This window comes from Stenotrophomonas sp. YJH_SMC_53, from assembly GCF_059369995.1.
The window spans coordinates 55,151-111,773 of the sequence record NZ_JCAFTF010000011.1; the positions used below are offsets into that span (position 1 = coordinate 55,151).

General features: G+C 67.7%; 49 protein-coding genes and 1 riboswitch (2 of these 50 cut by a window edge). Of the genes, 25 read left to right on the forward strand and 24 right to left on the reverse strand.

The annotated features are described in order from the left end of the window. Window positions 1-95 carry the 3' portion of a hypothetical protein gene (locus tag AC5P7X_RS16580; RefSeq protein ID WP_495215172.1) on the forward strand. It extends 322 nt beyond the left edge of the window, so the window shows 95 of its 417 coding nt (coding positions 323-417); its start codon lies beyond the left edge, outside the window; the stop codon is at window positions 93-95. Between the two features lie 96 nt (window positions 96-191). On the opposite strand, the gene pnuC is transcribed toward AC5P7X_RS16580, so the two are convergent. From pnuC to AC5P7X_RS16605, 5 genes are all read right to left on the reverse strand, one after another. After that, complete coding sequence (gene pnuC, locus AC5P7X_RS16585; RefSeq protein ID WP_346607766.1) at window positions 192-764, reverse strand: nicotinamide riboside transporter PnuC; 573 nt, start codon at window positions 762-764, stop codon at window positions 192-194. An 8-nt stretch (window positions 765-772) separates the two neighbouring features. Beyond that, window positions 773-2,962, reverse strand: a complete 2,190-nt coding sequence (locus AC5P7X_RS16590) for a TonB-dependent receptor (protein WP_495215174.1) — start codon at window positions 2,960-2,962, stop codon at window positions 773-775. Window positions 2,963-3,031: 69 nt separating this feature from the next. Further along, a riboswitch (TPP riboswitch) is annotated at window positions 3,032-3,127 on the reverse strand. Between the two features lie 98 nt (window positions 3,128-3,225). Next, on the reverse strand, window positions 3,226-4,350 hold the full coding sequence (locus AC5P7X_RS16595) for a phosphotransferase enzyme family protein (protein ID WP_495215175.1): 1,125 nt from the start codon (window positions 4,348-4,350) through the stop codon (window positions 3,226-3,228). Between the two features lie 128 nt (window positions 4,351-4,478). Beyond that, window positions 4,479-4,871: a glycine zipper 2TM domain-containing protein gene (locus tag AC5P7X_RS16600; protein ID WP_053497758.1), complete on the reverse strand. Its 393-nt coding sequence runs from the start codon at window positions 4,869-4,871 to the stop codon at window positions 4,479-4,481. A 449-nt stretch (window positions 4,872-5,320) separates the two neighbouring features. Further along, window positions 5,321-5,959: a response regulator gene (locus AC5P7X_RS16605; protein WP_005420808.1), complete on the reverse strand. Its 639-nt coding sequence runs from the start codon at window positions 5,957-5,959 to the stop codon at window positions 5,321-5,323. A 75-nt stretch (window positions 5,960-6,034) separates the two neighbouring features. Here AC5P7X_RS16605 and AC5P7X_RS16610 point away from each other — a divergent pair, with 75 nt between their 5' ends. Further along, window positions 6,035-9,634 carry an ATP-binding protein gene (locus AC5P7X_RS16610; protein WP_111127160.1) on the forward strand — a complete coding sequence of 1,200 codons (3,600 nt, stop codon included), beginning with the start codon at window positions 6,035-6,037 and terminating at the stop codon, window positions 9,632-9,634. On the opposite strand, the gene AC5P7X_RS16615 is transcribed toward AC5P7X_RS16610, so the two are convergent. Further along, complete coding sequence (locus AC5P7X_RS16615; protein WP_053497753.1) at window positions 9,628-10,029, reverse strand: c-type cytochrome; 402 nt, start codon at window positions 10,027-10,029, stop codon at window positions 9,628-9,630. The genes AC5P7X_RS16610 and AC5P7X_RS16615 overlap by 7 nt on opposite strands. 65 nt (window positions 10,030-10,094) lie before the next feature. Beyond that, window positions 10,095-11,771 carry an electron transfer flavoprotein-ubiquinone oxidoreductase gene (locus tag AC5P7X_RS16620; protein ID WP_065185567.1) on the reverse strand — a complete coding sequence of 559 codons (1,677 nt, stop codon included), beginning with the start codon at window positions 11,769-11,771 and terminating at the stop codon, window positions 10,095-10,097. Window positions 11,772-12,073: 302 nt separating this feature from the next. On the opposite strand from AC5P7X_RS16620, the gene AC5P7X_RS16625 reads away from it, so the two are divergent. After that, window positions 12,074-13,237 carry an acyl-CoA dehydrogenase family protein gene (locus AC5P7X_RS16625; protein ID WP_005420799.1) on the forward strand — a complete coding sequence of 388 codons (1,164 nt, stop codon included), beginning with the start codon at window positions 12,074-12,076 and terminating at the stop codon, window positions 13,235-13,237. A gap of 385 nt (window positions 13,238-13,622) precedes the next feature. On the opposite strand, the gene AC5P7X_RS16630 is transcribed toward AC5P7X_RS16625, so the two are convergent. Further along, the gene (locus AC5P7X_RS16630; protein ID WP_049400563.1) at window positions 13,623-14,102 is read right to left on the reverse strand and encodes a tRNA (cytidine(34)-2'-O)-methyltransferase; all 480 of its coding nucleotides are present in this window, start codon (window positions 14,100-14,102) and stop codon (window positions 13,623-13,625) included. 69 nt (window positions 14,103-14,171) lie between these two features. Further along, a complete protein-coding gene (locus AC5P7X_RS16635; protein ID WP_053497746.1) occupies window positions 14,172-14,648 on the reverse strand; it encodes an XAC0231 family protein in 477 nt (158 codons plus the stop codon). A gap of 416 nt (window positions 14,649-15,064) precedes the next feature. On the opposite strand from AC5P7X_RS16635, the gene AC5P7X_RS16640 reads away from it, so the two are divergent. From AC5P7X_RS16640 to AC5P7X_RS16655, 4 genes are all read left to right on the forward strand, one after another. Continuing rightward, window positions 15,065-17,914, forward strand: coding sequence for a M16 family metallopeptidase (locus AC5P7X_RS16640; protein ID WP_495215177.1), 2,850 nt, complete (start codon window positions 15,065-15,067; stop codon window positions 17,912-17,914). A 196-nt stretch (window positions 17,915-18,110) separates the two neighbouring features. Continuing rightward, window positions 18,111-18,428 (forward strand): DUF4156 domain-containing protein, encoded by a 318-nt coding sequence (locus AC5P7X_RS16645; protein WP_005407628.1) that lies wholly within the window; start codon window positions 18,111-18,113, stop codon window positions 18,426-18,428. Window positions 18,429-18,530: 102 nt separating this feature from the next. Continuing rightward, entirely contained in the window at window positions 18,531-19,547 is a 1,017-nt protein-coding gene (locus AC5P7X_RS16650) for a 3-oxoacyl-ACP synthase III (RefSeq protein ID WP_005420782.1), read from the forward strand. A 140-nt stretch (window positions 19,548-19,687) separates the two neighbouring features. After that, a complete protein-coding gene (locus tag AC5P7X_RS16655; protein ID WP_069138108.1) occupies window positions 19,688-20,578 on the forward strand; it encodes an alpha/beta fold hydrolase in 891 nt (296 codons plus the stop codon). A gap of 76 nt (window positions 20,579-20,654) precedes the next feature. On the opposite strand, the gene AC5P7X_RS16660 is transcribed toward AC5P7X_RS16655, so the two are convergent. After that, window positions 20,655-21,086, reverse strand: coding sequence for a YkgJ family cysteine cluster protein (locus AC5P7X_RS16660; protein ID WP_005407630.1), 432 nt, complete (start codon window positions 21,084-21,086; stop codon window positions 20,655-20,657). A 104-nt stretch (window positions 21,087-21,190) separates the two neighbouring features. Here AC5P7X_RS16660 and oleC point away from each other — a divergent pair, with 104 nt between their 5' ends. The 3 genes from oleC (at window position 21,191) to AC5P7X_RS16675 (ending at window position 24,075) form a co-directional block, all read left to right on the forward strand. Further along, window positions 21,191-22,849: an olefin beta-lactone synthetase gene (oleC, locus tag AC5P7X_RS16665; protein ID WP_329843668.1), complete on the forward strand. Its 1,659-nt coding sequence runs from the start codon at window positions 21,191-21,193 to the stop codon at window positions 22,847-22,849. Next, entirely contained in the window at window positions 22,846-23,838 is a 993-nt protein-coding gene (gene oleD, locus AC5P7X_RS16670) for a 2-alkyl-3-oxoalkanoate reductase (protein WP_372485054.1), read from the forward strand. The genes oleC and oleD overlap by 4 nt, the downstream gene beginning before the upstream one ends. 81 nt (window positions 23,839-23,919) lie before the next feature. Then, a complete protein-coding gene (locus AC5P7X_RS16675; protein WP_005407633.1) occupies window positions 23,920-24,075 on the forward strand; it encodes a DUF1328 domain-containing protein in 156 nt (51 codons plus the stop codon). Window positions 24,076-24,208: 133 nt separating this feature from the next. Here the strand turns inward: AC5P7X_RS16675 and ddlA are convergent, their stop codons facing one another. After that, a complete protein-coding gene (gene ddlA, locus AC5P7X_RS16680) occupies window positions 24,209-25,294 on the reverse strand; it encodes a D-alanine--D-alanine ligase (protein ID WP_329843666.1) in 1,086 nt (361 codons plus the stop codon). 466 nt (window positions 25,295-25,760) lie between these two features. On the opposite strand from ddlA, the gene AC5P7X_RS16685 reads away from it, so the two are divergent. Next, window positions 25,761-26,396, forward strand: a complete 636-nt coding sequence (locus tag AC5P7X_RS16685; protein WP_005420772.1) for a ubiquinone biosynthesis accessory factor UbiJ — start codon at window positions 25,761-25,763, stop codon at window positions 26,394-26,396. Further along, window positions 26,393-28,048 carry a ubiquinone biosynthesis regulatory protein kinase UbiB gene (ubiB, locus tag AC5P7X_RS16690; RefSeq protein WP_495215178.1) on the forward strand — a complete coding sequence of 552 codons (1,656 nt, stop codon included), beginning with the start codon at window positions 26,393-26,395 and terminating at the stop codon, window positions 28,046-28,048. The genes AC5P7X_RS16685 and ubiB overlap by 4 nt, the downstream gene beginning before the upstream one ends. Window positions 28,049-28,100: 52 nt before the next feature. Here the strand turns inward: ubiB and AC5P7X_RS16695 are convergent, their stop codons facing one another. From AC5P7X_RS16695 to AC5P7X_RS16710, 4 genes are read right to left on the reverse strand one after another with little or no spacing between them, the layout of a single operon-like run. Next, window positions 28,101-28,886, reverse strand: a complete 786-nt coding sequence (locus tag AC5P7X_RS16695) for a YaiO family outer membrane beta-barrel protein (protein ID WP_005420769.1) — start codon at window positions 28,884-28,886, stop codon at window positions 28,101-28,103. Between the two features lie 4 nt (window positions 28,887-28,890). After that, window positions 28,891-29,496 carry an LbetaH domain-containing protein gene (locus tag AC5P7X_RS16700; RefSeq protein WP_171958042.1) on the reverse strand — a complete coding sequence of 202 codons (606 nt, stop codon included), beginning with the start codon at window positions 29,494-29,496 and terminating at the stop codon, window positions 28,891-28,893. Continuing rightward, window positions 29,483-30,622 (reverse strand): glycosyltransferase family 2 protein, encoded by a 1,140-nt coding sequence (locus AC5P7X_RS16705; protein ID WP_069138104.1) that lies wholly within the window; start codon window positions 30,620-30,622, stop codon window positions 29,483-29,485. Before AC5P7X_RS16705 ends, AC5P7X_RS16700 begins: the two co-directional genes overlap by 14 nt. Continuing rightward, a complete protein-coding gene (locus AC5P7X_RS16710) occupies window positions 30,622-31,233 on the reverse strand; it encodes a PIG-L deacetylase family protein (protein WP_206619865.1) in 612 nt (203 codons plus the stop codon). The genes AC5P7X_RS16705 and AC5P7X_RS16710 overlap by 1 nt, the downstream gene beginning before the upstream one ends. A 165-nt stretch (window positions 31,234-31,398) precedes the next feature. Between AC5P7X_RS16710 and AC5P7X_RS16715 the strand changes: the two genes are divergently transcribed. Together AC5P7X_RS16715 and AC5P7X_RS16720 are read left to right on the forward strand one after the other, a co-directional pair. Then, window positions 31,399-31,986 (forward strand): O-methyltransferase, encoded by a 588-nt coding sequence (locus tag AC5P7X_RS16715; RefSeq protein WP_053500819.1) that lies wholly within the window; start codon window positions 31,399-31,401, stop codon window positions 31,984-31,986. 80 nt (window positions 31,987-32,066) lie between these two features. Further along, window positions 32,067-32,810, forward strand: coding sequence for a pseudouridine synthase (locus AC5P7X_RS16720; RefSeq protein ID WP_053500817.1), 744 nt, complete (start codon window positions 32,067-32,069; stop codon window positions 32,808-32,810). A gap of 75 nt (window positions 32,811-32,885) precedes the next feature. Here the strand turns inward: AC5P7X_RS16720 and AC5P7X_RS16725 are convergent, their stop codons facing one another. Then, window positions 32,886-33,419, reverse strand: a complete 534-nt coding sequence (locus tag AC5P7X_RS16725; protein ID WP_005420757.1) for a DUF2059 domain-containing protein — start codon at window positions 33,417-33,419, stop codon at window positions 32,886-32,888. 133 nt (window positions 33,420-33,552) lie between these two features. On the opposite strand from AC5P7X_RS16725, the gene arfB reads away from it, so the two are divergent. The 3 genes from arfB (at window position 33,553) to dcp (ending at window position 36,858) form a co-directional block, all read left to right on the forward strand. Continuing rightward, complete coding sequence (arfB, locus tag AC5P7X_RS16730) at window positions 33,553-33,984, forward strand: alternative ribosome rescue aminoacyl-tRNA hydrolase ArfB (RefSeq protein WP_005420755.1); 432 nt, start codon at window positions 33,553-33,555, stop codon at window positions 33,982-33,984. Between the two features lie 4 nt (window positions 33,985-33,988). Next, window positions 33,989-34,591, forward strand: a complete 603-nt coding sequence (locus tag AC5P7X_RS16735) for a lysophospholipid acyltransferase family protein (protein ID WP_005420754.1) — start codon at window positions 33,989-33,991, stop codon at window positions 34,589-34,591. Window positions 34,592-34,701: 110 nt separating this feature from the next. After that, window positions 34,702-36,858 (forward strand): peptidyl-dipeptidase Dcp, encoded by a 2,157-nt coding sequence (dcp, locus tag AC5P7X_RS16740; protein ID WP_053500815.1) that lies wholly within the window; start codon window positions 34,702-34,704, stop codon window positions 36,856-36,858. Between the two features lie 116 nt (window positions 36,859-36,974). Here dcp and AC5P7X_RS16745 read toward each other — a convergent pair whose 3' ends face one another. Next, entirely contained in the window at window positions 36,975-37,421 is a 447-nt protein-coding gene (locus AC5P7X_RS16745; protein ID WP_004153636.1) for a 3-dehydroquinate dehydratase, read from the reverse strand. A 3-nt stretch (window positions 37,422-37,424) separates the two neighbouring features. Next, window positions 37,425-37,826 carry a hypothetical protein gene (locus AC5P7X_RS16750; protein ID WP_019661885.1) on the reverse strand — a complete coding sequence of 134 codons (402 nt, stop codon included), beginning with the start codon at window positions 37,824-37,826 and terminating at the stop codon, window positions 37,425-37,427. 275 nt (window positions 37,827-38,101) lie between these two features. Here AC5P7X_RS16750 and lepB point away from each other — a divergent pair, with 275 nt between their 5' ends. Then, window positions 38,102-38,728: a signal peptidase I gene (gene lepB / locus AC5P7X_RS16755; RefSeq protein ID WP_053501214.1), complete on the forward strand. Its 627-nt coding sequence runs from the start codon at window positions 38,102-38,104 to the stop codon at window positions 38,726-38,728. A 124-nt stretch (window positions 38,729-38,852) separates the two neighbouring features. Beyond that, window positions 38,853-40,109: an MFS transporter gene (locus AC5P7X_RS16760; protein WP_372485066.1), complete on the forward strand. Its 1,257-nt coding sequence runs from the start codon at window positions 38,853-38,855 to the stop codon at window positions 40,107-40,109. A gap of 93 nt (window positions 40,110-40,202) precedes the next feature. Here AC5P7X_RS16760 and AC5P7X_RS16765 read toward each other — a convergent pair whose 3' ends face one another. Then, window positions 40,203-41,111 (reverse strand): LysR family transcriptional regulator, encoded by a 909-nt coding sequence (locus AC5P7X_RS16765; RefSeq protein WP_005420736.1) that lies wholly within the window; start codon window positions 41,109-41,111, stop codon window positions 40,203-40,205. Window positions 41,112-41,423: 312 nt separating this feature from the next. Continuing rightward, on the reverse strand, window positions 41,424-42,392 hold the full coding sequence (locus AC5P7X_RS16770) for a LysR family transcriptional regulator (RefSeq protein WP_053499296.1): 969 nt from the start codon (window positions 42,390-42,392) through the stop codon (window positions 41,424-41,426). Between the two features lie 109 nt (window positions 42,393-42,501). Between AC5P7X_RS16770 and aceB the strand changes: the two genes are divergently transcribed. The 4 genes from aceB to AC5P7X_RS16790 all read left to right on the forward strand — a co-directional run bounded on the left by aceB (window position 42,502) and on the right by AC5P7X_RS16790 (window position 49,474). Further along, window positions 42,502-44,124 carry a malate synthase A gene (gene aceB / locus AC5P7X_RS16775; RefSeq protein WP_053499294.1) on the forward strand — a complete coding sequence of 541 codons (1,623 nt, stop codon included), beginning with the start codon at window positions 42,502-42,504 and terminating at the stop codon, window positions 44,122-44,124. Between the two features lie 64 nt (window positions 44,125-44,188). Beyond that, window positions 44,189-45,490: an isocitrate lyase gene (gene aceA / locus AC5P7X_RS16780; RefSeq protein WP_171958046.1), complete on the forward strand. Its 1,302-nt coding sequence runs from the start codon at window positions 44,189-44,191 to the stop codon at window positions 45,488-45,490. Between the two features lie 437 nt (window positions 45,491-45,927). Next, window positions 45,928-46,968, forward strand: a complete 1,041-nt coding sequence (locus tag AC5P7X_RS16785; protein ID WP_032954692.1) for a GGDEF domain-containing protein — start codon at window positions 45,928-45,930, stop codon at window positions 46,966-46,968. Window positions 46,969-46,981: 13 nt separating this feature from the next. Then, window positions 46,982-49,474, forward strand: coding sequence for a putative peptide modification system cyclase (locus AC5P7X_RS16790; RefSeq protein WP_495215180.1), 2,493 nt, complete (start codon window positions 46,982-46,984; stop codon window positions 49,472-49,474). A gap of 7 nt (window positions 49,475-49,481) precedes the next feature. On the opposite strand, the gene AC5P7X_RS16795 is transcribed toward AC5P7X_RS16790, so the two are convergent. Further along, entirely contained in the window at window positions 49,482-49,778 is a 297-nt protein-coding gene (locus AC5P7X_RS16795; protein ID WP_065178400.1) for an NHLP-related RiPP peptide, read from the reverse strand. A 138-nt stretch (window positions 49,779-49,916) separates the two neighbouring features. On the opposite strand from AC5P7X_RS16795, the gene AC5P7X_RS16800 reads away from it, so the two are divergent. Continuing rightward, a complete protein-coding gene (locus AC5P7X_RS16800; RefSeq protein WP_329843486.1) occupies window positions 49,917-51,083 on the forward strand; it encodes a putative peptide maturation dehydrogenase in 1,167 nt (388 codons plus the stop codon). A gap of 19 nt (window positions 51,084-51,102) precedes the next feature. On the opposite strand, the gene AC5P7X_RS16805 is transcribed toward AC5P7X_RS16800, so the two are convergent. From AC5P7X_RS16805 to AC5P7X_RS16815, 3 genes are read right to left on the reverse strand one after another with little or no spacing between them, the layout of a single operon-like run. Beyond that, the gene (locus AC5P7X_RS16805) at window positions 51,103-53,085 is read right to left on the reverse strand and encodes an acetyl/propionyl/methylcrotonyl-CoA carboxylase subunit alpha (RefSeq protein ID WP_171958048.1); all 1,983 of its coding nucleotides are present in this window, start codon (window positions 53,083-53,085) and stop codon (window positions 51,103-51,105) included. A 26-nt stretch (window positions 53,086-53,111) separates the two neighbouring features. After that, window positions 53,112-54,722 (reverse strand): carboxyl transferase domain-containing protein, encoded by a 1,611-nt coding sequence (locus tag AC5P7X_RS16810; protein ID WP_253135162.1) that lies wholly within the window; start codon window positions 54,720-54,722, stop codon window positions 53,112-53,114. Window positions 54,723-54,732: 10 nt separating this feature from the next. After that, window positions 54,733-55,896, reverse strand: coding sequence for an isovaleryl-CoA dehydrogenase (locus AC5P7X_RS16815; protein WP_014035590.1), 1,164 nt, complete (start codon window positions 55,894-55,896; stop codon window positions 54,733-54,735). A gap of 161 nt (window positions 55,897-56,057) precedes the next feature. On the opposite strand from AC5P7X_RS16815, the gene AC5P7X_RS16820 reads away from it, so the two are divergent. Beyond that, window positions 56,058-56,623 carry the 5' portion of a TetR/AcrR family transcriptional regulator gene (locus tag AC5P7X_RS16820; RefSeq protein ID WP_495215181.1) on the forward strand. 52 nt of this gene lie beyond the right edge of the window, so the window shows 566 of its 618 coding nt (coding positions 1-566); its start codon is at window positions 56,058-56,060; its stop codon lies beyond the right edge, outside the window.

Genomic DNA, 56,623 nt, shown 5'->3' on the forward strand with positions numbered 1-56,623 from the left:
ACCTGCGCGCGACGCTGCAGGCCGCGCCGTTGCAGGCGGCTCCGCCGGCCGACATGCGCCAACCGCTGCGACTAGGCCTGGTGCTTGACCGGTAGATCCACGCCATGCGTGGATGGGCCTACCGGTGACCCTTCAGCCACGCATGGCGTGGCTCTACTGTGGATGGCCAGCGCACAGCCCGGCCATCCGCATCAACGATCCGGCGCCACCTGCGGTTCGCGTGCGGCCGCGCTCCATGCGCGCAGGCCGAACACGGCCAGGCCGAGGAAGAACACGTACAGCGCGGCGGTCACATGCAGCGACTTGAACAGGTACGCACCCACATAGACCACGTCCACGGCGATCCATACCCACCAGCAGGCGACGTGGCGGCGTGCCTGCCACCACTGGCCGACCAGGCTCAGTGCGGTCAGCATCGCGTCCAGCCACGGCAGCGCGGCATCGGTGAAGGTGTGCATCCCGGCGCCCAGCATCACGCCGCCGCACAGGCCGATGGCCAGGTCACGCAAGAGCTTGCCGCGCGCCAGCGGCACGATGCGGATGCTGCCCTCATCGGCGGCGTGCTGGCGCCAGTTGAGCCAGCCATATACCAGGAAGCCACCGAAGGCGACCTGCAGCAGCGTATCCGAGTACAGCTTGGCCTCGGCGAACACCAGGCCATACAGCGTGACCGACAGCAGGCCCACCGGCCAAGCCGCCAGCCGGCGCCGGGCCATCAGCCAGACGCCGAGCACACTGAACAGTGCGGCGGTCCACTCCAGCATCACGCCGCTCACAGCGCGAACGTCACCGACAGGCGGGCCTGTCGCGGTGCGCCGGGGAACAGGTAGTAGTCACCGCCGCTGCTGCCGGTATCGCGCCAGTAGAAGCGGTTGAACACGTTGTCCACCGACAGGTTCCAGGTCACCGCACGCTCGTGCAGGCGATGCTGGAAGCGCAGGCCAGCATCGAACACCGAGTAGTCCGGTGCGCGCACGCCGCCGTCGGCACGTGCCACGTTGGAACCGGCATAGCGCCAGCCGCCGGTCACGTCCAGGCCCTGCACGAACGGCAGCGCGTAGGCCACGTGCACGCTGGCCCGTACCTTCGGCACGTTCACCAGCTGATGGCCTTCATAGGCCGGCGTGCCGGTGTCGCGCGCGCGCGCCTGCAGCACGCTGGCACTGGCCACGATCTGCAATGCATCCGTCAGCTGGCCGTTGGCGGTCAGCTCCAGGCCGGTGTGGGTCTGCGTGCCTTCCTCGACGAAGGTGTAGCCGACGTCGCTGCTGTCGGGCTTGGCGTACTGGTACGGCTGCGAGATGCGGAACACGGCTGCGCCCAGCGTCAGCGCCTCGACCGGCACGTACTTCACGCCCACTTCCAGCTGCCGCGACTGCACCGACGGCAGGAAGGTATCGGCATTGCTGGTCCAGAACGGCGCTTCCTGGCCCAGCGAAATGCCGCGCACATAGCTGGCATAGGCGTTGAGCTGGTCGGTAGCCCTCCACACCAGCGCGGTCTGCGGCAGGAACCGGGACAGGCGGCTGTGCCGCTGCGGGGTGCCACGCTTGTCGTAGGCACGCTCGTCCAGGCGCACGAAGCGGCCACCGGCCAGCCACTGCCAGTCATCACCGAAGCTCATCCGGTCCAGCGCGAAGAACGCGGTCTGGCGGCTGTCCAGGCGTCGTGCGGATGGGCCCGGCATCTTCGGCGATGGCGCGAACACCGGCACCGGTGCCTCGTGGATGTTGCTGGTACCGACGTACTCGTTGACGCTCGGGCGCTTGTCCACGGTGCGGCGGAAGTAGTCGGCGCCGACGGTCAGCTGGTGGCCGACGCTGCCGGTCTCGAAGCGGCCACGCAGCTCGGCACGGGCCTGCTGGTTGCGGCGGGTATCGTCCGGGCTGCGGTAGTCGTAGACGTCGTAGTCGCCGTTGGGTGCGAAGTAGTTGCCCGGCACGCTGCCATTGGCACATTGCGCGGCGTAGTAGCAACCGTAGGCGAAGGCGACGTTGTCATCGATCACCGAACGGCTATGGCCCACCGATACACGTGATTGCCAGGCGTCGTTGAAGTCGTAGGTATGCAGCGCGGTGATGTTGGTGCTGGCGATATCCACCGGGCGCTGCCACGGCTGGTAGCCGAGCAGATGCTCGCGGTCGACACCGCGCGGCAGGTCACGCGCGCCCAGCAGCTGGTAGCCGGACACCGAGCGCTGCGAGCTGGTCTGGTAGTTGGCATCCACTTCCAGCTTGCCGCGCTCGCCGATCAGCCAGTCGGCGGCCAGCGAGTAGAAGTTGCGGCGGCCATCGGCGTGCTCGACGTAGGAATGGCTGGAATCCCATGCGGCATTCAGGCGCACGCCGAAGCGCGGGGTGATCCAGTGGCCGACATCGACGGCAACGTAGCGCGAGCCTTCCGAATCGGTGCCGAGCGTGGCGGTGCGCACTTCCGCCGGGCGCTTGCCGATGTAATTGATGATCCCGCCCGGCGCCATGACGCCTGCCGCCAGGCCGGCTTCACCCTTGAGGATCTCCACCGACTGCACGTTCTCCAGCGCCAGGCGTTGTTCGCCGGCGATGGACAGCCCGTTGAAGCGGTAGCCGGTGGCCGCGTCCAGTGCGAAGCCGCGGATGGCGATGTTCTGGTAGTAGCCCACCGGCGCGTAGGCATCACCCAGCGAGGCATCGTTGCTGGCCAGCTCGGACAGCGAACGTACCTGGCGGCGGTCGAGGTAATCGCGCTCGAGCACGTTCATCGACGCGGGCGTGTCCTTCCAGCTGCCGCCTCCGAAGGCATTCACGCGCGAGGTATCGTCCTTCGGTTTGCCGGCCTGCACGCGCACCGCCGCCAGTTCGGTCGGCGAGCGCTCGGCGCCGGTGGCAGCCGCATCGGGGGACGCTTCGGCCTCGCTGGCGTGCAGCGGCAGCGCGGCGCAGAGTGCGAGGGAGAGCAGGGTGGGGCGCAGGCAGCGGTTCATTCGGTTCGTCTTCGGACAACAAGGGAGACGAAGCGACGGCGCGCAGGTGCACCGGCCCATGACGGGGGGGGGCTGCGGCTCAAAGCTCCCTACGCCGGTGCAAACCGGATCAGGTTCCAAGGGACTCTCTCAGCCTGGCAGATCCAGGCACCCCCGCTTCAGGTGACCATTTCACTACAAATGGTACGGATTTGCGAGCGCCACCCAGGGTCAGATCCCTTTCCTGCGGAAAGGGATCTGACCCCAACGCTGCGTCAACCGGATCACGCGGCGGCGTGCAGGGCCTGCAGCAGTGCCTGCCCCGGGGCGGTATGGAACCACGCCGGATGGCCGAGCATGAAGGGCTGCCACGCCACATCGGCATTGGCGGTCGAGCCGGTGACGCCCTCGAAATACTCCACTTCGGACAGCGCGAAGTCGAAATGCACCATCGGCAGCAGGTCGGCCAGCAGGTGCACGCGTGCCGCCGACAGCGGCAGCACCTGGCGGTAGCCATCGAGCAACGCCAGCGCGATATCGATGCGCACCGCCTCCATGCCGCGCTCCAGCTCCAGCCATGCCACGGCGTTGCGCTCGATTGCGGTAGCCAGGTCGAACAGTGCACTGGTGGGCGAGGCCAGGCCGAAATCCAGCACGGTGCTGACCTGCCCGTCGCGCCACAGCAGGTTGGAGACATGCCAGTCGTTGTGCGCCCACAGCCGTGGTTCGTCGCGCAGGCGCTCGGCCAGTCCCGTGTGCCACGGCAGCACGTCACGCCGCAGCTGTGCTTCCCACGGAATGCGCGCGAGATAGCGGGCCAGGCCGGGGCGCGCGTGCAGACCTGCCTTGATTGCGGCGATCGGATCGTCGGCGCGGATCAGGTCGTCGCGCGCCACCAGCAGATGGGTGCTGCGCTGGGGCGCGTGGTAGCTGGCGGCGGCGCGGTGCAGCTGCGCGAGTGCGCGTCCGGCTTCGTGGGCCTGCGCGACATCGGTCAGCAGCGACCACGACACCGCGTCGCGGTACAGGTCATCGCCTGCGCCGACGTCGTGCAGTTCAAACGTCCAGTCACCGTGTTCGACCGCGGTGTGACCATCGGTCGCTGCCAGCACCTGCGTCACCGGCACGCCAGCAGCGTCGAGATGGGCGATGAAGCGGTGTTCTTCTTCCAGGCAGGCCGCGTTGCGCACGCTGTGGTGATGGCGCTTGATGAACACCGCGCCGCGCGTGCCATCGACGATGGCGGCAGCCGACAGCGGTCGCGGGCTGTGCCAGCGCGGTTGGCTGCCGCTGTCCAGCTGCGGATAGCACCGCCGCAACCACGCGATGTCCGCCGCGCTGATCGGTGGCCAGTCGGCAGCGACCTCGTCGTTGTTGAGGCCCTGCACGCGGTGGGAGGTAGACGTCATGCCGCAGCCCGAGAGGGGAAAGTCACATCCAAGGCTGCGCATTCAACGCCATGCGCGCGGCCAACGCAAACGGGCGGGTCATCGACCCGCCCGTTTCTGCCATCGGCAGGGTAACGCCGCCGTGCCGCTTACCAGCCGCGATGGCGACCGCGGTCGTGGTAGTAGCGGTTGTCGTAGTAACGCTCGCGCTGCCAGCGGCGGTCGTCGCCACGATTGTAGTAGCCGCTGCGGTAGTAGCCACGATCGTAACGGCGGTCGTAGCGATTGTCGTAATAGCGACGGTCGCGGCGGTCGGAGGTGGTCAGATTGCCGATTGCGCCACCAGCCACGGCACCGCCCACGGTGGCCGCAGGGTCGCCGTTGGAGAGCAGGTTGCCGGCCACGCCACCGACCACGGCGCCGACCAGGGTGCGCTTGTCCTTCCTCGACATCGCGCTGGCATCGCTGACCACGGCGACACCGGCAACCAGCGCCAGAGCCATCGCCAGACCACGGAAGCTGAGTGTGGAAGTACTGAGCATGTTCGTTCTCCTGTGAGGTGCATGCCACGCTGGGCAGGGAGGGCGCGGGGCGCCCCGGCTGCCGTGATGTCCACGCTGGCGTTCCAACATTGCCGGAACATTGCCTGGTGCACCGAGCGGCTTGCGCATTCATCTAGCGGCAGGCGGCATGAAGCAAGGCTGAAAGCGGCTGCGGCCGCTCAGCTGGCGGAAAGGGAAAGGGCAGCGGAGGTGGCCCCTCCCTTCTCTGCCAAGGCGTTGGCATGTCCGACGCCCATCGCTTTCTGGGCCTGCCGCGCCTGCTCCTGCGGGGTCACCTGCTGCGGCCGCAGCACGTCAGGCGCGCTCTGCACCGCACCGCGGCGAACTGGCGGCCCGCGTCTCCACGGTGACGCGGCTGGCGGCTGGACATGCGCCGGTCGACTCCTTCGACCTCGCATTATTGCCGGGGCTATTATGTGAATCGCGTCTCAGATTTTCCCGTCACGCAGATAGTCGAACAATTCGGCATCGCCCTTCAGCCCCAGCTTGAGCATCGCATCGCCCTTCTGCCGGCTGATGGTGCTGACGCTCTTGTGCAGCAGCAGCGAAATCTCCTTTACCGTCATGCCGGTGCCGAGCAAGCGCAGCACCTCCACCTCGCGCGGGGACAGCGGCTTGCCGTCGCCCTCGCGCATGCGCCAGCTGCCGGCCGCTTCCACCCGCTCGCGCAGGCTGCGGCTGATGTAGGGCTGGCCGCGATAGACCGACTGGATGGCCTGTGGCAGTTCGTCCATCGACGAACTCTTGTCGACCAGGCCGAGCACGCCGCTGTCGAGCACCATGCGCAGGATCGCCAGGTTGCTGGAGACGCTGAGCATCAGCACCGGCAGGTCGGGATGGCGGCGGCGGATCATGCCGATCATGGCGAAGCCGTCGGCCTGCGGGCTGCCCGGCATGGAGTAGTCGGTGACCAGCAGGTCACAGGGCTGGCTGGCGAGCAGGGTCATCAGCGCCTGCGCGCTGTCGGCCTCGCCGACCACGCGGCCGACGCCGCTCGACTCGATGACGGCGCGGGTACCGATACGGACCACGGGGTGATCGTCTGCGATGATGATGCGCAAGCTCATGCTCTAGTATGGCCATCGGGCACGCCGGACCGCGACCATCGCGGTCCCTGGCAGGATTCTAGGAGATCGACGCAGATGCGTAGGTGGGCTGTTCGCGGGCTGCTCCTGCTGCTGGCGGTGCTGGCGCTGCCCGTGGCCCAGGCACAGCCGGCCCCTGGCCTGCTGCCGCTCAGCCCATTGCAGCGCGAATACCTGGTGGCGCATCCGACCATCGTTGTCGGGCAGTATGACAGCGGCTGGCCGCCCTTCGAGTCCCTCCGTGATGGCGAGCAGGTCGGGCTGGGACCGGACTACCTGTCGCATCTTGCTCGCCAGCTCGGTGTGAAGGTCGAGGCGCGCCGCTATCCGGACTGGACATCCGTGCTGGATGCGGCATGTCGTGGCGAGATCGACGTGGTGATGAATGTCGGCCTCAGCGCCGACCGCACCCGCTGCATGGTCTATACCGCGGCCTACAGTGAGGCGCCGCTCGCTCTGGTGGGCCGGCCCGATGACCTGCGTGCCTCCGACATGCCGGACCTGGATGGGCTGAGGGTGGTGATCGAACAGGACTTCCTGACCGGTCCGCAGGTGCGCGCCCGATTCCCGCGTGCCCGCCAGCTTGTCGCAAACGACACGTTGAGCGCATTGCAGATGGTCATAGACGACAAAGCGGACGTCTACATCGGCAATGCCTTCGTCGCCACCGAGCTGATTGCCAGCCGGCGCCTGCAGGGCGTGGCGCTGTTGCGGCCGAGCGACCTGCCCCCCGAACGGTTGCACTTCGGCATTCCCAACAGCAAGCAACCCCTGGCCGAAGCTCTGGACCTGGCGCTGGCCGCGACCAGCCAGGCCCAGCGCGATGCCCTCGCACAACGCTGGTTGTCACCGCCGCACTGGTCGGCATCGGCGCAGCTGGCGCTGAGCCAGGCCGAGAAGCGTGTGCTGGAGCAGCCGCTGATGATCGGTTTCGCGCCGAATGCCGCGCCCCTGTCGTTCACCGGCGAGGATGGCCGGCCCAGTGGCCTGGCCAGCGAGTACCTGCAGCGCCTGATGCAGGCCGGCGCCAACCTGAAGGTCGAGAACAGCCACGACTGGTACGAGGTGCGTGAGAAGGCCCGCCGCGGTGAACTGCAGGCGGTGATGGGCATACCCGTTGATTCGCGCTACCTGGGCCCGGACTGGGTGTTCAGCCAGCCCTTCATCAGCGTGCCGAACGTGATTGTGGTCAGGAGCGATGGCGAATCGCTGCTGGGCCTGGCCGACCTGCAGGGCAAGCGCGTGCTGCTGTCCGACCCGGAGCGCGTGCGTGGCTATGTGCAGCAACAGGCGCCGCAGGCCCGGATCATTGCTGCGCGGAGTGCCGAGCAGGCGCTGCAGCGCCTGCTTGAGGGTGAAGCCGATGCCTATGTGGGCAACCTTGCCGTGGTCGATCACCTGCTGCGCAGCCGTTTCCCGGGGCGGATGCAGGTCGCGGCTCCGGCCGGTTTCAACGACCAGCTGGCGCTGGCAGTGGATCGCCGCCATGCGGCCCTGGCCACGACCTTCGATCGCCTGCTGCTGCAGATGACCCCACGCAAGCGCGAGGCGTTGCGCAGCGCCTGGCTGGCGGTGGAGTACCGCAATGGGGTCGACTGGAGCAATCTGCTGCGGTGGGGCGTGCCCGTGCTGATGGTGCTGCTGACCGCACTGCTGGTGCATGGCGTGGGCCATTGGCGGCTGCGCCGTGAGGTGGCAGGACGCCGCCAGCTGGAGCAGCGCCTGGCCGAGGTGACCGACAACCTGCCGGCGGTGGTCTACCAGGCCCGTCGCGATGCCGATGGCACGCTGAGCTTCCCGTTCATCGCCGGCGACCTGCCTGCGTTGTTCGGTATCACCCGTCAGCAGGCCGAACAGGATGCGAGGGTGTTGCTGGAACGCGTCGAGCAGGAGGACCGCGCGCGCATCCTGCATTCCATCGAGCAGGCCGCGCACCAGTTCGCGCCGTTGATCCTGGAGTTCCGCCTGCGCAGCGACGGCGAAGGCGTGCGCTGGGTGCGCAGCCAGGCCCATCCCTACGCCGCCGAAGAAGGCGCGGTGATCTGGAGCGGGTACTGGGTGGATGTAAGCGAGGCGCGGATGCAGGCCGATGCACTGGCGGCGGCGAAGGCGGACGCCGAGCAGGCCGCTGAGGCCAAATCGCGTTTCCTGGCCACGATGAGCCACGAGATCCGTACGCCGATGAGCGGCGTGCTGGGCATGCTGGAGGTGCTGGCACACTCACCGCTGGACAGCGAGCAGCAGCGCATCCTCGGCGTGATCGAGGATTCGGCGCAGATGCTGCGGCAGATCCTCGATGACATCCTCGATTACTCGCGGCTGGAAGCGGGTGCACTGCGCCTGGAGCCGGTACCGCAACCGCTGCGGCCGCTGCTGGAAAGCGTGTGCCGGTTGATGTCGGCGCAGGCCAGTGCACGCGGGCTGGAGCTGCATGTGCAGATCGACCCTCAGCTGGCGGCAGCGCACGAAGTGGATGGCGTGCGCCTGCGCCAGATCGTGTTCAACCTGCTCAGCAATGCCATCAAGTTCACTGCGCGCGGCGAAGTGCGGCTGCAGCTGGAGGTACTGGGCCCGACCGCCGACGACGGCAGCCAGCCGCTGTGCCTGAGCGTCACCGACACCGGCATCGGAATCGCACCGGAACAGCTGCAGCACCTGTTTGCGCCGTTCACCCAGGCCGGTGCCTACATCCAGCGCGACCATGGTGGTACCGGCCTCGGCCTGAGCATCTGCCAGCGCCTGGTGCAGATGATGGGCGGCGAGCTGGAGCTGCACAGCACGCTGGGCGAGGGCACCCGCGCCGAGGTGCGGCTGGCGCTGGTGGAGGCAGGCAGGGGTGACGTTGAAGCGCTGGTTGCGGAGCAGGAGCAGGCGGCGCTGCTGCCGCCGGCGCTGCGCGAGGCACGCGTGCTGGTGATCGAGGACCACCCGACCAACCAGGCGATGATGGCGTGGCGGCTGCAGCAGCTGGGCGTACCCCATGTGCTGCTGGGCGATGGCCAGCAGGCACTGGACCGCTTGTCATCGGAGGCCTTCGATCTGGTCATTACCGACTGCCGCATGCCGGTACTCGACGGCTTCGGTTTCACCCGCCTGTTGCGCGAGCGCGAGGGCCGTACCGGCCAGCCGCGGCTGACGGTGCTGGCGCTGACCGCCAGCGTGCTGGACGACGATGCACGCCGCTGCCGCGAAGCCGGCATGGACGAGGTGCTGGCCAAGCCGCTGTCACTGGCCACGCTGCGCACCGCGCTGCTGCGCTGGCTGCCGCAGGCACAGGGCCAGTCATTTGATGCGCCGGTGCAGGAGACTGTCGCCGACGACGCTGAAGTGCTGCCTGATCTGGCCACCCTGCAGCAGCGCTATGGCTCGCGCGCCGTGGCCGAGCAGCTGCGCGACAGCCTGTTGCAGGCCAGTGAAAGTGATCTGGCTGCGGTGCAGCGCGCCGTGCGGGCCGGTGACCGCGAGACTGCGGCGCTCCACCTGCATCGCCAGGCGGGCGGTCTGGGGGCGATCGGGGCAAGCGCACTGGCCGGGCAGGCCAACGCGCTGGTCGAGCGCCTGCAGGATGCGACCGAGGCCGATCCGGCACCGGTGTTCGCCGCTGTAACGGCGTTCGTGGCACGGCTGCAGCATCAGCTGCAGCGACTGGCTCACTGAGCCGACTGCTGTTGCAGGTAGGCGATCACCAGCGCGCGGCGTTCGGCGCTGGGAAAGGCGTTGTACATGCGCGTGCCGGGCACCACGTGGGTGGGCGACTGCAGGAACGCGTCCAGGGTCTGCGCGCTCCAGGTGATGTCGGCGCGGCGCATGCCGTCGGAATAGCCGTAATCGGGCAGGCTGCCGGCGCGACGGCCGATCACGCCGTGCAGGTTGGGGCCGAAGCGGTGGATGCCGCCAGGCTGCACGGTGTGGCAGCCGGCGCACAGTTCGAACGCGCGCTGCATGGCCTGCTGGCGGGCCTGTTCGGGCGTCGCCGGCGCCGCAGGCGGGCGCTGGCAGGCCGTGGCAAGCAGGGCCACGGCAACGGTGGTGAGCAGGCGGGAGGCACGCATGGGCGGGCAGGATAGCGGTGCGGTGGAGCGGCCGGGCTGCGACACGCGGTCGCAGCCCGGGGCGATCACATGCCCGAGTAGTTCGGGCCGCCGCCGCCCTGCGGGGTCACCCAGACGATGTTCTGGGTCGGATCCTTGATGTCGCAGGTCTTGCAGTGCACGCAGTTCTGCGCGTTGATCTGCAGGCGCGCGTTGTCGGCGTCGCCGACGAACTCGTACACGCCGGCCGGGCAGTAACGGGCTTCGGGGCCGGCGTACTCGGCCAGGTTCACCTTCACCGGAATGCTCGGATCCTTCAGCGTCAGGTGGCTGGGCTGGTTCTCGTCGTGGTTGGTGCTGCTCAGGAACACCGAGCTGAGACGATCGAAGGTCAGCACGCCATCGGGCTTGGGGTAGGCGATGCGGGTGTGCTGCGACGCCGGCTCCAGGCAGGCGTGGTCCGGCTGGGTGCGGTGCAGGGTCCACGGCGGGTTGCGCACGCCCAGCTTCGGCAGCAGCCACTGCTCCACGCCGGTCATCAGCGTGGCAACGGTCTGGCCCTTCTTGAACCACTGCTTGAAGTTCTTGGCCTGCTGCAGTTCGGTGAACAGCCAGCTGGCTTCAAACGCCTTCGGGTAGGCGCTCAGTTCATCGTGCTGGCGATCGGCGGCCAGCGCGTCGAACGCGGCGTCGGCGCACAGCATGCCGGTCTTGATCGCGGCATGGCTGCCCTTGATGCGGCTGGCGTTGAGGTAGCCGGCCTCGCAGCCGACCAGCGCGCCCCCGGGGAACACCGTCTTCGGCAGCGACAGCAGGCCGCCGGCGGTGATCGCACGGGCGCCGTAACCGATGCGGGTGCCGCCCTCCAGGTGCTTGCGGATGGAGGGATGGGTCTTGAAACGCTGGAACTCCTCGAACGGGCTCAGCCACGGGTTCTTGTAGTCCAGGCCGACCACGTAACCAATGGCGACCTTGCCGCCGTCGGCGTGGTACAGGAACGCGCCGCCGTAGGTGTCGCTGTCCAGCGGCCAGCCAGCCGCATGCACCACCAGGCCCGGCTCATGCCTGGCCGGGTCGATCTGCCACAGCTCCTTGATGCCGATGCCGTAGGCCTGCGGGTCCTTGCCTTCGTCCAGTTTGTAGCGGGCGATCAGCTGGCGACCGAGGTGGCCGCGCGCACCTTCGGCGAAGATCGTGTACTTGGCGTGCAGCGCCATCCCACGCTCGAAGGCCGGACCGATGCTGCCGTCCTTCTCGATGCCCATGTCGCCGGTGGCCACGCCGATCACCTCGCCGTTGTCGCCGTACAGCACTTCTGCAGCGGCGAAGCCCGGGAAGATCGCAACCTCCAGCGCCTCGGCCTGCTGCGCCAGCCAGCGGGTCACTTCGCCCAGGCTGATGATGTAGTTGCCTTCGTTGTGGAAGCACTCCGGCAGCAGCGCATTGGGGGTGCTGCGCGCGCCGGTCTCGCTGAGGAACAGGAATTCGTCGCGGGTGACCTTCTGCTTCAGCGGTGCGCCGCGCTCGGCCCAGTCCGGGAACAGCTCGGTCAGCGCGCGCGGATCCATCACCGCGCCGGACAGTACGTGCGCGCCCGGTTCGGAGCCCTTCTCCAGCACGCACACCGACAGCTCGCGGCCGGCTTCGAGCGCGCGCTGGCGCAGGCGGATCGCGGTGGCCAGGCCGGCGGGGCCGGCGCCGACGATCACCACGTCGAACTCCATTACTTCACGCGGGGGCAGGGCGTTGGCTTCAGCGCTCATCGATTGCATGACTCGTGGGTAGGGCCGGCATCGGGGCCACCGGCGGTGCCTGGGAATCGCGCGTGCGGCCACGGGCGAAACGGTTGTTTGAATGTGTCAGGGTACCGGGCCGCGCGTGATCGAGCTAGATCGACGATGTTCACGTCATGATTGCTGCATTGCAGCGAACGCGGCTTCGGTAGTCGCCAACCTTGGTTGGCGCCGGCAGAAAATACCAGCGCCGACCAAGGTCGGCCTCTACCCGTGCACCAACGCTGCGCGGATGACCGACAATGGCCGGGTCCTGACTGCGTGTGAGTGCCATGGCTTTGCATCCGTACGATCTGTTCGATGTCCGTTCCCTGCTCAACGAGGAAGAGCGCGCAGTGCAGGAGAGCGTCGCCCGCTTCACCAACGAGCGCGTGCTGCCGATCATCGGCGATGCCTTCGACCAGGCCCGCTTCCCCGATGAACTGGTGCCTGAGATCGCCTCGTTGGGCCTGCTGGGCGCGACGCTGCCGGCCGAGTACGGCGGCGGTGGCCTCGGCGCGGTCAGCTATGGCCTGATCTGCCAGGAGCTGGAGCGCGGCGATTCGGGCCTGCGCAGCTTCGTGTCGGTGCAGAGCTCGCTGTGCATGTACCCGATCTACGCCTATGGCAGCGAGGAACAGCGCCAGCAGTGGCTGCCGGCGATGGCGCGCGGCGAACTGATCGGCTGCTTCGGCCTGACCGAGGCGCACGGCGGTTCCGATCCGGCCAGCATGAAGACCCGCGCGGTGCGCGACGGCAGTGACTGGCGCATCAGCGGCAGCAAGATGTGGATCACCAGTGGCCCGGTGGCCGATCTGGCCATCGTCTGGGCGCAGACCGAGGACGGCATCCAGGGCTTCGTGCTGGAAAAGGGCATGGCCGGCTTCACGACGCAGGAGATCAAGCACAAGATGAGCCTGCGCGCGTCGCTGACCGGCGCGCTGTTCTTCGATGACGTGCGCGTGCCCGACAGCCATCGCCTGCCGAACGTGAAGGGCCTGAAGGGGCCGCTGGGCTGCCTGACCCAGGCCCGTTACGGCATCAGCTGGGGGCCGATCGGTGCGGCGATTGCCTGCCTGGATGAAGCACTTGGCTATGCCAAGGAGCGCGTGCTGTTCGGTCGCCCGCTGGCCGCCACGCAGAGCGCGCAGATCAAGCTGGCCGAGATGGCCCGCCGGATCACCACCGCGCAGTTGCTGGCGCTGCAGCTGGGCCGGCTGAAGGAAGCCGGCCAGCTGCAACCGCAGCAGGTCAGCCTGGCCAAATGGAACAACTGCCGCATGGCGATCGACATCGCCCGCGAGTGTCGCGATCTGCTCGGTGGGGCTGGCATCACCACCGAACACGTGGCGATCCGGCATGCGCTGAACCTCGAATCGGTGATCACCTATGAAGGCACCGAGACCGTGCACCAGCTGGTGATCGGCCGCGAACTGACCGGCATCAACGCGTTCTGAGTGCACCGGTAGTGCCGGCCGCTGGTCGGCATTGCCAGGTAGGGTGCACGCGCCCCGGGCAACGCAAGGGCGCCCACTCCTGATTGATCCAGGCGGAAGGCATCCACGCATGGCGTGGATCTACCGCGCGGCTGTTGGGTCCGCCTTGAAGCGAGCCGAGCACCACAGGACCGACGGGGGCGAAGAGGCGCGGGTGTCTGAGCGCAGCGAGTTCCGCGCCGTTCCCCGGCGGGCCGAGGAGCGCAGGGTACCGGTGCGCAGCACCGGCTCGCAGACGGCGGCGCGTTTCTTTTGGTTACTTTTCTTTCCGCGTGGAAAGAAAAGTAACGCCATGAACGCATGCGCCCGCCACAGCACCAATCAGGCAGAAGAGAGACGCGTGGAGCTACGCCCCACCGGCAAACCCATGCTGCCGCCACGCCTCGTACATCACCACCGCAACGGTGTTGGAAAGATTGAGGCTGCGGTTGTCCGGCCGCATCGGCAGGCGCAGGCGGCGGCCATCGGGCAGGGCATCGAGCACCTCCTGCGGCAGGCCACGGCTTTCCGGGCCGAACAGGAACGCATCACCGTCTTCGAAGGCCACGCTGTCATAGCGGACGCTGGCACGCGTACTCAGGGCGAACAACCGCTTTGGTGCGATCCGCGCCAGCGCGGTGTCCAGGTCGGGGTGGACCTGCAGGCGCGAGTACTCGTGGTAGTCCAGGCCGGCGCGCTTGAGCTGCTTGTCTTCCAGTGCGAAGCCGAGTGGCTCGACCAGGTGCAGCTGCGCGCCGGTGTTGGCGCAGAGCCGGATCACATTGCCCGTGTTGGGCGGGATTTCCGGTTGGAACAGGATCACGTGGAACTGGGGCGCGGCATTCATCGGCGCAGTGTACCTGCGACGACCGCCGCCTTTACGGCGCACGCCCTGCACGGGGCAGGGCGGCACCGGTTACGGGCGCAGCAGGACCTGGGCGGTTTCGGTGGCCAGGGCCTGCAGGTCGGCGGCGCTCGGGCGCACCTGCAGGGCCGGCAGGTTGACGATGACCGAGTTGGCGACGTTGGTGGCAGCGGCAGCCAGGGTGGCGGCGTAGCGCTGGGCTTCCAGTTCGGCGGCCAGGGCGACGCGCTGTTCCAGGCTCGGGCGCACTTCCACCGAGGCCAGGGTGGTGATCGGCATCGCGGCGGCGACCGGGGCGGCGCCGTAGCCGTTGCGCTCAGCCAGCTGGTCGGCGCTGGGGCGCACTTCCACGGTGGCCAGGGTCGGGATGCCGCTGGCCTGTTCCCAGGCCTGCTGGGCCAGCTGGTCGGCGGCCGGGCGAACCTGCACGGTGGCCAGGGTCTTGATGGATTCGGAGGCCTGCACCGACGAAACAACCGCGGTGCCGGCGATCAGGGCGATGGCGATGGCAATGGTCTTGGCGTTCATGACGGGGCCTGTTTAGTGTTGGTGATCAGTGGTGTGGTAGTAAGGTAGTACACCAATTCTGGGCATGCAAGAGAAATTTTCTGTTTCCTGCATCTGTTCAGTCTTCAGTCAGCTTTTGTCTGAAGCCCTTCCTGGCGCAGGAAGTACCAAGCAATCCGCGTGCCAACTTTTAGTTATTGATTTGCAAGGCTTTTATGTGGTCCCGAAAGTGTCCGGTGGGCGGACACCTGTCCATTCGATAAGCCGCGGACACTGTCCGGACGCCTTCAGCCGGCGTCTGTGACGTTTCAAGAGCGCCCGTGGGCATCGGACTCGATGGCCATCTGGGCAAACACCCCCAGTGACTGGCGACCGATTCCGGCCGCCGCGTGTGCAGGCTAGGATCGGGGTTCACCTTCGTGACCAAGGATCCGGATATGTCTCTCGCCCTTCGCCCGCGCGCTGCACTGCTGGCCGTCGCCCTCAGCACCGCCCTGGGCACGCTCGTGCCCACCCATGCGCTCGCCGCCAAGCCGGCGGCACCGGCCAAGGTCGATATCCCGTACGAGCAGTTCACCCTGCCCAACGGCCTGCGCGTGATCGTGCATACCGATCGCAAGGCGCCGATCGTTGCGGTCAACGTCTGGTACCACGTGGGCAGCAAGGACGAGCCGGCTGGCCGTACCGGCTTCGCGCACCTGTTCGAACACCTGATGTTCCAGGGCAGCGAAAACCACGATGGCGAGTTCTTCGAGCCGTTCAAGCAGGTGGGTGCCACCAACCAGAACGGCACCACCAACACCGACCGCACCAATTACTTCGAGAACGTGCCGACCACCGCGCTGGACATGGCACTGTGGATGGAATCGGACCGCATGGGCCATCTGGTCGGTGCGATCGACCAGGCCGCGCTGGACGAGCAGCGTGGCGTGGTGCAGAACGAGAAGCGCCAGGGCGAGAACCAGCCCTACGGCCAGGCCTGGGACCAGCTCAACAAGGCGCTGTACCCGGTGGGCCACCCGTACCACCACGGCGTGATCGGGTCGATGAACGATCTGAACGCGGCGTCGCTGGATGACGTGAAGACCTGGTTCCGCACCTGGTACGGCCCGAACAATGCGGTGCTGGTGCTGGCCGGCGACATCGACCTGGCCACCGCCAAGGAAAAGGTCGCCAAGTACTTCGGCAGCATCCCGGCCGGCCCGACCATGGCGCAGCCGGCGGTGAACGTGGCCAAGCGCAGTGCCGACACGCGCGAGACGATGACCGACAAGGTGCCGCAGGCGCGCATCTACCGTGCCTGGAACGTACCGCAGGTCGGCACCACCGAGGTCGATCAGCTGCAGTTGTTCGCGCAGGTGCTCGGCGGTGCGAAGTCTTCGCGCCTGAGCCAGCGCCTGCAGCACCAGGACAAGCTGGTGGACAGCATCGCGTCGGGCCTGTCGACCTCGCAGTTGGGCTCGAACTTCGTGATCATGGCGACGGTCAAGCAGGGCCAGGACCCGGCCAGGGTCGAGAAGATCATCGACGAAGAACTGGACCGGCTGATCAAGCAGGGCCCGACCGCGGCCGAACTGGAGCGCGCCAAGACCGGTGCACGCGCCGGTTTCATCCGCGGCATCGAGCGCATCGGTGGCTTCGGCGGCAAGGCCGACGCACTGGCCGAGTGCGCGGTGTTCACCGGCGACCCGGGTTGCTTCCGCACCTCGCTGGCCAACATCGAGAAGGCCAGTGCTGCTGATCTGAGCCGGCTGGGCGCGCAGTGGCTGGACAAGGGCAGTCACACCCTGGTGATCGCACCGGGTGAGCGCGTGGCGCTGAAGGAAGACCCGAGCCAGGCGCCGAAGCCCTTCACCGTGCCGGCAGTGGACCCCAAGTACAGCACCCTGCCGGAGCAGGTCGACCGCAAGGCGGGCGTGCCGCAGACCCGCGAGTTCCCGCAGCTGAAGTTCCCGACGTTGCAGCGCGCCACGCTGAAGAACGGCACCCAGGTGATCCTGGCCGAACGCCATGAAATTCCGGTGGTGCAGTTCAGCTACCAGTTCCCGGGCGGCTTCAGCGCCGACCAGGGCCGCAAGCCGGGCACCGCCAACTTCACCATGAGCCTGATGACCGAAGGCGCCGGCAAACTGGGCTCGCTGGCCTTCGCCGATGCCGCCGACGCACTGGGCGCCAGCCTGGATGCCTCGGCCGGCCTGGACTCGATGAGCGTGGACCTGTCGGCGCTGAAGGAAAACCTGGCACCGTCGCTGGCGCTGTACCGCGACCTGTTGCGCGAGCCGCGCTTCGAGCAGGGCGAGATCGACCGGGTCAAGGCGAGCTGGATCGCTGGCATCCAGCAGGAGAAGGTCAACCCGGGTGCGGTGGCGATGCGCGTGCTGCCCCCGCTGCTGTACGGCAAGGGCCACCCGTATGCCATTCCGTTTACCGGTAGCGGTGACGAGGCGGCGATCAACGGCCTGACCCGCGAGGACCTGGTCGACTTCCACCACGACTGGCTGCGCCCGCAGAACGGCACCCTGATCGTGGTCGGCGACACCACCCTGGCCGAGATCGTGCCGCTGCTGGACAAGCAGCTGGGCGACTGGAAGGCCAGTGGCGAGGCCCCGCAGGTGAAGGCGGCCACCGACGTTGCGCTGCCGAAGGGCCCGCGCGTGTTCCTGATCGACCAACCGGGCGCGGTACAGGCCAACCTGTTCGCCGGCCAGGTGGTGGCACCTTCCAGCGCCACCAGTTCGACCCGCTTCGACATCGCCAACGGCGTGATCGGCGGCGACTTCACCTCGCGCCTGAACATGAACCTGCGCGAGGACAAGCACTGGTCGTACGGTGCGCGCAGCAGCGCGGTCAATTCGGTGGGCCAGCGCCCGTGGATGGCCAGCGCGCCGGTGCAGATCGACAAGACCGGCCCGGCACTGGCGGAAATGCGCAAGGAAATCGCCGCGTTCGCCGATGGCAGCAAGCCGGCCACCGCTGCCGAGGTCAACCGCATCCGCAACATCCAGACCCTGAGCCTGCCCGGTGCCTACGAGACCGCCAGTGCGGTGGCGTCGACCATCGGTTCGATCGTGCAGTTCAAGCGCCCGGACGACTACGTGCTGCGGCGCAAGGCCGAGATCGAAGCGATGACCCCGGCGCAGGTGCAGCAGGCCGCCGCAGAGATCAAGCCGCAGGCCCTGACCTGGGTGGTGGTGGGTGACCTCAAGCAGACCGAAGCGGCCGTGCGTGCGCTGAACCTGGGCGAGGTGACGGTGATCGACGCCGAAGGCAACCCGGTCAAGAAATAAGGGATGTGCCTGCCCGCCCCCGGCGGGCAGGTCTCCCGTGGTAGCGCCGGGCCATGCCCGGCGCGTTTCCGGCGGCCAGCCATGCCGCGCTGTGCGCTCGCCGGGCATGCCCCGGCGCTACCTGGGCTCCGGCCCGGCTACCCCCGATTCAGGCTGTTCAGGCAGAATCCCCCCCATACCCTTCCAGGATCTGCCCATGCGCGTTCTGCTGCTTTCCTCCCTGCTGCTCACCGTCACCGCCTGTACCTGGGTGCCGATCGAACCGGCCGGCAAGGCAACCCGCGTGCTGCCGGCAGGGCCGGTTCCGGCCGGCTGCATCGCCAAGGGCGAGGTGGTGGTCACCGTGAAGAGCAAGGTCGGCTTCTACAACCGCAACCCGCTGCGGGTGCAGGAAGAGCTGGAAACCCTGGCCCGCAACGAGGCCCCGAGCGCCGGCGCCAATGCCGTCCAGGCCGCTGCGGCCCCCGCCGATGGCAGCCAGCGCTTCGCCGCGTTCCAGTGCCCGCCGCGCTGAACGCTTCACCATACGGCCGAGGCTGAATTCGTAAAGATGCGGTGAAAGCGCGGGGGTTATAGAATAGCGCCCCCTTTTGCCTGAGCCTTGGCGCTAACCTCGATGCTCTTCAAGAATGTCTCGATCGCCGGCCTGGCACACGTCGACGCACCGCATACGCTGACGACCAAGGAAATCAACGAACGCCTGCAGCCGACGTTGGATCGCCTGGGTATCCGCACCGATGTGCTCGGCGACATCGCCGGCATCCACGCCCGCCGCCTGTGGGACAACGGCGTGCTGGCGTCGGACGCCGCCACCATGGCCGGCCGCAAGGCACTGGAAGACGCGGGCATCACCGCGACCCAGGTCGGCCTGCTGGTCAACACCTCGGTCAGCCGCGACTACCTGGAGCCGTCCACGGCCTCGATCGTGTCGGGCAACCTCGGTGTCAGCGACGAATGCATGACCTTCGACGTCGCCAACGCCTGCCTGGCCTTCATCAACGGCATGGACATCGCGGCGCGCATGATCGAGCGCGGTGATATCGACTACGCGCTGGTGGTGGACGGCGAGACCGCCAACCTGGTGTACGAGAAGACCCTGGAGCGCATGACCGCCCCGGACGTCACCGCCGATGACTTCCGCAACGAGCTGGCCGCGCTGACCACCGGGTCGGGCGCCGCCGCGATGGTGATGGCGCGCGCGGAGCTGGTGCCGGACGCGCCGCGCTACAAGGGCGGCGTGACCCGCTCGGCCACCGAGTGGAACCAGCTGTGCCTGGGCAATCTGGACCGCATGGTCACCGACACCCGCCTGTTGCTGATCGAAGGCATCAAGCTGGCGCAGAAGACCTTCAGCGCCGCCAAGATCGCACTCGGCTGGGCCGTGGAAGAGCTCGACCAGTTCGTGATCCACCAGGTCAGCCAGCCGCACACCGCCGCGTTCATCAAGAACTTCGGCATCGACCCGAAGAAGGTCATGACCATCTTCGGCGAGCACGGCAACATCGGCCCGGCCTCGGTGCCGATCGTGCTGAGCAAGCTCAAGCAGCTGGGCAAGCTGAAGAAGGGCGATCGCATCGCGCTTCTGGGTATTGGCTCGGGCCTGAACTGCTCGATGGCTGAAGTGGTCTGGTAAGCAGCCCGCTGCCCGACCTCCTGTAGAGCCGAGCCATGCTCGGCTCACGCGCGCAGCGCGGCTCTTCCGCAGCGGACCGGAGAGCAGCCGAGCAACGGCTCGGCTCTACATTGCGCCGCGACTCTCCTTAGGTGCTCCGCATGCGCGATCTTCCCGGTTACCCCGCCCACCCGCAGCGCTTCGAGGTCCGCCCCGGCCTGTCGATGAACTATCTCGACGAGGGCCCGCGCGATGGCGAGGTGGTGGTGATGGTGCACGGCAACCCGTCGTGGAGCTACTACTGGCGCACGCTGGTGGCCGGCCTGTCGGACACCTACCGCTGCATCGTGCCGGACCACATCGGCATGGGCCTGTCGGACAAGCCGGACGACAGCCGCTATGAGTACACGCTGCAGTCGCGCGTGGACGATCTTGATGCGCTGCTGAAGCACCTGGGCATCACCGGCCCGGTGACCCTGGCCGTGCACGACTGGGGCGGCATGATCGGGTTCGGCTGGGCGCTGTCGCACCACGAGCAGGTGAAGCGCCTGGTGGTGCTCAACACCGCTGCCTTCCCGATGCCGGCGGCAAAGAAGATGCCGTGGCAGATCGCACTGGGTCGCCACTGGAAGATCGGCGAGTGGATCATCCGCACCTTCAACGCGTTCTCGTCCGGTGCCTCGTGGCTGGGCGTGGAGCGGAAGATGCCGGCCGATGTGCGCCGCGCCTACGTGTCGCCGTACAACAGCTGGGCCAACCGCATCAGCACCATCCGCTTCATGCAGGACATCCCGCTGTCGCCGGCCGACAAGGCCTGGTCGCTGCTGGAACGCGCCGGCAAGGCGCTGCCGTCGTTCGCCGACCGTCCCGCCTTCCTCGGCTGGGGCCTGCGCGACTTCGTGTTCGACCATCATTTCCTGAAGGGCTTCCAGGCCGCGCTGCCGCAGGCCCAGGTGCATGCCTTCGAGGATGCCGGGCATTACGTGCTGGAAGACAAGCAGGACGTGCTGGTGCCGGAGATCCGCGCGTTCCTGGACAAGAACCCGATCTGAGCGGTGTGCCGACCAACGGTCGGCACCCACAAGTGGAAGGTATGGGTGGGTGCCGACCGTTGGTCGGCACACCGGATTATGCGGCGACCGGCGCCTGTGGTGGCGAGGACGGGCTGTTGCCGTTGTCGTCCGGATGATCGTCGTCATTGTCGGCGTCATCGCGCCAACGCCAGTCGGCCGGCGTCAGCGGATCCAGGCCATAGGCAATGCGCGCCTTGTCGCACTGCGGGCTGGCCTTGCCGTATTCCCACGATGCATCCACCTCACGGCACACGCTGGGCCGGTTGGGGTGGATCGTGCAGCGTGAATACACGCCGATCTGCGCATCCAGCGCGACGCAGCGCACCGGCTTGGAATGGGTGCCGCGCATGCACAGGCGATGCGGGTCCAGCACCTCGGTAAGCTGGTGCGGCACGCCGCCGGGGGTGACCTCGTCCGATTCCATCCAGTGGAAGGCCACGCGGTACTGGGTGCAGCAGGCGCCGCAGGTCATGCAGGGATGTTGCATGGGCAAGCCGCCTCGGGCGGCAGTCGGAATCGGGAACGAGGGTGCGGATTTTCCACGAAGTGGGCCGCCGCGCAAGAAATTCCGTAAGCGGCGACAATGAACGGATGAACCGACCCTGCAACATTGCGGCCCGTTTGCCTGAACTGGCGCGTGAACGCCCCGACCAGATCGCCATCCGCTGCCCGGGCCGCCGCGGCGCCGGCAACGGCATGGCCGCCTACGATGTCACCCTCGATTACCGTCAGCTGGACGCCCGCAGTGATGCCATGGCCGCCGGCCTGGCCGGCTACGGGATCGGCCGTGGCGTGCGCACGGTGGTGATGGTGCGGCCTTCTCCGGAGTTCTTCCTGCTGATGTTCGCGCTGTTCAAGCTGGGCGCAGTGCCGGTGCTGGTCGATCCGGGCATCGACCGGCGCGCGCTGAAGCAGTGCCTGGACGAGGCGCAGCCGCAGGCCTTCATCGGCATTCCGCTGGCGCATGTGGCGCGGCTGGTGCTGCGCTGGGCGCCGTCGGCCACCCGGCTGGTGACGGTCGGCCGTCGCCTCGGCTGGGGCGGTACCAGCCTGGCCGCGCTGGAACGTGCCGGTGCCAAGGGGGGGGCCATGCTGGCCGATACCGATGGCGAGGACATGGCGGCGATCCTGTTCACCAGCGGCTCCACCGGCGTGCCCAAGGGCGTGGTCTACCGCCACCGCCACTTCGTCGGCCAGATCCAGTTGCTGGGCAGTGCCTTCGGCATGGAAGCGGGTGGGGTGGACCTGCCGACCTTCCCACCGTTCGCGCTGTTCGACCCGGCGTTGGGCCTGACTTCGGTGATCCCGGACATGGACCCGACGCGGCCGGCGCAGGCCGACCCGGGACGCCTGCACGATGCCATCCAGCGCTTCGGCGTAACCCAGCTGTTCGGCTCGCCAGCGCTGATGCGGGTGCTGGCCCGGCACGGGCGGCCACTGCCGACGGTGACCCGGGTGACCTCGGCCGGGGCACCGGTGCCGCCGGACGTGGTCGCCACCATCCGCAGCCTGCTGCCGGCCGATGCGCAGTTCTGGACTCCCTATGGCGCCACCGAGTGCCTGCCGGTGGCGGTGGTCGAAGGCCGCGAACTGGAGCGCACCCGCGCGGCGACCGAGGCCGGTGCCGGCACCTGCGTGGGCAACGTGGTGGCCCCCAACGAGGTGCGCATCATCGCCATCGACGACGCACCGTTGGCCGACTGGTCGCAGGCACGTGTGCTGGCCACCGGCGAGGTGGGCGAGATCACCGTGGCCGGACCGACCGCCACCGACAGTTACTTCAACCGCCCGCAGGCCACTGCGGCGGCGAAGATCCGCGAGACGCTGGCCGATGGCAGCACCCGCGTGGTGCATCGCATGGGCGACGTTGGTTATTTCGATGTGCAGGGCCGCCTGTGGTTCTGCGGGCGCAAGACGCAGCGCGTGGAAACCGCGCGCGGGCCGCTGTACACCGAGCAGGTCGAGCCGATGTTCAACACCGTGGCCGGCGTGGCGCGCACTGCGCTGGTTGGCGTGGGGGCCGCCGGTGCGCAGGTGCCGGTGCTGTGCGTGGAGCTGCAGCGTGGCCGGTCCGCCAGCCCGGCACTGCAGGAAGCGCTGCGTGCCAAGGCCGCCGCATGCCTGGCCGGAGCCGGGCTGGAGCACTTCCTGGTACACCCTTCGTTCCCCGTCGATATCCGTCATAACGCCAAGATCGGCCGCGAGAAGCTCGCCGTCTGGGCCAGCGCCGAACTGGAGAAGCGCGCATGAAGATCCTGGTCACCGGTGGCGGTGGTTTCCTTGGGCAGGCGCTGTGCCGCGGGCTGGTCGAGCGTGGCCACCAGGTGCTGGCGTTCAACCGCAGTCATTACCCGGAACTGCAGGCGATGGGCGTGGGCCAGATCCGCGGTGATCTGGCCGATGCGCAGGCGGTGCTGCATGCGGTGGCCGGCGTCGATGCGGTGTTCCACAACGGCGCCAAGGCCGGCGCATGGGGCAGCTATGACAGCTACCACCAGGCCAACGTGGTCGGCACCGACAACGTCCTCGCGGCCTGCCGCGCGCATGGCATCAACCGGCTGGTCTACACCTCCACGCCCAGCGTGACCCATCGTGCCACGCACCCGGTGGAAGGCCTCGGGGCTGACGAGGTGCCGTACGGCGAAGATTTCCAGGCGCCGTATGCGGCTACCAAGGCAATCGCCGAACAGCGCGTGCTGGCCGCCAACGATGCGTCGCTGGCGACGGTGGCACTGCGCCCGCGCCTGATCTGGGGCCCGGGCGACCAGCAGCTGGTGCCGAGGCTGGCCGAGCGTGCGCGGCAGGGCCGCCTGCGCCTGGTGGGGGATGGCAACAACAGGGTGGACACCACCTACATCGACAACGCCGCACTCGCGCACTTCCTCGCCTTCGAGGCACTGGCGCCGGGCGCTGCGTGTGCGGGCAAGGCCTACTTCATTTCCAACGGCGAACCGCTGCCGATGCGCGAGCTGGTCAACAAGCTGCTGGCCGCTGTTGGCGCACCAACCGTGGACAAGGCGATCAGCTTCAAGACCGCCTACCGCATCGGCGCTGTCTGCGAGCGGTTGTGGCCGCTGCTGCGCCTGCGTGGCGAGCCGCCGCTGACCCGCTTCCTGGCCGAGCAGTTGTGCACGCCGCACTGGTACAGCATGGAACCGGCGCGCCGTGACTTCGGCTACGTGCCGCAGGTCAGCATCGAAGAGGGGCTGCGCAGGCTGAAGGCTTCATCTGCTGCATAGATCGCCGTCACTGGTTGCACACCGCAGGATCGGGAGGATGGACCCACGCCATCCAAGGCTCGACCACCCGCGAGGAGCGCCATGCTGCACTACGCCATCATCTTCTTTGTCATCGCCATCATCGCCGCTGTTCTGGGTTTCTCCGGAATCGCCGGCGCCGCAACCAACATCGCCTGGATCCTGTTCGTGGTGTTCCTGATCCTTGCGGTGATCTCGATGTTCCGCAAGCGCGGATAGAAACTGCAGGGCGTGCCGGTCATCGACCGGCACGCCGCTTCCAGGTGGGTGCCGACCTTGATCAGCACACCATCGCCTGGTAGGTGCCGACCTTGATCGGCGCACCTTCTGTAGAGTCGAGCATGGCTGGACTCTACAGAAGCGCTCGGTCCGCCGCATGGCGCTCCAGCGCCAGCTCGATCAGGCGGGTGATCAGCGTGGTGTAGTCCACGCCGCTGGCACCCCACAGCTTCGGGTACATGCTGATGCGGGTGAAGCCCGGCAGCGTGTTGACCTCGTTGATGATGATGTCGCCGCCCGCAGTGAGGAACACATCCACGCGCGCCATGCCGGCACACTCCAGCGCCTGATAGGCCCGCAGCGCGATCTGCTGGATGCGTGCCTGGGTTGCAGCATCGATATCCGCGGGTACCACCACTTCGGCACCATCGGCGTTGATGTACTTGGTGTCGTAGGCGTAGAACTCGTCGTGCACCACCACCTCGCCGCACAGGCTGGCCTGCGGATGTTCGTTGCCCAGCACCGCGCACTCGATCTCGCGGCCGATCACCGCCGATTCCACCAGTACCTTGTGGTCGTAGCGCAGCGCCAATGCCAGCGCTTCGGCAAAGCCCGCCGCATCCTTGACCTTGCTCACGCCTACCGACGAGCCTTGGTTGGCCGGCTTCAAGAACAGCGGCAGGCCAAGCTGGGCAATCACCGCATCGACATCCACTTCCGCCACCTGGTGGCGGCGGATGCACAGCCACGGCGCCACCTGCAGCCCGGCGTCGCGCAGCAGGCGCTTGGTCACGTCCTTGTCCATCGCCACTGCCGAGCCCAATACCGGCGAACCGACGAAGGGCAGGTTCGCCATGCGCAGCAGGCCCTGCAGCGCACCGTCCTCGCCCAGTGGCCCGTGCACGATCGGCAGCACCACATCGATCTGGCCCAGCACGCTGGCCGCATCGGAGGGCTGCAGCTGTGCCTGCTCAGCACCGGGAAGGACCGCCAGCGACTGGCCGGAGCGATGCAGCGCGATGCGTGCCGGATCATCGGCATTGAGCAGGAAGGTCGCAGGCTCGCTCAGATGCCACTGGCCCTGCTTGTCGATGCCGACCAGCACCGGCTCGAAGCGCTCGCGATCAAGCGCATCGAGGATGTTCTTCGCCGACTGCAGTGAAACTTCGTGCTCGGAAGACTTGCCCCCGAAGATGATGCCGACCCGGGTCCGTGCCATGGGGAATGCGATGTCCTGTGCGTTGCGTGGCCGTACAGCATGAACCTTCCATCGCCGCTCGGGTGAGGCACGGATGAACCGCCGGGCCGCCGGCTCGGGTAGGGGCCGACCTTGGCTGGCCCCCGGGAAATCCAGCGCCGACCAAGGTCGGCATCTACCAACGCCAGATCCCATCAGCATTGGGATCAGAGCCCGTTGCGCAGCAACGGGATCCGACCCCACAGACGACAGGAATCTGTCGAAGGCGGGGTGGGTCCGGTTGCGGGAGTGTCCGCGGCATGGATGCCGCGGCCAAGCCCCCACGGATGGGTTTACGGCGTCTCCCGCAACCGGACCCATCCCGCCAACCCACGGAATGCATGCTGTTGCTGTTGGTGTTGAGGTTGCCGGCCAGCGGCCGGCACTACCGCGGGTGCCGGGCGGTAGCCCGGCCCAAGCCCCCCACCCACGCAGGTAGAATGCGCCCATGGCTCTTTCCCTGCTCAAGTCCCTCAAGCCGGTCGCTGGCCGCGCCCTGCAGATCGCCCTGAACCGCGCGCTGGCGCTGGATCCGGATACCCGCCACGCCCTGGCCAGCCTCGATGGCCGGCACATCGACCTGACCCTGGAAGCGCCGTCGCTGGCGATGCGCATCAGCGTCGACGGCGACCAGCTGCGGGTCGGCCCGGTGGATGCGCAGGAAGCCGACCTGGCCGTGCGCAGCAGCCTGGCCGGCGTGCTGGCGCAGCTGCCGCTGCTGGCCAACGCACGGCGCGGCGAGTCCAACAACAAGGGCCGTGTACGCGTGGCCGGTGACGCCGAACTGGCGCGGCGCCTGCAGCAGCTGGCCAAGGGTTTCGACCCGGACTGGCAGCAGCCCTTCGTCAGCGTGTTCGGCGAGGTACTGGGCGTGCAGGTCGCCAACACCCTGCGCAGCGCCCTGCAGCACGCGCGCCAGGGGGCGATCGACCTGGCCCACAGCGCCGCCGAATTCATCACCGAGGAATCGCGCGACGTGGTGCCGCGCGCCGAACTGGATGCCTTCCATGATGATGTGGACGTGCTGCGCGATGACGTCGAGCGTCTTGGCGCGCGCGTGCAGCGCCTGCGGGGTGCCGCATGAAGGCCTTGTTGCGGGCGAGCCGCATCGGCCGGGTGATCCTGCGTTACCGCCTTGACGACCTGCTGCAGGGCACGCCGGCCGAGCGTTGGCTGCGCCTGGCCAAGCCGTTCGTGCCGCGTGCCTCGGCCGACATCGCCGCACAGTCGCGCGGTGCGCGCCTGCGCCTGGCGCTGCAGGATCTCGGCCCGATCTTCGTCAAGTTCGGCCAGATCCTCTCCACACGCCGCGACCTGGTGCCGCCGGATGTGGCCAATGAGCTGACCCTGCTGCAGGACCGGGTCAAGCCGTTCGACGGTGACACTGCGCGCCGCATTGTCGAGGAAGCGCTTGGCCTGCCGGTCAGCGAGGCGTTCGCCAGCTTCGATACCGAACCACTGGCCTCGGCTTCGATCGCGCAGGTGCATGCGGCCACGCTGGCCGATGGCCGCCAGGTGGTGGTCAAGGTACTGCGCCCCGGCATCGAGAAGCAGATCGATGCCGACATCGCCCTGCTCAACTCGTTGGCCGCGCTGGTCGAGCGTACCCATCCGCGTGCCGACAAGATCCGACCGCGCGAAGTGGTGGCCGAAGTCGAGAACACCCTCGCCGCCGAGCTGGACCTGCAGCGCGAAGGCGCCAATGCCAGCGTGCTGCGCCGCTTCTGGGAGAACAGCGAAGACCTGTACGTGCCGGAAGTGATCTGGAGCCATACCGCCGAGCGCGCGCTGACCCTGGAGCGCGTGTGGGGCATTCCGTCCGACGACATCGCCGCGCTCGACAAGGCGGGCATCGACCGCAAGGCACTGGCCGCCAAGGGCGTGCGGGTCTTCTACACCCAGGTGTTCCGCGACAACTTCTTCCATGCCGATGCGCACGCCGGCAACATCTGGGTCGACACCGATCCGGGCCGCCGCGCCAACCCGCGATTCATCGCGCTGGACTTCGGCATCATGGGCCAGCTGTCGCAGGAGGATCAGTACTACCTGGCTGAGAACTTCATGGCCATCTTCAACCGCGATTACCGCCGCATCGCCGAACTGCACGTGCAGGCGCGGTGGATGCCCGATCACGTACGCATCGATGATCTGGAAGCGGCCGTGCGTTCGGTGTGCGAGCCGTACTTCACCCGCCCGCTGTCGCAGATCTCGCTGGCCGAAGTGCTGATGAAGCTGTTCCGCGTGGCGCAGCGCTACCAGCTGACCCTGCAGCCGCAGCTGATCCTGCTGCAGAAGACCCTGCTGAACATCGAAGGTGTTGGCCGCCAGCTGGATCCGCAGATCGATATCTGGGCGGTGGCCAAGCCGGTGCTGGCGAAGATCCTGCGCGAGCGCTACAGCCCACGCCGGGTGGTGCGCGAGATCGGCAAGCGGTTGCCGGAAATCATGACCCACGCGCCGGACATGCCGCGCCTGGTACACGCTTGGCTGACCCAGCAGGTGGAGGGGCGCCACGAGCTGGCGATGCGCTCGCGCGATCTGGTTGCGCTGGATGCCAGCGTGCAGGGCCTGCAGAGGCGCGCGGTCGGCGCGATCACCGGCGTCGGCCTGCTGGCCATCGCCGCGCTGATGTACGTGCTGCAGCCACCGGGTTGGTACTGGGGCGACCTGCCGATGTGGAGCTGGGTGTCTGGTGCCGTCGGCGCGGCGGCGCTGGCGCGCGCGTGGTGGCGCTGATCCCTGTTGATCCACAGTCGGCGGCGTCACGCGCCGCCGACCGGCCACGGCTCTACCAGTGATAGCCCAGGCCCAGGTGCGACTGCACGCTCTGGAAGCGGTCCAGGCGCGTCCTGTGCCAGGTCTTGCCGATGCCCATGTCCAACACCAGATGCTCGCCCAGCGGCTGGCTGCGGCGCAGGAAGGCACGTCGTGCATCGTGTTCGCGCAGCAGCAGCGGATCGGCATCGGCGGTGTAGCCGGAAGTACCGCTGCCCAGCCACAGCTGGGTCGACCCACGGCCCTGCGCATCCTTCAGGCGCAGTGACAACGTGGTGCCATGGCCGTCGGGCCCATTGGACTGGCGATGCCGCTCGTGGCGCAGTGAGGCGGTCACGCGCGGGAAGTAATGCGCTGCGCCCACCGACCAGCCGCTCACGTATGCACCGGCATGGTACTGGGCGTACTTGCCGCCTACGCTCAGCACGGTCTGCGGTGCCACGTGCCACTGCAGGTCCTGGTTGACCTGGCGGTTGACGAACACCGGGTCATCGTTGGAGGCAGTGAAGGCAGTGCGGGTCGAGACGCGAGGACTCCAGCGCTGGTGCAGCGAACCCTGCACGCGATTGCCGCCGAAGCGCTTGCTGCCGTAGTCGCGTTCGCCATGGGCCAGGCCCAGATGCCAACGGCTGTCACCGCTGCGGCCGGCCACGTCCACGGTCTGTACGTCACGCTTGCCGAAGCCGTCGGTGTAGTCGGCATGGTCCAGTTGCACCGAGACCCGGTCGATGCCGGCGTGGGCGCTGGACACAGCCAGCAGCAGGGCACACGGCAGTGCGCCACGGATGATCAATCGCATGGGGTTACTCCAGGGGTTGGGAATGCAGCGACTGCAGCAGCCGGTAGCGACCGGGCGGCAGGTTTCGTTCCACGGTGATGCGCGGTCCGAACTGGCTGCCCGGCGCGACGATGCGACCGGGCAGGATGATCACGCCCACACCCAGCGCGGCGCCCTCACCGATCCAGGCGCCGAGCTTGTCGCGCTGGCTGTCGATGACGGTATTGCCGATGTGGACGGCGACCGTCGCACCATCCAGGCGATGGTTGCTGGTGCGTACCAGCGCGCCCAGGTAGGCACGGGCGTCGACGCGGCTGTCGGCGATGAAACATTGCGGGCCGATGCAGGCGCCGTCGCCGATCAGTGCGTTCTTCAGTTCACCTGCAAAGCCGATGCGCACGCCGTCACCGATACGCAGTGGGCCGCGCAGCAGCGCATTGTTGCCGATCAGGCAGTCGCGGCCGATCGATACCGGCCCCTGCAGCTGGGCGCCGTCGCAGATGCGGCTGCCGGCGCCGATCCTCACCTTGCCCTGCACCACCGCGCGCGGAGAAACCTGTGCAGTGGAATCGACGTGCGGTGGCAGCGTCGAAAGCGCGGCGGCCATCGCGGCCAGGTCATTCCACCACATGCGGATACCTGGTCGGTTTGTCGCGCAGCGGTTCGCGTCCGGTGAACAGCCCGGCCACGCCGTGCATCAACCAGATCGCGTAGGCGAGCAGCACGTACAACATCGAGAACGCGGCGGCGGGTACCAGCCACGCCCGGCGGTGGTGGATCGCACTGATCACCGCCAGCAACATGACGATGCCAATCCAGAACAGCGGCATCACCGACAGGGCGAGGCCACCAGGCCCATGCAGCAGGGCCGCACCGAACCAGACCTGTAGGGTCAGCACGATGCCGGCCAGCGCGAGCAGCATCATCGGCAGGATGCTGAACAGGCCGAAACGGGTCAGCAGCAGGCCGCGATGCAGGCGCATGCACACCGCATAGCCGACGATCCAGCGCCGCCAGCGCCGCCATTCCTCCACCAGCGTGTTGCATTCCTGCGGGTAGACCACGCAGCGCACGCTCTGGCGGACGCGGTACCCCTGCGCGACCAGCGACCAGGACATGTCCAGGTCTTCCACGCGGGTGCGGTCGGAGAAGCCGACCTTGCGCAGCACCGAGGTACGGAACAGGCCACACGAACCGGAGACAATGAAGGGGGCGCCGCCCAGCCACTGCTGGAAGCTGCGCTTGATGACGATCATCGGCAGCTTCAGGCTGGCGCGCACATGCGGCAGGAAGCCGGCACCCTGCAGGCTGGACGACGGCACGCCACCGACCGCATCGGCACCGCGCTCGATCTCGTCCAGCAGGTGGCCCAGGCCGTGGCCGCGCGGATCGATATGGGTGTCGGCGTCGGTCAGGAAGACCTGCTCGGCGGTGGCGTGCTGCAGGCCATGCATCAGCGCGCCGCCCTTGCCGGTGTTGGACTGATGCACCGCCACCAGGCGCCCGGGCCAGTGCGCCTGCAGCGCATCGAGCACCTGCGCGGTGTTGTCGGTGGAACCATCGTTCACGCAGATCACCCGCGCCACGTAGGGGTTCTGCAGCAGGCTGGTCAACGAGCGCTCCAGGCAGGGGGCTTCGTTGTAGGCCGGCACGATCGCATCGATGCTGTACAGGCGCGTGCTGGGGCGGCGCAAGGCCTGCACACACACACGCACCAGGATAAAGGCACACATGGCCAGGAACAGCAGCGTTTTCATCACAGCACCAGCCGGTAGGGCACGAAGCCTTCACTGGGGCCGATGCCGATCTGCTGGCCGCGGAACTGCGCATGGCAGCGCAGGTGATCCTCCTGCATGTAGTGGCGATCGCCCTGGCTGGCATGCTCGCGCAAGGCATGGATCTTCAGGTCCAGCTGTGCGCTGATGTCCTCGAATACCTGCGGTGCGAACTGTGGCAACGTGCTGGGGCTCTCGTAGCAGAGGATCTGCGGGATGCTGCGGCAGGCGATGATCGACGCTTCATGGACGGTGCGATGGTCCTGGTGATGGTCTTCGCCACACATCGTGTAGACGCGATGCGGTGCGATCTGCGCGCAGGCCTGCTCGAGCGCCGCGACGATGTCGTTGCGGCAGGCAGGAAAGCAGGTATCCGGGAAGTCCCGCTGGATCACCTCGGCCACACCCAAGCGCCGCAACGCGCGGTGCGATTCGTCGCCGCGGTCGATGCCGGCATGGCAGCCACGGCCCCCACGGCTGAGCACCAGCGCATGGATGCGTGCACCGGCGCGGGCCAGTTTGGCCAGGCTGCCGCCGCAACCGAGTTCGATGTCGTCGGGGTGGGCGCCGATTGCCAGAATGTCGAGAACCATGGCCGTGTCCTTGCGGAAACCAAGAGGGCAGCGGGCGGGTGCACCGTCCCGCGTGAAGAAGGCGGGAACTATCGCAACGTGAGCGCGGCGCGGGGCTAGGAGGAGTACGAAATGTGGCCGGACAGGCCACAATGCTCACCCTTGCTGCGGCAATTGAAAGAAGCGATGACGATGCGGCTTTCGGAATTGAAGAAGGAACTGATGCACTTCGGCGCTGAAAACGACGCGCATGAAACCGAGCGCGCTCGGCGCATGCTCAACATCACGCCGGACACCGGTGAATTCCTGTCGGTACTGGTGCGTTTCGGCACCGCGCGCCGGGTGCTGGAAATCGGCACCTCCAATGGCTACTCCACGCTGTGGCTGGCCGAAGCGGCCGCCGCCATCGACGGCCACGTGACCACGCTGGAATTCGCCGAGGACAAGGTGGCGATGGCGCGATCCACCTTTGCGCGCAGCGGGTTGGCCGCGCACATCACGCTGGTGCATGGCGATGCCGGGCAGTGGTTGGCAGAGGCCGGCGAAGGCTGCATCGACCTGTTGTTCCTGGATTCGGACCGCGGGCAGTACGCCGGCTGGTGGCCGCAACTGCGCCGCGTGCTGCGGCCAGGGGGCCTGCTGGTAGTGGACAACGCCACCTCGCACGCGGAAGAGATGAAACCCTTGTGCCTGCTGCTGGACGCTGATCCGGACTTCAGCACCAGCGTGGTGCCGGTGGGCAACGGCGAACTGCTGGCCGTGCGCAACGGCTGATTGCCACGCCACAGACCCCGGGTCAGATCCCTCGTGGAAAAGGGATCTGACCCCATACAGGGCACCCTTATAATCCCGCGGTGAGTACCGAACCTGACACCCTCGCCGCGGTCGAGACTGAAACCGCGCCCCTGCAGCTGCTGCACCTGGATGAGCGCCTGGCCGTGGTCAACAAGCCTGCCGGGCTGATGGTCCACGACAGCAAGCTGGCCCGTGGCGAAGATGATTTCCTGGCCGACCGCCTGCGTGAGCAGCTGGGGCGGCCGATCTTCCTCGTGCACCGCCTGGACCGGGCCACCAGTGGCTGCCTGCTCCTGGCCTTTGACCGCGAAACCGCCAGTTCGCTGGGCAAGGCACTGATGGGTGGCGAAGTGGCCAAGGACTACCTGACAGTCTGCCGAGGCTGGCCGGCCGAGCTGTCCTGGCGGGTGGACCATGATCTGGACGGTGGGCCGGGCAAGCCGGTGAAGAAGCCGGCGATCACCGATTTCCAGCGCCTGGCCACTGGCGAGCTGTCGGTGCCGGTGGGCGAATTCAGCAGCTCGCGCTACGCGCTGCTGCGCTGCCAGCCGCAGACCGGGCGCTTCCGGCAGATCCGCCGTCACCTCAAGCACCTGTCGCATCACATGATCGGCGATACCAGCCACGGCGATGGGCGCCACAACCGCATCTTCCGCATGCAGGGCGTGCACCGCATGCTGCTGCACGCCGAGCGCCTGCGTTTTCCGCATCCGGAGGGCGGCAACGTGGATGTCAGTGCGCCGCTGGACCACCAGTTCCAGAAGGCACTGGACCTGTTCGGCTGGCAGGTGGACGCAGTTTGACGGTAGTGCCGGCCGCTGGCCGGCAGCTGCGTGATTCCAGGTGTACTGGGGAGCCGGCCAGCGGCCGGCACTACCTCATTCTCGTTTCTTTTCCGGCTCGTTGACGATCGCTTCCAGGTCTTTCTGCAGGTCCGCAAACAGCGGCTGCATGCGCGCCTGGATGGCCACCATCACGTTCTGCATCAGTGCCGGGGTCTTGTCCAGCAGGCTCTGGCCTGCCGCGCTCTCGTAGAACTCGGCCATCGCCAGCACGTCTTCCTTGCTGAACGTCTTCTTGTACAGGTCCACGTACATCGGCCGCAGCTGCTGCCACGACATGGCCTGGCGCAGGGTCTGGCTGGTCCGCGCCTGGATCCGCTTCAGCTGCTCCTGCTGCTGGGCGGTGAGCTGGCGCTGCGCGGCCACCTGCTGGAACTGCTGCTGCTGCATGGCTTCGATCTGCGGCACCATGGTGTCGATCATGCTCTGCGCGCGCGAGGCCGACAGCAGGCGGTTGATGTCGCCGTCGGTCGGCGGGGCGGCCAGGGCCGGGACGCTGGCCGTGGCCAGTGCCAGCAGCAGTGCGGCGCGGCGCAGCAGGGACGGCAGGGCGGGTGCGAAGCGGGTCATGCGGGCTTCCTGCGGTACATGGGACCGCCAGCATACCCGCAGCCCAGGCGAAGGCGGCGTGTTCGGCGCCTGATCGGCGGCATACGGGGCGCGATGGCGCATTCCACCACGTGCCTGCCGCTACAATGCGCGGATGGGCAGTGGACCGGTCACCATCAGCGCGCAGCTTGAAATCCCCGACGGCGAGATCGTCGAGCGGTTCGTGCGCGCCAGCGGCGCCGGCGGCCAGAACGTCAACAAGGTGTCCACTGCGGTGGAACTGCGTTTCGACGTGGCCAACTCGCCCTCGTTGCCCGAACCGTTGCGCGCGCGGCTGTTGGCGCGGCGTGACCGGCGCATGACCGGCGAAGGCGTGCTGGTCATCGACGCGCAACGTTTCCGCACCCAGGATCGCAATCGCGAGGATGCGCGCGAGCGGCTGGCGGCCTTCATCCAGGCCGGGCTGAGCGTGCCCAAACCGCGCAAAGCCACCAAGCCGACCCTCGGGTCGAAACTGCGTCGTCTGGACGCCAAACGCGGGCGCGCGCAGATCAAGCGCGGGCGCTCATCACGTGACTGGGAGTGATTGCTTGAACAACCCGACTTCGTTGCTGCCGGCCGTGCCGCCGCAGATGCCGCAGGTCAAACCCAACGCCTTCCTGCGCTGGCTGGCGCGCTGCACCCTGCGCATGGGGGGCTGGAAGGTGACCGGCACCCTGCCTGACATCCCGAGGCTGGTCTTCATCATCGCCCCGCATTCGTCCAACTGGGACGGGCTGTGGGGCATGGCGGCCAAGATCGCGCTGGGCATGAAGGTGAAGGTGCTGGGCAAGGCCTCGCTGTTCTGGTGGCCGCTGGGCCCGTTGCTGCACCGGCTGGGCGTGATTCCGCTCGATCGCAGCTCGCCACAGGGTACGGTGGGCCAGGCGGTGGACCTGCTGCGCAACAACGAGAAGATGTGGTTCGCCATCACCCCCGAGGGCACCCGCAAGGCGGTGAAGGAGTGGAAGGCCGGCTTCCTGAAGATCGCCCGGATGGCCGACGTGCCGATCCTGACCGCGTATTTCCACTATCCGGAAAAGACCATCGGCATCGGTCCGCTGTTCACCCCGAGTGGCGACGATGTGGCCGACATGGCTGCCATCCGCGAGTTCTACCGGCCCTGGATCGGCAAGACCCGCGGTACGGTCTGAGCCGGCCGCAGGCCGCCGCATAGACGCCACGTCCGGCACATGCCGGGCGAGCGCGACAGGAGTAGGGTGGAGGGCTGGTATCCATACCGTCTGCCCAAGGAGCGTTTTACATGTCGCGTACCGTAGTCCTGGCCGCCGCCATCAGCCTGGCGCTGGCGGCCTGTTCCGGCAAGGAGTCCACCCCCGTGACCGATGCCCAGAAGACCCCGGCCCCGCAGCCGGCCGAAGCCTCCACCAATCCGCTGCTGAGTGCCAGCACGCTGCCGTTCCAGGCACCGCCGTTCGACAAGATCAAGGACAGCGACTACCTGCCGGCGTTCGAAGAAGGCATGCGCCAGCACCTGGCCGACGTGCGCAAGATCGCCGACAGCAGCGAGCCGGCCACCTTCGACAACACCATCGTGGCGATGGAGCGCAGCGGCGAGACCCTGACCCGCGTGTCGCGCATCTTCTTCGGCCTGGTCCAGGCCGACACCAACGATGCGCGCCAGAAGATCCAGGAAGAAGTGGCGCCAAAGCTGGCCGCGCACCAGGACGAGATCAACCTCGATCCGAAGCTGTTCGCGCGCGTGAAGTCGCTGTACGACCAGCGTGACACGCTGGAGCTGGACCCGGTGCAGAAGCGCCTGGTCGAGCACTATTACGATGGCCTGGTGCGCGCCGGTGCGCAGCTGTCCGACGCTGACAAGGCGACCCTGCGCAAGCTCAACGTGGAAGAGACCACGCTCTCCACCCAGTTCCACACCCGCCTGGTGGCCGCGACCGCCGCTGCGGCTGTTGTCGTTGACGACAAGGCCAAGCTGGCCGGCCTGGACGAGGGCGCGATCAACAACGCTGCGGCCGCCGCCAAGGACCGCAAGCTGGATGGCAAATTCCTGCTGCCGCTGCAGAACACCACCCAGCAGCCGGTGCTCGGCTCGCTGAGCGATCGCGACCAGCGTGCCGCCGTTCTGAAGGCCTCTGAAACCCGCGCCGAGCGCGGTGATGCCAACGACACCCGGCAGACCGTGCAGCGCCTGGCCCAGCTGCGTGCGCAGAAGGCCAAGCTGCTCGGCTTCGACACCTTCGCCGACTATCAGCTGGGCGACCAGATGGCCAAGACTCCGGCTGCCGCGCTCAAGCTGCTGACCGACACCGTGCCAGCCGCCACCGCCAAGGCGCGCGCCGAGGCCGGTGAGATCCAGAAGGTCATCGACGCGCAGAAGGGCGGATTCCAGGTCGCCGCTTCGGACTGGGACTTCTACGCCGAGCAGGTGCGCAAGGCCAAGTACGATCTCGACGAGTCGCAGATCAAGCCGTACTTCGAACTGGACAACGTGCTGCAGAACGGCGTCTTCTACGCCGCCACCCAGCTGTACGGCATCACCTTCAAGCCGCGCACCGACATTCCGACCTACAACCCGGACATGAAGGTGTACGAAGTGTTCGACAAGGACGGCACCTCGCTGGCCCTGTTCTACACCGACTACTTCAAGCGTGACAGCAAGTCCGGCGGCGCCTGGATGGACGTGTTCGTCGAGCAGGACGGCCTGACCGGTGCCAAGCCGGTGGTCTACAACGTCTGCAACTTCACCAAGCCGGCCGCCGGCCAGCCGGCGCTGATCAGCTTCGACGACGTCACCACCATGTTCCATGAGTTCGGCCATGCGCTGCACGGCATGTTCTCGAACGTGAAGTACCCGTCGATCGCCGGCACCGCCACCTCGCGTGACTTCGTCGAGTTCCCGTCGCAGTTCAACGAGCACTGGGCACTGGACCCGAAGGTATTCGCCAACTACGCCAAGCACTACAAGACCGGCGAGGCGATGCCGCAGGAACTGGTCGACAAGATTCTCAAGGCGCGCAGCTTCAACCAGGGCTATGCGACCACCGAATACCTGTCGGCCGCGCTGCTCGACCTGGCCTGGCACACGCAGAAGGCCGATGCACCGCTGCAGGATGTCGGCGCCTTTGAAGCCAGCGCGCTGAAGAAGTTCAAGGTCGACCTGCCGCAGGTACCGCCGCGCTACCGCACCACCTACTTCGACCATATCTGGGGTGGTGGTTACTCGGCCGGTTACTACGCCTACTTCTGGGCCGAAGTGCTGGACCATGACGCCTACCAGTGGTTCACCGAACACGGTGGGCTGACGGCGGCCAACGGCCAGGAGTTCCGCGACAAGATCCTCTCGCGCGGCAACAGCGTGGAGCTGTCGACCCTGTACCGCGATTTCCGCGGCAAGGACCCGTCGGTGGAACCGCTGCTGAAGTTCCGCGGGCTGAAATAAGAAAGCGGAAACGGCGGGGGCAACCCCGCCGTTTTTCTTTGTGTAGAGCCGAGCCCATGCTCGGCTGGCTTTTTCTGGAGACGCAGCCGAGCATGGGCTCGGCGCTACGATCGGCATTACGTCCCCACGTGCACGCGGTTCGCCTGCTCGGCCAGGCCCAGGTGATCGAGCGCGATATCCAGCGCCAGCACATAACTCTGCGCGCCATACCCAGCAGCGATGCCCAGGCGCTGGCCGACACCGGCCGGCAGGCACGGTTCGGCCACTGCGCCGTCGTCATGCACCTCTACGTACGCGTTGTGCAGATAGGGCAGCAGCCGCTGCAGGCGCAGACTGTTGGCACACGCACCCGGATCGAGCAGCGTCACCTCGCCGCGGCTGTGATCGGCCACGCGCAGCGCATCAAGCAGCTCCTGTTCCGAACCGCAGGCGCGGATCGCCACGCTGGTGCCGGCGTCGATCGCGCGATGCACCAGCGACTTCAGGACCGGTGCCGGCAGCGGCATCGCGGTGCGGATCAGGGCGCCGGCCGCTTCCGGGCCGCGGATGATGAAGATCGACATGACTCAGCCCTCCTGCGCCAGGCGGCGGCCGACAATGGCCAGCGACAACGGGTAACCGGCCTGCTGGCTGCGCTGGTCGACCACCACGGCGGCGGGGCCGTGCTGCAGGCGCAGGCGTGCATCCAGGCCAGGTTCGCTGGGTGCCTGCAACTCGATGTACTGCGCCGGCAGCCGTTCCAGCGCCGCCTGCAGCGCGCCACCTTCGGCCTGCCATTGCGCCTCGTCGGCGGCACCGACATCCAGAAGTACCCAGTCGGCCGAGCGCGCCTGCGGCTGGCACAGGCACTGGCGTACCTCGGACAGGCTGGCGCAGTCGCTGCACAGCACGCGATGGCCGGCCAGCTGTGCCGGCAGTTGGGGGCGCGGTGCCGACGAAGAGGCGTGGCGGATCACCAGGAGGGTCATACAACACCTTGCGGAATGCGCCGTGTGGCGCGGTGGGCACACGATGCGCGTGCTGCCCGTAAAGGTGCGATGCCCGCGGCCGGGCCGGGGCGTAAAACCTGCGTAACCCATCCTGTAGAGCCGAGCCTACGCTCGGCTGCTCTGCGCCCCAGTCGGGCAACCTCGACGCTACAAAGAACAAGCCGAGCGTAGGCTCGGCTCTACAGGAGCGCGGCGCGGGAACCTCTTGCGCCCGGACGTGGTCTGATGCAGCCACCACCCAACCGGATCCTGCCATGGACGCTGTTGCCCGCCCTCCCTTTTCCGAACGCGCGCTGGCCTGGCTGAAGAAAGAGGCGCTGCCGTTGCTGGTGATGCTCGGCCTGCTCGCCGCCGCCCGCGATACCCTGGCCAACCATTACGTGGTGCCGAGTGGTTCGATGCAGCCGACCCTGCAGCCCGGCGACCGGGTGGTGGTGGACATGCGCGCCTACGGTCTGCGCCTGCCGTTCACCAACACGGAACTGATGGCGACCGGCACCCCGCAGCGTGGCGAGGTGGCGGTCTTCGACTCACCGGCCGACGGCACCCGCCTGATCAAGCGCGTGGCGGCGGTGGCCGGTGACCATGTGCAGATGCGCGAGGGCCATCTGAGCATCAACGGGCAGCCGCTGCAGATGGCCGACCTGCAGGACGTGGAAGCCTTCGGCGAGCGACGTGCCCGCCTTGATCTGGACATGGGCGGCGGTCCGGACATCGCCGACCTGGTGGTGCCAGCCGGCAAGGTGCTGGTGCTGGGTGACCACCGCGGCAACAGCTTCGATGGCCGCTTCTTCGGCTTCGTCGACGCCGACAAGCTCTACGGCCGCGCGGTGGCGGTGTACTACCGCCGGGGCGACGGCTTCGAGTGGCAGCGCCTGTAAGCTGAATTGATACTTCTCGTATATCAATCATGACCTATCAGGTTATGGATCGACTGGATAGACGGGCCTAGTCTGAGGCCCGTTCCCTCCCACGCTTGGCCGCCCCCACCGGCCCATCGATCCCATGACTGGCGAAACCGCGGCGGCCGTCGAACGCCGCCCCCCCACTGTCGACTCCAGCGCCGAGACCCGCATCCAGCAGGGCACACCGGCCTTCCGCCGCACCGCGCTGGCGTTGTTCCTGGCCGGCTTTTCCACCTTCGGCCTGCTGTACACGGTGCAGCCGCTGCTGCCCGAGTTCAGCCGCCATTTCGGCGTGTCCGCCGCCGGCAGCGCGATGTCGTTGTCGCTGACCACCGGCACCTTGGCCGTGGCGATGCTGCTGGCTGGTCTGCTGTCCGATGCGGTCGGCCGCCGCCCGTTGATGATCGTCGCGTTGCTGGCCTCGGCCATGCTGTCGCTGAGCTCGGCGCTGGTGGATGACTGGACCACGCTGCTGGTATTGCGCACGCTGCTCGGCCTGGCGCTGAGCGGCGTGCCGGCGGTGGCGATGACCTACCTGGTCGAGGAAATGGACAGCCGCGCGCTGGGCCTGGCGATGGGCCTGTACATCGGCGGCAACGCCATCGGTGGCATGAGCGGACGCCTGCTGGCCGGCATCATCGCCGACCACTGGGGCTGGCGCTGGGGTATCGGCGTGGTCTCGATCATCGCGGTGGCCAGCACCGTGCTGCTGTGGCTTCAGCTGCCGCCGTCGCGCCACTTCCATCCCCGTCGTGACGGCCTGCGCCAGTTGCCGTCGCGCTGGCGCATGCTGTTCGCTGACCCGGGCCTGCCGTGGCTGTTCGCCACCTCGTTCGTGCTGATGGGCGTGTTCGTCACCCTCTACAACTACCTGGGCTACCACCTGCTGGCGCCGCCGTACCACCTCAGCCAGACCGTGGTCGGCCTGATCTTCAGTGTCTACCTGGTGGGCACCTTCAGTTCGGCGTGGATGGGCCAGCAGGCAACGCGCTACGGGCGCGGCCGCATCCTGTCGATCTCGTTCGCGTTGATCGGCGCGGGCATCGCACTGCTGGCAATGCCGTGGCTGAGTGCGATGGCACTGGGTATCGCGCTGGTCACGTTCGGCTTCTTCGGCGGCCACTCGGTGGCCAGCAGCTGGGTTGGCAGCCGCGCCGGTACGATGCGCGCCGAAGCCTCGGCGATGTACCTGTTCGCCTACTACCTGGGATCCAGCGTGCTGGGCGGGGTCGGTGGCCTGGCCTATGCGGCTTGGGACTGGCTCGGCGTGTGCGCGTTCGCGGCCGTGCTGACGCTGGTCGGCGGCGGTATCGTCTGGGCACTGCAGCAGCGCGCGCCGCAGCCGGTCACCGCGTGATCCACCGCGTACGGTAGTGCCGGCCGCTGGCCGGCATGCCGGCCCATGTGGGGTTGCCGGCCAGCGGCCGGCACTACCCGGGTGGGTTGCACTTCACCCTTCGGCGAACGCCTCACGCAGCAGCGTGGCGAAATTGCGGATCAGCGGCGTTACCCGTTCGCGGTGCCAGGCGAGCTGCACTTCCGAATGCGCGCCGGCATCGGCCAGTGCCACGAAGCGCGATCCTTCCACGCGTATGTGATCGCATGACGACGGCAGGATCGCCGCACCCAGGCCCGCAGCGGCCAGGCTGATCAACGTCGATGCTTCACCGGCTTCCTGCACGATGCGCGGCGTGAAGCCCGCCGCCGCGCACAACGCGATCATGTGGTCGTGGATGCCCGCGCCGGCGCTGCGGCGGAACGCTACGAACGGCTCCTGAGCGAAGTCGCGCAGCGACAGCGTGCCCTGCTTCGACAGCCTGCGCAGGGCAGGGTGGTCGGCGTGCACGATCAGCGCCAGCGGGTCGACGAACAGGCTGTGCGCCACCAGTTCCGGCGGCAGCGCGCGCTTGCGGATGATGCCCACGTCCAGTGAACCGTCGAGCAGCGCGTCGATCTGCTGCAGCGTGTTCATCTCGCTCAGCTGCAGCCGCACCTGCGGGTACTGCTGACGGTAGCGCAGGATCGAACGCGGAATCTGCGGCGACAGCGGCGTGGCGCGAGTCAGACCGATGTGCAATTCACCCTGCTCACCACGCTGTGCACGCTGCACCTCGTCCACGGCCGTTTCCACCTGCTGCACGATGGCGCGTGCACGTTCCTGCAGCAGTTCGCCCGCAGGCGTCAGCTGCACGCGGCGATGGCTGCGCACGAACAGGCGCGCGTCAATCAGTTCTTCCAGCTGGCGGATCTGTTGGCTGAGCGGCGGCTGTGACATGCCCAGCCGCTCCGCCGCCTGGCCGAAGTGCAGCGTATCGGCGACGGCGAGGAAGTAGCGCAGGTGGCGCAGTTCGATGGACATGCGCCCAGTCTATGCATCGCCGGCCGGAAATGAATCAGAGATGGGGTCAGAGCCCGTTGCACAGCAACGGGCTCTGACCCCGTGCCGACCAACGGTCGGCACCCACCAACAGCAGCGACCAACTGTCAGAGGCGGGGCGGTGTGGGTGGGCAGGACCGTTGGCGCCATGGATGGCGCCATCGAGCCCCCATGGACGGGTTTACGGCGTGTCCTGCCCACCCACACCGCCCCGCCATCCCACGGATAGCCGGCTTCTGCTGTTGCTTCGGCTTCGGCTTCGGCAGGTGCAGGGCGCAGCCCTGCCGAACCCCCTCACCGCTCCGAATGCCCGCTCTGGTCGTAATCGCGCGGACTGAACAACTCCGGCTGGATCAGCTCGATGAACGCTCGCGCCTGCGCCGACAACGCCTTGCCCCGGCGCACGATCACCCCGTAGCTGCGCTCGGGGAACCAGCGCTTCATCGACCGCGCCGCCAGCCGCTCGTGGTCGGCCTCGTTCAGGCACAGCGCCGGCACGATGGAAATGCCCATGCCCATCGCCACGTACTGCTTGATCACTTCCCAGCCCCCCACTTCCAGCGCCACGGTGTAGGCGATGCGGTGGCGCTGGAACACCTGGTCCACCAGGCGGTAGGTGATCTGCCGCTTCGGCGGCAGCACCAGCGGATAGCGCGCGATGTCGGCCAGCTCCAGCTCGCCGCCCTTGGCCAGCGGATGATCGTGCGGTGCGATCAGCACCTGCTCGAAGCGGTAGGCCGGGGCGTAGGTCAGGTCGGCCGGCACATCGGTCATCGAACCTATCGCCAGGTCGGCGGCATCCTCGCGCAGCAGGTCGGTGCCGTCGGCGCTGATCGCGTTGTGCAGGGTCAGGCGCACGTCCGGGTGGTGCAGGCGAAAGCGTTCGACGATCTTCGGCAGCAGGTACAGGATGGTCGAGCTGTTGGCGGCAATGTTCAGCTCGCCCGCGTCCAGGCCGCGCACCTTGTCGCGGAAGCGCGCCTCCAGCCCGTCCAGGTTCTCCACCAGCGGCTGTGCCATCTCGTACAGCAGCTGGCCCTCGCGGCTGGGCACCAGGCGCCGCCCGCTGCGCTCGAACAATGGCACCCCCAGCTCCCGTTCCAACGCCTGCAACTGCAGGCTGATGGCCGGCTGGCTGACGAAAAGTGCCTCAGCCGCCCGTGAGACCGAGCCGAGGCGCACAGTCTGGCAGAACGCGCGCAGCGGCTTGAGCCGGTCGGATTTGTAGGAAAAACGAGGACTTGGCGGGGCGCGTGTGCTCATCGTGTAACGAGTATTAGCACAACTTATGTAAAACATTGCAAAAACTGTTTTGCCAAATACTGAGGCCCGGCGGCACCGTGGAGACGTTCCCCCACCGCTGGAGTCGCCCATGTCCGCCGTCGCTTCCGCCGTTCCCACTCCCGCCACCAAGGCTACTCCCGGCATCGCCCTGGCGACCCGCGTGGCCGGCCAGGACACCCTGCTGCCGGCGCCGCTGCTGGCCCTGCTGGTGTCGCTGCACCGTGCGGTGGAGCCGGGCCGGCAGGCGAGGCTGCAGGCCCGCCGTGAACGCCAGGCGTTCTTCGACCAGGGCGGCCTGCCGGACTTCCGCGAAGACACCACCGCGATCCGTAGCGGCGACTGGCGCGTTGCGCCGCTGCCGGCCGCGCTGCAGGACCGCCGCGTCGAGATCACCGGCCCGACCGACCCGAAGATGGTCATCAACGCGCTGAACTCCGGCGCCAAGGTGTTCATGGCCGACTTCGAGGATTCGACCTCGCCGACCTGGCGCAACCTGCTGGCCGGGCAGCAGTCGCTGGCCGCGGCGGTGCGCGGCGATCTCGAATACACCGCCCCCAATGGCAAGCATTACACGCTGCGCCCATACGACGAACAGGCGGTGCTGATCGTGCGCCCGCGTGGCTGGCACCTGGACGAGAAGCACGTACGCGTCGACGGCCAGTTCCTCGCCGGTGGCCTGTTCGACGCAGCGGTGTTCGCCTTCCACAACGCCCGCACCCTGCAGGCGAAGGATCGTGGCCCGTACTTCTACCTGCCCAAGCTGCAGAGCATGGAAGAGGCGGCGCTGTGGGAGACCGCGCTGTCGCACATCGAGGGCATGCTCGGCCTGCCGCACGGCCAGATCAAGGTGACCGTACTGATCGAAACGCTGCCGGCGGTGTTCGAGATGGACGAGATCCTGCACGCGCTGCGTGATCGCATCGTCGGCCTGAACTGCGGGCGCTGGGACTACATCTTCTCGTACCTGAAGACCTTCCGCCGCCACGCCGACCGCGTGCTGCCCGAACGCGGCCAGGTGACCATGACCCAGCCGTTCCTGAAGGCCTATTCGGAACTGCTGATCCAGACCTGCCACCGCCGCGGTGCGCATGCGATGGGTGGCATGGCCGCGCAGATTCCGATCAACCACGATGCCGCAGCCAACGAGCAGGCCATGGCCCGCGTGCGCGCCGACAAGCTGCGCGAAGTCAGCGCCGGCCACGACGGCACCTGGGTCGCGCATCCGGCGCTGATTCCGGTGGCGATGGCGATCTTCGACGAACACATGCCCGGTGCGAACCAGCACAGCGTGCTGCGCCAGGACGTGCGCGTCGGCCGCGACGAACTGATCGCGCGGCCGCCGGGCACCATCACCCGCGCCGGCTTCGAAGGCAACGTGGAAGTCTGCGTGCGTTACCTGGCGGCGTGGCTGGATGGGAACGGCTGTGTGCCGATCCATCACCTGATGGAGGACGCGGCCACCGCCGAGATCAGCCGCAGCCAGTTGTGGCAGTGGCTGCATACGCCGGGCCAGCAGCTGGACGATGGCACCGCCATCGACCTGGCCCTGCTGGATTCCACCCTGTCGCAGCTGCCGGCACGGCTGGGCGATACCGCCGCGCTGCCCGGTGGCGCGCGCATCAGCGAGGCCATCGCCCTGCTCGGCGAACTGAGCCGCAGCGAAGAACTGACCGATTTCCTGACCCTGCCGGCCTACGCGCGCATCGATTGACTGCCGCCCGCGTCTACCGCCGTTTCCCTCCCCGCTGCACGCACGAACCGAACTGGAGAAAGACATGAGCAAGCTGCCCACTGCCGAACAGATCCAGCACGACTGGGATACCAACCCGCGTTGGGAAGGCATCCAGCGCAACTACAGCGCCGCCGACGTGGTGCGCCTGCGCGGCACCGTCCACATCGAGCATTCGCTGGCCCGCCTGGGCGCCGAGAAGCTGTGGGCGTCGCTGCACGAGCGCGAGTTCGTCAACGCGCTGGGTGCACTGACCGGCAACCAGGCCATGCAGCAGGTCAAGGCCGGCCTGAAGGCGATTTACCTGTCCGGTTGGCAGGTGGCGGCCGACGCCAACCTGGCCGGCCAGATGTATCCGGACCAGTCGCTGTACCCGGCTGATTCGGTGCCGGCAGTGGTCAAGCGCATCAACAACACGCTGCTGCGCGCCGACCAGCTGCATCACGCCGAAGGCAAGGATGACATCGACTTCCTGCAGCCGATCGTGGCCGATGCTGAGGCCGGCTTCGGCGGCGTACTCAACGCCTTTGAACTGATGAAGGCGATGATCGAGGCCGGCGCCGCCGGCGTGCACTTCGAGGACCAGCTGGCCTCGGTGAAGAAGTGCGGGCACATGGGCGGCAAGGTGCTGGTGCCGACCCGCGAGGCGATCGAGAAGCTCAACGCCGCACGCCTGGCCGCCGACGTGATGGGCGTGCCGACCCTGCTGGTGGCACGTACCGATGCCGAAGCTGCGGATCTGCTGACCAGTGACATCGACGGCAACGACAAGCCGTTCACCACCGGTGAGCGCACGGTCGAAGGTTTCTACAAGACCCGCAACGGCCTGGACCAGGCGATCAGCCGCGGCCTGGCCTATGCACCCTATGCCGACCTGGTGTGGTGCGAGACCGGCAAGCCGGACCTGGAGTTCGCCCGCAGGTTCGCCGAGGCGATCCACGCGAAGTTCCCGGGCAAGCTGCTGGCCTACAACTGCTCGCCCAGCTTCAACTGGAAGAAGAACCTGGACGACGCCACCATTGCCAAGTTCCAGCGCGAACTGGGCAGCTACGGCTACAAGTTCCAGTTCATCACCCTGGCCGGGTTCCATGCGTTGAACTACGGCATGTTCAATCTGGCCCACGGCTACGCGCGCCGCCAGATGAGTGCGTTCGTGGAACTGCAGGAAGCCGAGTTCGAAGCGGCCGAGCGCGGTTTCACTGCGGTCAAGCACCAGCGTGAGGTCGGTACCGGCTATTTCGATGCGGTGACCCAGGCGATCCAGCAGGGCCAGTCGTCGACCACCGCGCTGACCGGATCGACCGAGGAAGAGCAGTTCCACGGCGGGCGCAGCGAACGCGCGGCGTGATCCGGTGCGCCGCGTGATCCGGTAGTGCCGGCCGCTGGCCGGCAATCACAGGATGCTCCGGGCGCTGCGTGGCAGCCGGCCAGCGGCCGGCTCTACCGGGGCCTGGAAATCCGATCAGGGTGGCCAGGGAAGGGCCAGGCAACGCCGGCCGGTCGGGGGACCTGCCGGCGTTGTTGTATCGATGCAAGGGGGGCAACCAGCGGGCAGCGTCAATCAGGCGCACCCCGGGTTCCGGCAACTTGGCCGAAACCCTGTGAAACCCGGCATCGAATTGATCCAGCAGGGGTTTTGCCCGGGCACCCGTGACCAGAACGGGCCACCACCGATCTTCACATCAATCAAGATCGGCAGAACGGTCAAAATGAGATAGGGCGCACACTTTAAAGCGGTGCTATGCTCCGCGGCTCACCAGGGGACGCTGGCGGCGGGTGCAGGGAATGACCGGCAGGGGTGCGGCCGAGAACAGTGATGTGACGACAGGTATCGCCCGAGTGGCGATGGCCGAGATCGTGCACGCGCTGTTGTCAGATGCCGAGGTGGCATTGTTTGCCAGATTCGCCCGCGCATGCAAGCTCCGTGCCGGACAGTGGCTGTTCCAGCGTGGCCACCGCGGCGAGCGCATGTATGTGATCCTCGAAGGCCAGATCGAACTGGACTTCGGCGAGGACCTGGTGATCAAGACGCTCGGGCAGCATGAGTTCTTCGGAGAACTGGGCCTGCTGGTCGGCGACCACCTGCGCAGCGCCAGCGCGCGCGCGCTGGTCGACTGCGATGTGCTGGAACTGGGGCCGGCTGATTTCCACCGGCTGGTCGAATCCGATCCGGGCCTGGTGGCCTACTTCCTGCGCCGCACGATCATGCGCGTGCTGGCCAACGAACAGGCCCTGATCAGCCAGCTGCGCCGGCGCAACCACGATCTGGAAACCGCGCTGGACAACCTCTACATCACCACCCACCAGCTGACCCACACCCGCGAGCTGGTGCGTACCGATGAACTGACCGGTCTGCACAACCGCCGTGGCCTCACCCTGTACCTGCAGGAGTGCCGCGAGCGTGCCGAGGGGCCGCCGCAGGCGCTGCTGCTGATCGATTGCGACCGTTTCAAGCAGATCAACGACCGCCACGGCCACCAGGCCGGCGACCGCGTGCTGCAGAGCATGGGCAACATCCTGCGCTCGATGGCTGGCGAACAGGACCTGGCCTGCCGGCTTGGCGGTGATGAGTTCTGCCTGATGCTGCGCCGTGGCAACCGCGAGATCGTGCAGCACGCTGCCGAGTTCATCCTCAGCGCGGTACACGGCCTGCTCGAGCGCAGCCATGGCACGCCGCATGTAAGCCTGGTCAGCATCGGAGCCAGCCTGCTGGATGCCGACGCGGACTGGAGCGAGTGGTATGCCAGCGCCGATCGGGCGCTGTACCGGGCCAAGCGTGATGGCGGCAACTGCCTGCGCTGGGTGGATGATCCGGACGGCCAATAGGGAGATGCAGGCGATGAATGGCGACAACGGAACGTCAGCCCCGCATAGCCCACAGCTACGCGCCCTGCTGTTCACTGATCTGTGTGATTCGCTGCAGCTGGTCGAGCGGATCGGCGACGTGGCGGCGGCGAGCCTGTTCCAGGAACACGACCGCCTGGTGCTGGTGCTGCAGCACCGCTGGAATGGCCAGCTGATCGATCGTTCGGACGGCCTGTTCATGCTGTTCGAGCGCGCCATCGATGCCCTGGGCTTCGCCCTGGACTACCAGCGCGAACTGCATGCGCTGGGCCAGCAGCGTGCGATTGAACTGCGCGCGCGTGCCGGCCTGCATGTGGGTGACGTGCTGACCTGGGAAAACAGTGCAGAGGCGGTCCGCGCCGGCGCCAAGTCGATGGAAGTGGAAGGCTTGGCCAAGCCGATGGCGGCGCGCCTGATGATGCTGGCGCGGCCCGGCCAGATCCTGTTGTCGGCGGTAGCCGAATCGCTGACCCGCCGTGCCACCGATGCGTTGGGCGAGCGCGGCACGCGCCTGTTGTGGAAGTCGCACGGGCGCTGGCGCTTCAAGGGCGTGGCGGTGGTACAGGAAGTGATCGAAGTGGGCGAGATCGGCTCCGCACCGCTGCGCATGCCACGTGCCAATGCCAAGGCCCGCCGCGACCTGCCGTTGTGGCGGCAGCCGCTGGTGCTGGCCGCCGAAGGCCTGGTGCTGGCGGTGGCGGTGCTCGGCGGCTGGCTGCTGCTGCGGCCGGAACCGGCGATTGCGTTCGCTGAGCGCGACTGGGTGGTGCTCGGCGATGTCGACAACCTCACCGGCGACCCGATCTTCGACGACTCGATGCGGCATGCGATCCGGATCGCGCTGGAGCAGTCGCGCTACGTGAACGTGCTGTCGGAGGGCAAGATCCGCGAAAGCCTGGAAATGGCGCGGCTCTCGGGCGATACCCGGCTCAGCCGCGATACCGCGGCCAACGTGGCGGTGCGGGAAGGCGCGCGCGCCGTGCTGTTGCCGACGGTGCGGCAGAAGGTCGGTGGCTACGAGCTGGCCATCGATGTCGCCGCACCCGGCAGCGGCCAGGTGATCCAGACGTTCACCGCCACCGTGGATCGATCCGACCAGATGGTGTTCGCGGTGGACGACGTGGTCGGGCGCCTGCGTCGCGGACTGGGCGAATCGGTGGCGAGCCTGGAACAGTCGTTGCCGCTGCCGCGGGCATCGACCCAGGACCTGCGCGCACTGCGTGCATTCGCACTGGCGGAGAGTGCACTGGGCCAGCGTCGCTTTGAGGAGGCGCGCAACCTTTACCAGGCGGCGATCGATATCGATCCCGGTTTCGCCCTGGCCTACATGGGCGTGGCCAAACTGCATGCGCGCGTCGAGGAAGGGCGGCGTGCACGCGAAGCCATGCAGCATGCGCTGGACCTGCAGGATCGGCTGCCGCCACGCGAGCGGCTGTACCTGAAGGCCTGGATGGCCGAGCTGGAGCCGGGTGGCTGGGCGCTGGAGCAATGGCGCACGCTGGCCAAGGTCTATCCGGATTCGTTCGCGGGGCTGTCCAACACGTCCTGGTACCTGCTGCAGGCCAACCAGTTCAGCGAGGCCGAGCCCTATGCGCGTGCCGCCGCAGTGCCGCAGGATCCGCTGCGGCTGTATCCGCTGGTCCACCTGGTGCGGATACAGATCGCTGCCAACCAACCGCAGCTTGCCGCCGAAACACTGGCACAGGCGCAGATCCTGCGCGGCCGTGACGACGCCGATGAGACCGGCGTGGATGTGCTGGTGGCGCAGGGGCAGTACGCCAAGGCAGCGAAGCTGTTGCCGCAGATCCATGCCAGCGATGCCCTGCAGCAGCGGATGAAGCTGCGTGCGCAGCTGCTGCTGGCGGCCGCGCAGCGCGACTGCCCGGCGATGCAGCGGGCGATACGCGAAGATGCAGCGGCGCCGACGCTGGTCGATCTTCAGGTGCAGCAGCGCCTGCAGCACGCCAGCGTGGCGGCGTTGTGCCCGGGCGCTGACCGTGTCGAGCTGCAGGCGATCGCGGCGCTGCTGCAGCCGATGCTGCAGGAGCGTGATGATCCCATGCTGCATGCCCGTGGCCTGCAATGGCTGGCACTGGTCCACCTGGCGCAGCGGCAGGGCCAGTTCGAACTGGCCAGGCGTTGGCTGGACGAGCAGCGGCCCCTGCTGCGCAGCCTGCGCAGTCCGGTCGCGGACCGCTGGCTGCGCATCGTCAGCGCCATGGATGAGCTGCAGATGCAGCGCCCCGAGGCTGCCCGCGCCCTGATCGAGCCGATGCTGGATGGCAGCGAGCCGGTGCAGGCGCGCGTCGTGCTGCTGCTCGCGCTGCGTGCGCAGGGCGATGAAGCCGCCGTGCGCCGCCAGCAGGCCTGGCTGGCCCAGCATCGCGGCCAGGCCATTGCGGAGGTCACCGCCCTGCAGGTGTGGCAACCGCTGAACGTGTATGACGTCTCCACGTGGGCTACGCCGGCCACGGCCGGCGCGCCCTGATGGCGGGTCAGCCGTCGATGCGCTCGCCGACCTTGCCGGCTTCGAAGCAGAACACCACGGTCATGGCCGCCACCGACCCGGACAGGTGGGCCTGCAGCCCGTCACGCACTTGGCTTAGCTCCTCGACCGAGGCCAGGGTGCCGATCTTCATGCAGTCGTTCTCGCCAACGGCACCGTCCAGGCCGATCGAGGCCAGGGCCTTGGCCGGCGACGCGGTGAAGTGGCGGCGGAAGTCGTCGCTGCCGATCAGGTGGTCCAGCAGGGTGCTGGCGTCTGCGGCGGAAAGGCGGGGATGGGTGCTCATGGGGATCGTCCGTAGGTGGAGTTTCTCGTATCGGCCGCGACAGCCTGCCATTGAGGGCCGCGCTGCCCACATCGCTAAAGTTGGCCGCGCCGCGGTCGTTGCTGCTATGCCGGTTGTGCGGCAGAAGGAAGGAAACTTATGCGCCTGCGCCGCTGCGCCAGCCTGATGTTCGAACCCCGCGAGGCGGTCACCCTGGACCTGCGCGCGATGCTGGCCGGCCACGCCGAGATGGACAGCCAGATCAGCTGGGTGGCGCTGGCCGCACATCTGGACCAGCCACTGCCGGTGGACGCCGAGGAGCGCCAGCTGCTGGGCGAGCTCAGCGCGCACCGCTGGAGCGAACCGCCTGCCGATGCCTCCCCGGCGATGCTGGCCCGCCTGGTCGAGCAGGGCCTGCTGCTGACCGACCCGCCGAGCGAGGTGGGGCACCAGCTGCGCGACGAGGCGCTGCGGCGCAGCCAGTGGTGGCCGCTAGCCGCGCTGGCCCATCGCCATGCGCGCTGGCAGGCCGTGGACAGCGTGGAGGACATGCGTCGGCAGGGGTTGGACACCGCTGCCGGCCTGCGCCAGCGCCTCGGGCCGCCACCGCCGGTGGTGCAGCCCATGCAAGGCGACTACCAGCCGCTGCCGCGCAGCGAAGAGGCCGCGTTCGACGCACTGCTGGCGCGCCGCACCACCTGCCGCAATTTCGACCCGCAGCGCGCGCTGCCGCTGCCATTGCTGGCCCAGGTGCTGCAGCGCACGCTGATGGCGCACGCGGTGCAGAAGGTCGAGCGCGATACCGAGTTCCTGAAGAAGAACGTGCCTTCCGGTGGCGGCCTGCATCCTACCGAAGGCTTCCTGCTGGTGCAGAACGTGGAAGGACTGGTGCCGGGCCTGTACCACTACCACCCGGTGCAGCACGCCGTGCTGCCGTTGCCCTCGCCACCGCCGCAGGCACTGCCGGCGCTGGCGCGGCGGATGCTGTCCGGGCAGGCGTGGTTCGCCGACGCGCCGGCGCTGCTGGTGCTGGCGCCGCGCTATGACCGCTGCTTCTGGAAGTACCGCAACCACGCCAAGGCGCATCGTGCGGTGACGCTGGATGTCGGCCACATCTCGCAGCTGCTGTACCTGTGCGCGACCGAGCGCGGGCTGGCGGCGTTCGTGACAGCGGCCATCAATGATGCCGATGTCGATCGTGCCTTCGGCTTCGATGGCATCGGTCAGAGCGCGATGGCCATCTGCGGCCTGGGCTGGCGCAGTGCCACGCTGGACACGGCCGAATTCGATCCCGCAGGTCGGGTGACGGCGGGCGACGACCGCTGAGCGACCGTCGCCCCGGCGCTCACGCCGCTTCGAAGTCCACCAGCACCGCGCCGTCGCTGACCTGGTCACCGGCCTTGGCGCGGTAGCCCTTCACCGTGCCGTCGGCCGGCGCCTGCAGGGTGTGCTCCATCTTCATCGCTTCCAGCACCACCAGCGGCGTGCCGCGCTTGACCTCGGTACCGGCGGCGACCAGCGTGGCCACGATCTTCCCGGGCATTGGTGCCAGCAGGCTGCCGGCATCGGCCACGGCGTGGTCCGATTCGCTCACCGGATCATGCAGGGTGAAACGGTGCTGGCCGTCGGTGCCGAACAGGTACAGCTGGTCACCGTCGCGCAGCAGCTGCAGCGACCCGCGGCGGTCGCCCAGCTGTACCGCCAGCCCCCGTACATCGGCTGTGCCGATCACCTGCACGGGTGCCGCGTCGTCGCACTGCACGCGCCAGCCATCGGTCTGCGCCCACACCTTCAGCGTGTGCCGGCGTTCACCCTGCTGCAGCGGAAGCACGCGTGGCGCGGGCGCGCCAAGGCGCCAGCCATCCTGCACCTGCCACGGCGAATGCGGGTCGCGCGCGTCGCTGGCTGCACCTGCAGTAGTGGCCACGGCGGCCACCGCCGCCAGCAGCCACAGCGCATCATCGCTGTCACCTACCCGGCCCAATGCGGCCTGCTCGCGCTCGATCAGCGCGGTATCCAGCTTGGCGTGGGTAAACGAATCGGTGTTCACCAGGCGGCGCAGGAAACCGGCATTGGTGGTCACGCCCACCACCTGGCAGTCGGCCAGGGCCTGGCTCATGCGGCGCAGCGCGGCGTCGCGGTCCACGTCCCAGACGATCAGCTTGGCAATCATCGGATCGTAGTACGGCGTGATGCTATCGCCTTCCTCGACACCGGTATCCACGCGCACATGAGTCGACGGCGACGGCAGGCGCAGGCGGCGCAGGAGGCCGGTGGACGGCAGGAAACCACGGTCGGCGTCTTCGGCATACAGCCGCGCCTCGATGGCGTGGCCGTGGATCGCCAGCTGCTCCTGGCGCAGCGGCAGCGGCTGGCCCGAGGCTACGCGCAGCTGCCACTCCACCAGGTCGGTGCCGGTGATGTACTCGGTGACCGGATGCTCGACCTGCAGGCGGGTGTTCATCTCCATGAAGTAGAAATCACCGTCCGGGCCGGCGATGAATTCCACCGTGCCAGCACCGACGTAGCCCACCGCGCGCGCGGCATCGACCGCGGCCTTGCCCATCGCAGCACGACGTTCGGGGCTCATGCCCGGGGCGGGTGCTTCTTCCAGCACCTTCTGGTGGCGGCGCTGCACCGAGCAGTCGCGCTCGAACAGGTAGACCGCCTCACCGTAGCTGTCGCCGAACACCTGGATCTCGATATGGCGCGGGCGCTCGACGTACTTCTCGACCAGCACATGGTCGTTGCCGAATGCCGAGGCGGCCTCGCGCTGGCAGCTGGCCAGTGCATCGACGAAGTCCTCGCTGCGTTCGACCTTGCGCATGCCCTTGCCACCGCCACCGGCGCTGGCCTTGATCAGCACCGGGTAGCCGATGGCATCGGCCTGCGCGCGCAGGAAGTCCGGCGCCTGCTGGTCGCCGTGGTAGCCCGGGGTCAGCGGCACACCGGCCTTGGCCATCAATGCCTTGGCGGCGCTCTTGTCACCCATCGCGCGGATGGCGCTGGCCGGCGGCCCGATGAAGGTGATGCCGGCGGCAGCGCAGGCATCGGCGAAGTCGGCATTCTCGGACAGGAAGCCGTAGCCGGGGTGGATCGCCTGCGCGCCGGTCAGGCGTGCGGCGTCGAGCAGGGCATCGCCGCGCAGGTAGCTCTCACGCGCGGCGGCCGGGCCGATGTGGATGGCCTCGTCGGCCAGGCGTACGTGGCGTGCGTTGCGGTCGGCATCGGAATACACCGCCACGGTGGCGATGCCGAGGCGGTGGCAGGTGGCGATGACGCGGCAGGCGATTTCGCCGCGGTTGGCGATCAGGACTTTGGTGAACATGGCAACAGGCTCGGTCATGGCACGGGTTACATGCGGAACACGCCGAAGCGCGTCTGCTGCGGGGCGGCGTTGAGGCTGGCCGACAGCGCCAGCGCCAGCACCCGGCGGGTGTCGGCCGGATCGATCACGCCGTCGTCCCACAGGCGCGCGCTGGCGTAGTACGGGTGGCCCTGCTGCTCGAACTGGTCGCGGATCGGTGCCTTGAACGCGTCTTCCTCCGCTGCCGGCCACTGGCCACCCTTGGCCTCGATGCCATCGCGCTTGACCGTGGCCAGCACGCTGGCGGCCTGTTCGCCACCCATCACGCCGATGCGCGCGTTCGGCCACATCCACAGGAAGTTCGGCGAGTATGCACGGCCGCACATGCCGTAGTTGCCGGCACCGAACGAGCCACCGATCACCACGGTGAACCTGGGTACCTTGGCGCAGGCCACCGCCATCACCAGCTTGGCCCCGTCCTTGGCGATACCACCCTGTTCGTACTTTCGACCGACCATGAAGCCGGTGATGTTCTGCAGGAACACCAGCGGGATGTTGCGCTGGGTGCACAGCTCGATGAAGTGCGCGCCCTTCAGTGCCGACTCGGAGAACAGGATGCCGTTGTTGGCGATGATGCCGATCGGGTAGCCGTTCAGATGGGCGAAGCCGGTGACCAGCGTTGCGCCGTAGCGCGGCTTGAATTCGTCGAAGCGTGAGCCATCGACCAGCCGCGCGATCACTTCGCGTACGTCGTAGGGCTTGCGCGTATCGGCCGGGATCACCCCGTACAGTTCGTGTGCCGGCAGCAGCGGTTCCTCGGACGCCTGCACCGCCATCGCCGGTTCCGGCTTGCGCCAGTTGAGCTGGGCGATGATCGCGCGCACCCGTGCCAGCGCCTGCAGATCGTTGTCGGCCATGTGGTCAGCCACGCCGGAGATGCGCGTGTGCACATCGGCACCGCCCAGTTCCTCGGCCGTCACCACTTCGCCGGTGGCCGCCTTCACCAGCGGCGGGCCGCCGAGGAAGATCGTGCCCTGCTCGCGCACGATCACCGTCTCGTCGCTCATCGCTGGCACATAGGCACCACCAGCGGTGCAGCTGCCCATCACGCAGGCGATCTGCGGAATGCCCTGCGCCGACAGGTTGGCCTGGTTGTAGAAGATGCGGCCGAAATGGTCGCGGTCGGGAAAGACTTCGTCCTGCAGTGGCAGGAACGCACCACCGGAATCGACCAGGTAGATGCACGGCAGGTGGTTCTGCTCGGCGATCTCCTGCGCGCGCAGGTGCTTCTTCACCGTCATCGGGTAGTAGGTGCCGCCCTTGACCGTGGCATCGTTGGCCACGATCACGCATTCCACGCCACTGACGCGGCCGATGCCGGCCACTACGCCAGCGGCCGGCACGGCGTCTTCGTACATGCCGTGTGCAGCCAGCGGCGCGATTTCCAGGAAGGCGCTGCCGGGGTCGAGCAGCGCGTCGATGCGGTCACGCACCAGCAGCTTGCCGCGCGCGGTGTGCTTGGCGCGTGCGGCTTCGCTGCCACCCAGCGCGGTGCGGGCGAGGGTGGCATGCAGGTCGTCGACCACGGCTTGCATGGCCGCGCGGTTGCTTTCAAACGTTTCGCTGCCCGGTTGCAGTTGGGTGCTCAATACGGTCATCGCAGTGGCCTTACAGGGTGCGCTGGAACAGTTCGCGGCCGATCAGCATGCGGCGGATCTCGGACGTGCCGGCGCCGATCTCATACAGCTTGGCATCGCGCCACAAGCGGCCGGTCGGGTATTCGTTGATGTAGCCGTTGCCGCCGAGGATCTGGATCGCCTGGCCGGTCAGCCAGGTGGCCTTCTCGGCGGCGTACAGGATGGCACCGGCGGCGTCCTGGCGGGTGGTGCGGCCCTGGTCGCAGGCGCGCGCCACGGCATAGACATACGCACGGCAGGCACCCAGGCCCACGTACATGTCGGCGATCTTGGCCTGGATCAGCTGGAAGCTGCCGATCGGCTCGCCGAACTGGTGGCGCTCGTGCACGTACGGCATCACCACGTCCATGGCCGCGGCCATCAGGCCCAGCGGGCCACCGGACAGCACCACGCGTTCGTAGTCCAGGCCGGACATCAGCACGCGCACGCCACCGCCAACCTGGCCCAGCACGTTCTCTTCGGGAATCTCGCAGTCCTGGAACACCAGCTCGCAGGTGGGCGAAGAACGCATGCCCAGCTTGTCCAGCTTCTGCGCGGTGGAAAAGCCCTTCATGCCCTTCTCGACCAGGAACGCGGTGATGCCCTTGGCGCCGGCCTCCATGTCGGTCTTGGCATAGACCACCAGCACGTCAGCATCCGGGCCGTTGGTGATCCACATCTTGTTGCCGTTGAGCACGTAGCGGTCGCCGCGCTTGTCGGCGCGCAGCTTCATCGACACCACGTCCGAACCGGCCCCCGGCTCGCTCATCGCCAGCGCACCGACCAGGCTGCCATTGCAGAGGCCGGGCAGGAAGCGCTGCTTCTGTTCTTCGTTGCCGTTCTTGCGCAGCTGGTTCACGCACAGGTTGGAGTGCGCGCCATAGGACAGGCCGATGCCACCGGAAGCGCGCGAGATTTCTTCCATCGCCACCACGTGGGCCAGGTAGCCCATGCCGGTACCACCGTATGCTTCTTCCACGGTGAGGCCGAGCAGGCCCTGTTCGCCCAGCTTCGGCCACAGAGCCAGCGGGAACTGGTTGCTGGCATCGGCCTCGGCGGCCAGCGGCGCGACCTCGGCGGCGGCAAAATGGGCCACGCTCTGGCGCAGCAGGTCGATGTCTTCGCCAAGGTCGAAGTTCAGGGATGGCACGTGCATTGTGGTGGCTCCACGACGGGATGGCAGGAAATGGACGCACCCGGCGGGGGAGCGGGCGGCGGTCTGCAGGACCGCTGCCCGCACGGGCGATTGGACCCCAGCGTAGCGGGGTTCGGATAAGAAGTGAATACAAATTCAAAAATTGAAACCAGAATCAAAACATGGCCTACAAACGCTCTGCACTGATGGAAGAACGCCTGGCCGGGGCCCGTGAACGGATCCTGCTGGCCACCCGTGAACTGGTCGCCACTGGCGGCTGGCGCAATGCCCCGGTGACCGCCGTGGCGACCCTGGCGGGGGTGTCCACCGGCCTGATCTACCGGCACTTCCCGTCCAAGGCCGAGTTGTTCGTGGAGGTGCTCAACGCCGCGGTGGCCCACGAGGTGGCGATCATGGAGCGCATCGCCAGTGGCCCGGAGGCGGCCAGCGAGCGCCTGCGGCTGGCGATCACCGCCTTCGTACGCCGTGCCCTGGCCGGGCCGGGGCTGGCGCACGCCTTCATCGTTGAACCGGTCGACCCGGACGTGGAAGCCGAGCGCATGCGCGGCCGTCGCGCCTTCGGCGACGTGTTCCTGCGGCTGGTGGAGGAGGGCGTAGCGGCCGGCGAGCTGCCGGTGCAGGACGCGCATGTGGCCGCCGCGTGCCTGGTCGGTGCCTTCACCGAAGCGATGGTCGGCCCCACCGCACCCAGCCGCGAAGCGCACCGCGACGAGGATGCGCTGGTGGA

Coding starts and splice junctions, on each gene's coding strand:
- pnuC (WP_346607766.1), bottom strand. CDS start 764: ATGCTGGAGTGGACCGCCGCACTGTTCAGTGTGCTCGGCGTCTGGCTG.
- AC5P7X_RS16590 (WP_495215174.1), bottom strand. CDS start 2,962: ATGAACCGCTGCCTGCGCCCCACCCTGCTCTCCCTCGCACTCTGCGCC.
- AC5P7X_RS16595 (WP_495215175.1), bottom strand. CDS start 4,350: ATGACGTCTACCTCCCACCGCGTGCAGGGCCTCAACAACGACGAGGTC.
- AC5P7X_RS16600 (WP_053497758.1), bottom strand. CDS start 4,871: ATGCTCAGTACTTCCACACTCAGCTTCCGTGGTCTGGCGATGGCTCTG.
- AC5P7X_RS16605 (WP_005420808.1), bottom strand. CDS start 5,959: ATGAGCTTGCGCATCATCATCGCAGACGATCACCCCGTGGTCCGTATC.
- AC5P7X_RS16610 (WP_111127160.1), top strand. CDS start 6,035: ATGCGTAGGTGGGCTGTTCGCGGGCTGCTCCTGCTGCTGGCGGTGCTG.
- AC5P7X_RS16615 (WP_053497753.1), bottom strand. CDS start 10,029: ATGCGTGCCTCCCGCCTGCTCACCACCGTTGCCGTGGCCCTGCTTGCC.
- AC5P7X_RS16620 (WP_065185567.1), bottom strand. CDS start 11,771: ATGAGCGCTGAAGCCAACGCCCTGCCCCCGCGTGAAGTAATGGAGTTC.
- AC5P7X_RS16625 (WP_005420799.1), top strand. CDS start 12,074: ATGGCTTTGCATCCGTACGATCTGTTCGATGTCCGTTCCCTGCTCAAC.
- AC5P7X_RS16630 (WP_049400563.1), bottom strand. CDS start 14,102: ATGAATGCCGCGCCCCAGTTCCACGTGATCCTGTTCCAACCGGAAATC.
- AC5P7X_RS16635 (WP_053497746.1), bottom strand. CDS start 14,648: ATGAACGCCAAGACCATTGCCATCGCCATCGCCCTGATCGCCGGCACC.
- AC5P7X_RS16640 (WP_495215177.1), top strand. CDS start 15,065: ATGTCTCTCGCCCTTCGCCCGCGCGCTGCACTGCTGGCCGTCGCCCTC.
- AC5P7X_RS16645 (WP_005407628.1), top strand. CDS start 18,111: ATGCGCGTTCTGCTGCTTTCCTCCCTGCTGCTCACCGTCACCGCCTGT.
- AC5P7X_RS16650 (WP_005420782.1), top strand. CDS start 18,531: ATGCTCTTCAAGAATGTCTCGATCGCCGGCCTGGCACACGTCGACGCA.
- AC5P7X_RS16655 (WP_069138108.1), top strand. CDS start 19,688: ATGCGCGATCTTCCCGGTTACCCCGCCCACCCGCAGCGCTTCGAGGTC.
- AC5P7X_RS16660 (WP_005407630.1), bottom strand. CDS start 21,086: ATGCAACATCCCTGCATGACCTGCGGCGCCTGCTGCACCCAGTACCGC.
- oleC (WP_329843668.1), top strand. CDS start 21,191: ATGAACCGACCCTGCAACATTGCGGCCCGTTTGCCTGAACTGGCGCGT.
- oleD (WP_372485054.1), top strand. CDS start 22,846: ATGAAGATCCTGGTCACCGGTGGCGGTGGTTTCCTTGGGCAGGCGCTG.
- AC5P7X_RS16675 (WP_005407633.1), top strand. CDS start 23,920: ATGCTGCACTACGCCATCATCTTCTTTGTCATCGCCATCATCGCCGCT.
- ddlA (WP_329843666.1), bottom strand. CDS start 25,294: ATGGCACGGACCCGGGTCGGCATCATCTTCGGGGGCAAGTCTTCCGAG.
- AC5P7X_RS16685 (WP_005420772.1), top strand. CDS start 25,761: ATGGCTCTTTCCCTGCTCAAGTCCCTCAAGCCGGTCGCTGGCCGCGCC.
- ubiB (WP_495215178.1), top strand. CDS start 26,393: ATGAAGGCCTTGTTGCGGGCGAGCCGCATCGGCCGGGTGATCCTGCGT.
- AC5P7X_RS16695 (WP_005420769.1), bottom strand. CDS start 28,886: ATGCGATTGATCATCCGTGGCGCACTGCCGTGTGCCCTGCTGCTGGCT.
- AC5P7X_RS16700 (WP_171958042.1), bottom strand. CDS start 29,496: ATGTGGTGGAATGACCTGGCCGCGATGGCCGCCGCGCTTTCGACGCTG.
- AC5P7X_RS16705 (WP_069138104.1), bottom strand. CDS start 30,622: ATGAAAACGCTGCTGTTCCTGGCCATGTGTGCCTTTATCCTGGTGCGT.
- AC5P7X_RS16710 (WP_206619865.1), bottom strand. CDS start 31,233: ATGGTTCTCGACATTCTGGCAATCGGCGCCCACCCCGACGACATCGAA.
- AC5P7X_RS16715 (WP_053500819.1), top strand. CDS start 31,399: ATGACGATGCGGCTTTCGGAATTGAAGAAGGAACTGATGCACTTCGGC.
- AC5P7X_RS16725 (WP_005420757.1), bottom strand. CDS start 33,419: ATGACCCGCTTCGCACCCGCCCTGCCGTCCCTGCTGCGCCGCGCCGCA.
- arfB (WP_005420755.1), top strand. CDS start 33,553: ATGGGCAGTGGACCGGTCACCATCAGCGCGCAGCTTGAAATCCCCGAC.
- dcp (WP_053500815.1), top strand. CDS start 34,702: ATGTCGCGTACCGTAGTCCTGGCCGCCGCCATCAGCCTGGCGCTGGCG.
- AC5P7X_RS16745 (WP_004153636.1), bottom strand. CDS start 37,421: ATGTCGATCTTCATCATCCGCGGCCCGGAAGCGGCCGGCGCCCTGATC.
- AC5P7X_RS16750 (WP_019661885.1), bottom strand. CDS start 37,826: ATGACCCTCCTGGTGATCCGCCACGCCTCTTCGTCGGCACCGCGCCCC.
- lepB (WP_053501214.1), top strand. CDS start 38,102: ATGGACGCTGTTGCCCGCCCTCCCTTTTCCGAACGCGCGCTGGCCTGG.
- AC5P7X_RS16760 (WP_372485066.1), top strand. CDS start 38,853: ATGACTGGCGAAACCGCGGCGGCCGTCGAACGCCGCCCCCCCACTGTC.
- AC5P7X_RS16765 (WP_005420736.1), bottom strand. CDS start 41,111: ATGTCCATCGAACTGCGCCACCTGCGCTACTTCCTCGCCGTCGCCGAT.
- AC5P7X_RS16770 (WP_053499296.1), bottom strand. CDS start 42,392: ATGAGCACACGCGCCCCGCCAAGTCCTCGTTTTTCCTACAAATCCGAC.
- aceB (WP_053499294.1), top strand. CDS start 42,502: ATGTCCGCCGTCGCTTCCGCCGTTCCCACTCCCGCCACCAAGGCTACT.
- aceA (WP_171958046.1), top strand. CDS start 44,189: ATGAGCAAGCTGCCCACTGCCGAACAGATCCAGCACGACTGGGATACC.
- AC5P7X_RS16785 (WP_032954692.1), top strand. CDS start 45,928: ATGACCGGCAGGGGTGCGGCCGAGAACAGTGATGTGACGACAGGTATC.
- AC5P7X_RS16790 (WP_495215180.1), top strand. CDS start 46,982: ATGAATGGCGACAACGGAACGTCAGCCCCGCATAGCCCACAGCTACGC.
- AC5P7X_RS16795 (WP_065178400.1), bottom strand. CDS start 49,778: ATGAGCACCCATCCCCGCCTTTCCGCCGCAGACGCCAGCACCCTGCTG.
- AC5P7X_RS16800 (WP_329843486.1), top strand. CDS start 49,917: ATGCGCCTGCGCCGCTGCGCCAGCCTGATGTTCGAACCCCGCGAGGCG.
- AC5P7X_RS16805 (WP_171958048.1), bottom strand. CDS start 53,085: ATGTTCACCAAAGTCCTGATCGCCAACCGCGGCGAAATCGCCTGCCGC.
- AC5P7X_RS16810 (WP_253135162.1), bottom strand. CDS start 54,722: ATGACCGTATTGAGCACCCAACTGCAACCGGGCAGCGAAACGTTTGAA.
- AC5P7X_RS16815 (WP_014035590.1), bottom strand. CDS start 55,896: ATGCACGTGCCATCCCTGAACTTCGACCTTGGCGAAGACATCGACCTG.